The organism is Bacteroides faecium, assembly GCF_012113595.1.
Taxonomy (GTDB): domain Bacteria; phylum Bacteroidota; class Bacteroidia; order Bacteroidales; family Bacteroidaceae; genus Bacteroides; species Bacteroides faecium.
The window spans coordinates 980,413-1,038,083 of sequence record NZ_CP050831.1 but is presented as its reverse complement, the minus strand read 5'-3'; the positions used below and the strand labels follow the sequence as shown (position 1 = coordinate 1,038,083).

Genomic DNA, 57,671 nt, shown 5'->3' with positions numbered 1-57,671 from the left:
GTTCTTTCTTTTTAAATTCCACCACGGTAATAATAACGGCTGTTATTTTTTAGCTATTGTAAATATATAGGCATTCCGATTTATATTTCATAATGTAGTAGCTTAAAAAAGAAATGCTTACCGAAGTATTTATCTGTCAGCACATATCTGAAGTGTATTGCCCTTTGGATGAAGTTCAAAATGTGGCAGGTTGGGAGAAATTTGCTCGTTGCTTGGCTGATTCGAAATACAAAGTATTTATTACCGGGAGTAATGCGCAGATGCTTAGCAAAGAAATATATACAACTCTTGGGGGAAGATATATTGCTATGGAAATTTATCCATTTTCTTTTGTTGAGTATTTGCAGTGTAACCATTATTTATTGCCTCGCCATTGGGAGTATGATACCACTGTGAAGACTGATTTGGTATGTGTAAATATTTAGTATCATACAAGAATGAGTCAAATTAAAATTATCACTAAGTTCATTACCGCACGTAAATGAATGAGCATTTGTTCTCAATTACTGATTCGCATAAGTATAACATGAATCTTAAACTCATAAATTCCACCAGTTTCACCTTATATCTGAAACAAGGATGAATAAGGAGATAGCGGGTGAAAGCGTAGAAAAAATCAAGGTAAAATCTCCCGTTATTGCTTTCACCTTTCAAATTTATTTATATCGATTGCTGAACATATAGAGCCACCGTGCTGAATATATAGATTCAATGTGGTAAGTATATAGATACAATGTGTTGAATATATAGATCTACCAACTCAAGTGTTAGTAGATGAAGCTCAAGGTGTTAATACCTTACATCCAGGCCGTTAATACCTGATGGATTGTCTATTAATACCTGACAGCAGATTTGCTATAAGCATATTTTCATTTGCTATAATCATATCCGGATTAGCTATAATGATATTGTTTTTAGCTCAAGGGGTATTTTGAAAAGACAAGGTGAAACCGAGAATGTTCTGTTTTACCTGAATTTACCACTTGCTTTCACCCGCTATCTCCTTATTTATCGGCATTTCGACAATTAGGTGAAATCGATGAAGAGCAATGATCTTATAGTGGAATTTATGATACTTTATTGATTAAGAAAGAGGTAAGTTACACAGTATTCCGCTATCGGATGATTCAGGACTGCACAGTTTAGTTCACCCTCGTATCGGTTTAAACTAATTCATCCCTACATAGTTATTTATCCTAATTATTTATCCTAAAACAAACATTGAAAGATTTATTTTCTTAATTTTGTGCTAAAACCAAATAGTAATGGAAGAAAAAGGAAGTAGTATGGAACAAGCGGACAGATATATTCGTTTCGACTGGGCAATCAAGAGACTGCTTCGTCAAAAAGCTAATTTCGGTGTGTTGGAAGGTTTTCTCACGGTATTTCTTGGGGAAGAGGTGAAAATTATCGAGATACTGGAAAGTGAAAGTAATCAGCAGACAGCCGATGATAAGTTTAATCGTGTAGATATCAAAGCCAAAAATGATAAGGATGAGATAATCATCATTGAGGTTCAGAACACTCGTGAACTGTACTATCTGGAGCGTATTCTCTATGGAGTGGCGAAAGCCATCACGGAGCATATCTCTCTTGGTGAACGTTATTATGAGGTGAAGAAAATTTATTCAATCAGTATCTTATACTTCGATATCGGCAAAGGGGATGACTACTTATACCACGGTCAGAACAACTTCGTCGGAGTACATACGAATGACCGTCTTGAAGTGACTACCAAGGAGAAAGACGCATTGGTGCATAAGCTTCCTGCCGAAATCTTTCCCGAGTACTTCCTGGTTCGGGTAAATGAATTTAATAAGGTGGCGGTCACTCCTTTGGAAGAATGGGTGGAGTATCTGAAAACAGGCTGCATCCGTCCTGATACAGAAGCTCCGGGGTTGAAAGAAGCCCGTGAGAAATTGGTGTATTATAATATGTCCAAAGCGGAGCGGCAGGCTTATGATGAACATTTGAGCGCTATCATGATACAGAATGATGTGTTGGATGGGGCGAAATTGGAAGGACGTATGGAAGGACGTATGGAAGGACGCATGGAAGGACGCATGGAAGGTCGTGCTGAAGGACTTGCAGAAGGTCGCATGGAAGTTGCCAGTAACATGAAAAAGCTGGGAGTTCCTGTCGAGATTATCATGCAAAGTACTGGATTATCAGAAAAGGATATAGAGAGCTTATAAGTAATATAGCTATTACGAAACAGCCCTTTATATCAATTTTTCTTTAGCACAATTCATGGTGACCGGTTGATTGGCTTTCTCCGGGAAAGTTCCCTCTGTGGTTTGATAAACAGATTCACCGGAATGTTGCATCCATTTTTCAATCTCCTTCCATGCCTGAATAGCTTCTTCGGGCATGGAACCGTCAGCCTTTGGACCCACATTTGCCAGGAAGTTTCCACCCCAGGCACGTAAAATCACTAGTTTTTCGATTACATCATTTCCTGTATTCATCTGGTCGCTATTGGAGTAGCCCCATCAGCGGCTGGGCCAGCACGGGTCATTGGTTTCAAACCATCCCTCAAAACGTTTGGTTGGCAAAACCCCTTCCGAATCACCGTAATCTCCCGGTTCTCCATTGCGGCGGTTGATAATAATGCCTGGTTGCAGGCGCCGTATTTCATCGTTGGATATTTCACCATGTCCACCGTCGAACCACATCAGGTCGATTCTTCCGTAGTTGGTGAGCAATTCCCGTACTTGGTTGGCTACCATTTTCTTACGATTTTCCTCATGGCTTGCGGATTTGTGTGGCAATTGCTGAATCGGTTGATGATAAACATTCAGTATAGATTTCTCTGAATAATCCCAATTTATATAGTCTGCGTCATAATACCAGTCGGGCGGAGAGAAATACAATCCCACTTTTAGTTGGTTCTCGTGACAAGCCTCGACAAATTCTCCAACCAAGTCTCTTCCGTTCATCTTCTGCTTTACGCCAAAATTTCCATAGTTGCTCGGCCACATGGCATAGCCGTCATGGTGTTTGGCAGTCAGCACAATATATCTGAATCCCGCTTTCTTTGCGGCTTTTACCCATTGGCGCGGTTTAAATCGGTTGGGATTCCATGTGTCTGCCAGTGCCCAGTATTCTTTTGGGGTGATAGTCCCGTCTTCCCACGATTTGTTTGCGTACATTCCCCATGACAAATCAATGCCCCCATGAACGGCTGATATACCCCCATGAACGAACAGTCCGAATCCTGCTTCGGGGAACCATTGGGCGTCCGGATGGGTATTTCTTCTTGTTTGAGTAACCGTTACTCCTGAAGCATTCTGCCCCAGGATGAGATGCTGGGCAGAAGCGACTTCATCCGTTTGAGCGTGAAGAAGTATAAAATTACATAGTATGATGCTCCAAAAGAGAACGGCTTGTTTCTTCATTTGCGGGTGTCTGAATACGTTCAGGCTTATTCATAATTGAATAATGAGGCAAAGTTAAGGATGTTTGAGGAGCAAAATAATAAAAGGAGAAGTCAGTTTGGTTTCCAACTTCTCCTTTTCCCTTTCCAGTATATAATCTTAAAGTGACTATTTGAAAACCATCTTCATCGGTCTGCCTATCCAGACTTGTGGTTGCTCAAGGTTGAAAATAGATGCTATGGTAGAAGCTACGTCATATTGCATCATACTCACGTCATCAAAACGAAGTCCTTTTTTGATATTCTTGCCGGAAATGATGAAAGCAGTTTCCATTTCCTGCATGGTTTTGCCGCCATGACCTTTGTCAATGCCGCCGTGGTCGGAAGTTAATATAAAAATAGTATCATCAAGGATTCCAGCGTCTTTTACAGCTTGGACAATTTGTCCGACATAGGTATCCAACTCTTTGAGTTTCTCATAATAGGCGGGAGTGTCATGTCCTTCAGTGTGTCCGGTATGGTCGGGACCGTCGTAGCAGATGGCAACGAGAGCCGGATGTTTCTCCTTTATATAGGCGGATGCCATATTGCCTAATTCTTTGGGAGTCTTGTTGCAATCGGCAACATGATAATGATAACTCATAGAAAGGGTATCCACTAAGTATTTGATTCCTTCCCATTCATAGAGACAGCCGATTTCCGCTTCCGGGCGGGCGTCGCGCAGCAATTGGAAGACAGTAGGGAAGATTCCGTTCTTGTTCAATACACGTGACGGAAGTTCCGGGGTTTTAGATCCCCATTCGGTGTATCCGTGGAGTTCCGGTCCGGCTCCCATAAACATGGATGCCCAGTTGATGGCGCTGGAAGAAGGAAGTGCCGAGCGTTTCTTTAATGTGTAGGAGCCGTCTTCCATTAGTTTTTTGACATTGGGCATGTCTGCTTTGGGTAGGCTATATGCACCCCAGCCATCCAATCCGATAAAAACAACGTGTTTGGCTTTGTCTTTTCCTTTGGCATTGCAGGAGAAGCTGAGACTGAAGAGTAAAGCAAATGTAGTAAGTAGTGTTAAGAGAGTCTGTCTATTCATGATATTTTTATTTATATGGTTAATGTTTTATTCGTTGTTTAATGAGAGGTCATAACTAACGACAAGCAAAGGTAAGCCTATTTTGAAGGAGAGGCAAATATAATATTAGCAGATATTAATACTTTTTTTCAGAGATACGAAATAAAAAGGAAAAGTCAAGAGTTGGCTCCGCATACAGATATTCTTCTTTCCAGTGCGAATGGATAATAGTTTCCAGTGCGGCTGGAAACTATTATTTAGTATTGATTATTCCTTACTCTTCCTGATAAGAATGATCTCTCGGAAAATCGTCTCCATCCCACGCTTTCTTGGAAGTCCAGGGTTGTGAAGCATCTGTCCAAAAGGGATCGTCTGCGGGAAGACCTAACGGCAGGAAAGCAAGTGATGCCATATATAGGCTTCCATTATTGGTATAATAATCCGAGATGCCGGGTTGTGAACCGTTGAAGCCTAGCGTGAGGAAATCTTTCTCGTTGAAATTGCGATTGTTGCCAAACATTCGTTTGATGACAGCCGTCATGCCGGCACGTACCTGCCCGTTTGATAATTCTTCGGGAAGCCAGTTGCGCCAGGCGAGCAGGGCTAATGTCTGCAAAGAACCTGTGCGGTAAGTGATGGAGCGGCCGACAACCGGCAGTGTGCCTTCGGGGGAAATGAGACGTTCGAGAATCATTCCGAATCGTTGCGCACGTGCTATCGCCTTGTGGTAGTCGCAGCCGGGCATGTTCCATATCTTTTTATGTTTGCCTGCTTCGGTGATGATTTCCAGTGCTTCTATGTACATAGGGTGTATCACGAAGCTATTGTAATAGTCGAAAGCGAAGTGGGGACCGTCCGAATACCAGCCGTCACCTACGTACCATTCTTCTATTTTGCGCAAAGAGGAACTGATACGATAGGTGTCGCTGGGCGCTCCCGCCTTTCGAAGAAACGATTCGACGGTAGCGCTGAACAATAACCAGTTGCTATAGGAAGGGTCTACTCGTCTGAGTAGTGTGAATTCTGTAATATAACGTTGCTTGGTCAGGCTGTCCAAAGGCATCCACAAGGCATCGTAACCTCTCAGGAAACTTTCCGCAATATAAGCGGCATCTACCAATGTCTGTCCTTCCTGACGCCACAACAGGTAATCCGGATTTTGAGGGTCCACTGCATTGGCGTAACTTTTCAATGCCCATTCGCGGAGTTGCTTGCGCTGGATTCCTTCCGACGTGTCATCGTCCGCTAATGACAGCCAGGGAGCCAGTCCTGCCATTAATCGTCCGAAACATTCCATATAAGTCACGTCTTTATTGCGTCCGTCCCAGGTCGGGCTCAATTCGACGAGCATATTTTGTTTCAGCAAGCCCTCACTCATATTGCTAAGTACGGGAGCGGCCATTCGGTACATTACTTCGCACCAGATTTCCCTGTCATTCTTTTCAGTTTTCTTTTTAGCCAGAATGCTTTCTGCCGGAATCAACAGGAGCATGAGTAGTAATAACCAATTTTGTCTTTTCATGTATCATTCTATTTATATGGCAAAGGTAGGGCTATTCCGTTGGCGGGACAAATACAATCTTAGCATTAACCAATACTTTTGCATTTTTTATCTCAAACTGATACTTTACTGTGCGAAATGACTTCCGACGGGGTGTCGTATCTTGATTTGTTATATATTTGCCGGCAAACAAAATATTACTATGAAGAAGAATTGGATGTATGGCAGTGTGATGGCTGCCTTGTTTGCCTTGGCGGCAAGCGGTTGTGCTGACTCCCAGCGAACTGTTGAGTTTCGCGGAATCTGTGTGGATGACTTGCACGGTGAGAACGGGCTCTATAACCCCGGAAGAGGATTCCGCCTGGAAACGGCGGTAGATGTGCTGTATGAGAAAGACACTCCTACGAAAGAGTTGGTGGAACTGTCGGAAAAGTACGTGGCGGACAGTGTTTCGCTTTCCCAAAGTTATTTCTATCTTACCTATCTGATAGGTGAGAAGCTGTCCGAAGAGAATTTTCAAACCATGCAGACGTACTTTGATGAATTGCAGAAGCAGGGAAAGAAAGCCGTATTGCGTTTTGCCTACGAAAGAGATTTTATGGGAAGAGCTGCCACAGGGCCTACCGGAGAACAGATATTGGAGCATCTGGACCAGTTGAAACCTTTTCTGGAGAAGAATAAAGACTTGATTCTGGTAATGCAAGCCGGAATGATTGGCGCATGGGGAGAGTGGCATAGTTCTATTCAAGGCTTGGAGAACTCCGAAGAGACAAAAGCTGCGGTATTGGAGAAATTGCTTTCAGTCGTTCCCGAAGAGAGAAATGTGCAAGTGAGACTGCCTGAGTTTAAGAATCTGCTGAAAGACAAACCGGAACTGTATAAAAGACTTTCGTTCCATGATGATTTTATAGTGATACGTCCCGACAGATGGGATGCCGATATGCACGAAGGAACAGCCAAGTTTGACCAGATTGTGAAGGAATCGCCTTATCTCGTAGTAGACGGAGAATTGCCCTGGGGATTTTGGAGCGTAGGTGCCGACCCCGACAGCCCTTCTGCCGGATGGATTATTGACGGTCTGCAAGCGGCAAGACGCTTGTTCCTTCAGCATTATACTTCCTTGAGCATTATCCATAATTATAAGGAGCAGCATCCCAATAACAGATTTGACGAGAATAACCCGCCCGAATATTCCATGATAGTATGGAAGAAAACAATGATAACGGAAGATTCTCTCCGTCAGCATCATATGCCTGTATCCGACAGTTATTTCCAAAAACAGGACGGAACGAAAGTGAAGCGTAATATGTTCGATTATATACGTGACCATTTGGGTTACCGTATCGAATTGCAATCTCTGCAATTACCAAGCGAGTTGCAAACCGGAAAAGAAAACCTGTTGCAACTGAACTTGGTAAACAGAGGTTTTGCCACTGTGTTTGGAGAGCATCCGGTTTACTTTGTGCTGATTGACGATAAAGGGGAAGTTACGGAATTCCCGACCGAAGCTAATCCGTTGGACTGGCAGCCGTTCCAGCCGGGAGATACGACTTATACGCCGTTGACACATTCTGTTGATTTATCTCTTCAATTGCCGGAGTCGGTTCCCGCCGGGAAGTATAAACTGGGGCTGTGGATACCGGATGGCTCGGAAAGGTTGAAGTATAACTTCCGTTATGCTATCCGTTGTGCGAATGGTGATACGGTTTGGGCGGTATCCAAAGATGGAAAATATGGAGTTAATGTATTGACGGCTGTTGAGGTGAAATAAGATTTCTTTTTAGTGGGTTATTTATTTGCACAGAAGTGCAAATAAATAGCTTGGAAATAGAGAAATGATTTAAATAAAATACTATATTTGCCATTATTACGTGCGGAAAATGTGGAGAATTACACATTTTCCGCATATAAATATGGAAAATATGAAAATTTGTAGAGATATTATTGAGCGTTTGAAGCAATGGAAGGATAGCGAAAACCGTAAACCTATTCTTCTGAAAGGTGCGCGCCAAACTGGGAAAACATGGATCATGTCAGAATTTGGAAAGGAGTGTTTCGAATATGTAGCTGAGTTTAATTTTGATAAAACAGAGGAACTCAACAGTATTTTTGAGAAGACCAAGGACATAAACCGGATTCTGAAAGAATTGATGCTTTTCACAGAAGTGCCCATTGAACCGGGAAAGACACTTATTATCTTTGATGAGATTCAAATGTGTGAAGGAGCGTTGAATAGTTTGAAGTATTTTTGTGAAGATGCTCCACAGTATCATGTGATTGCTGCCGGTTCATTGCTGGGAGTCGCCATTCGTAGAAAGAAGATGTCCGTACCTGTGGGTAAAGTACAGATTCTAAAAATGTTTCCTGTCACTTTTAAAGAATTTCTGTTGGCCTCTGACGAACGTACTTATCAATATGTGGATACTTTAAGCTCTTTGGAGGCTTTGCCGGAAATCATTCTCAATAAACTGGAGCTGGAATATAAAAGATATCTTATCTGTGGTGGTATGCCGGAAGCAGTTACTGCATTGTTGGAAAATAAAGGAATGCAAACGGTGGAGGATACATTACAGAATATTTTGGATTTATATACACTGGATTTCTCTAAATATGCTTCTCCTGTAGATATACCACGCATTGATAGTTTGTGGAGTTCTTTACCTTCCCAACTAGCTAAAGAAAATAGGAAATTTATTTACCGTATTGTTAAAACGGGCGCTCGTGCCCGTGAATACGAAGATGCTTTGCTTTGGTTGGAAGAAGCCGGACTGATTTACCGTATTTTTAATGTGTCAAAGCCGGGACTTCCTTTGAGTGCCTATCAAGATTTGTCTGCGTTTAAGGTGTATGCCTGTGATTGTGGGTTGTTACGTCGTTTGGCGAAACTTTCTCCTGAAGTTATTCTTTCTGGAAATTATAGTTATACTGAATTTAAGGGTGCATTGACTGAAAATGCCATTTTACAATCTTTAGTGTCAGGCAATAATGATGTAATGCCCTATTATTGGAGTTCGGAGAATAGGGCGGAGGTTGATTTTGTCTTGCAGTTTCCTACGATGGTTGTTCCTGTAGAAGTAAAGTCGGACACGCGTATCAGTGGCAAAAGTCTTTCTGTTTACACTAATAAATTCAATCCTCCTTTTAGGATTCGTTTCTCGATGAATAATCTTAAAGAGAATGATGGATTGTTAAGCTGCCCTATCCCGTTGACAGACTGGCTATATAAAATAATCAATCTGATGACAACGGGAAAAAATAAGTGATTTCGAAGCAAGTTTGTACATGGACTACAGGGATTCTGATTTATGTATTATAAATCAGCACCACTGTATATGCCACATAGCAAAGTATCATGATACTTCCCTCTATTCGTGTAATCGTCCGTTTGGCAAAGAACAGCCCGAAGAACCAAAGCAGGATACACGAACCTACCAGCGTGAATAAGTCGAAATTAGTGATTCCGCTTAGGCGGAGCGGGGTAATGCTGGCACTGCATCCCAGTACGAAGAAGATATTAAAGAGATTGCTGCCGATCACATTTCCAATGGCAATCTCGGGATTCTTTTTCAGTGCGGCTACGATGGAAGTGGCAAGTTCCGGCAGGGAAGTACCTGCGGCTACCAGCGTCAAGCCGATAATGGATTCGCTTACACCCAGGTTGCGGGCAATACCCGTAGCTCCATTGACGAATAATTGTCCGCCATAAATAAGTGCGGCGAGTCCGCCAAGGATATAAAGGGTGGATTTCCACCACGGAAGCAATTTGATTTCATCTTCCTCGGCAGGCGGGGCGGGGTGCTGTGCATCACCTGCCACAGGCGTGGACGGAGTACGGGCAATGGCGAAGGTATATCCCATGAAGATGGCGAAGAAACAAAGTAGCAATAAACCGTCTACCCTGTTCAGAATATTCTCCGACGCTTTATCCAAAAAGACATCATTGGCGCAGACCAGCAGGACGATAGAAGAAAGTATGCAGAGCGGTATCTCCTTTCTTAGTGTATTCCGGGTGATGACAATCGGGGCAAACAGGGCGGTGCAACCTACAATCATCAGTGTGTTGAAGATATTACTTCCCACCACATTACCTATGGCAATATCCGCACTGCCTTTGAGGGCGGAAGAAACACTGACCGTCAGTTCCGGGGCGGAAGTACCGAATGCGACGATGGTAAGCCCGATAACGATGGGCGGGATACGAAAGCGTTTGGCTACTGAAGCCGAGCCGTCCGTTAATCCGTTAGCTCCTAAAAGAATGAGGATAAGTCCTCCTATAAGAAACAATATATTCATAATTTTTATCCGTTTGGTGGCAAAGATAATCATTTTGGGAGTTGATATGTCAAAAACAATCCGTATGTTTGCTCTGTTTTAATTAAAAAAGAGATTAACCTTCATTCACTATCTGCGAATAATAGGATATGGAAATAAATAGAATAAAAAGATTAGTACTGGTGTTGCTGGTGTCTTCCTTTGCAATGGGGGCTCAGGCACAGTTGGAACAAGCTGTTAAAAAGATATTTGCCGGAGATACCATAGCCGAGACACATCCCGCTTTGAAGCGGGATTCGGACTCTGCCTATGTGGCAGGCCTGCAAAAGACATTGGAAGAATCCCGGCTCAATGAAGCGAACATGCGCATGGAAATGGAGCAGATGAAACTCCAGATGGCTACCGCCGATTCCGTGAAATACGCTCAGCAACGTCAACGCATCGACTCTTTGCGTCAGTTCACGAAGGGAATACCTGTAGTGGCGGATGGCGATACCTTATTCTATCTTTTTACCAAACGTGGCGGATATACTCCCCAGCAACGGGCGCAAATGACAGGCGCGGCAGTTGAGGAACTGGGAAAACGCTTCAATCTCCGTCCCGATTCTGTTTCTATCGACCATTCGGATATTGTCTCCGATTTGATGTATGGCAATAAGGTGTTGCTTTCCCTTACAGACCAGGATGCATTGTGGGAAGGGGTTTCCCGCGACTCTCTAGCCAAAGAGAGACGGGAGAATGTTGTCTCCAAACTGCATGAGATGAAGGCTGAACATAGCATTTGGCGGATGGCAAAGCGGATTCTTTATTTCGTACTGGTGATTGTCGGACAGTATTTACTTTTCCGTCTCACAAACTGGCTGTTCCATAAATTGAAAGCACGCATCCTGCGTTTGAAGGATACGAAGATAAAGCCTGTCTCTATTCAAGGATATGAATTGCTTGATACCCAGAAGCAAGCCAACCTGCTGGTCTTTCTCGCCAGTGTAGGGCGGTATATCCTGATGGCGTTGCAACTGCTGTTCACCGTTCCTCTTATTTTTATTATATTCCCGCAGACAGAAGGGCTGGCATACCGATTGCTGGGATATATATGGAATCCGATTCGGGGTATCTTTGTCAGTATCGTGGATTATATTCCCAAGTTGTTCACTATCATCGTTATCTGGTATGCGGTGAAGTATCTGGTGCGTCTGGTGCTTTATCTGGCACGTGAGGTAGAGGCGGGACGCCTTAAATTTAACGGTTTCTACCCGGACTGGGCGATGCCGACTTTCCATATCATCCGATTTCTGCTTTATGCATTTATGATTGCGATGATTTACCCTTATCTGCCGGGGGCTAGTTCCGGTGTGTTCCAGGGAATCTCCGTCTTTGTCGGATTGATTGTTTCGCTCGGCTCAAGTACGGTTATCGGTAATATCATTGCCGGACTGGTGATTACCTATATGCGTCCGTTCAAGATGGGCGACCGGATTAAGTTGAACGATACCATCGGAAATATTATAGAAAAAACTCCTCTTGTCACCCGTATCCGTACACCTAAAAATGAAGTGGTCACCGTGCCTAATTCATTTATCATGTCATCGCATACGGTGAATTACAGTACTTCGGCGCGTGAGTATGGTTTGATTATCCACACTGAAGTGTCGATAGGTTATGATGTGCCTTGGCGACGGGTGAATCCTTTGCTGATTGAAGCGGCATTGAATACCCCGGGTGTGGTGGATGACCCGCGTCCGTTCGTGCTTGAAACTTCACTGAGCGACTGGTATCCGGTCTATCAGATTAATGCCTATATCAAGGATGCCAACCGGATGTCGCAAATTTATTCGGATTTGTATCAGAATATCCAGGATAAGTTCAATGAAGCGGGAATAGAAATCATGTCACCGCATTACATGGCTGTGCGGGATGGAAACGAGACGACGACTCCAAAAGATGACCTGAGTAGAAGTAAGTCTTCGGATACTGCTGAAAAGGCATAAATACATCTGAAACAAATAAAGATAGAAAATAAGAGGTGTCCCTTTCATCGCGAAGGAGACACCCCGGGTTGTGTGTTTTTTCACTGAGAGTAGAATTTATTTCTTTCGGGTGACTGTGTAAAGCACATTTCCCTTTTTATCAATCATACGTAAATTAAGTTCTTTCTTGTCGATGGAACAGACAGAGAAACCCGGTTCGGGGCTACAGAACTTGGTGCCTTCAATCGGCTCTACTTTGCGTGCCAGTGAACCGGCCGAATTGACGATATAGTCGATATCGCTTCCGGAGACTCTGATATGCTGGAAGTTATGGATATGTCCGCAAATGTACATATCTACTTTATGTTTCCGCAAAATAGAATCTACACGTTTCTGCATATCCAGGCGCTCGCTTTCATCTTTCGGTGTGTAGGCATAAATCGGATGATGTCCGGCTACGATAATCCAGTCTTCTTTGGCATTGGTCAGTACGGAATCCAGCCATGCCAACTGTTCGCTGGCGTCTTGCTTGCAGGCATCAGGATATTGGTCGGTTTCGTTGCGGTATTTGTCAATGAGCGGAGCCGTATCGAGCCAAATGATGCGGATGGTAGCACCTTTTTCTTCGAACGCTTTCGTGTAGTAACGGGCAGGCATTGACCAGCGACGGCTGACGTTGGTGTAATCCAGTACGGCCTGCGTGTTTCCACGATATTCGTGGTTGCCTAAGACGGGAAACCAGTCAATCATCAGTTCCGGATGAGAGTAGATGAGTTCGTAGTTGGTCATCCACAGCGGGTCGTTCACGCTGCGTACTCCTTCGAAATGATGAATATCTCCGGTGGCAAGTACAAATTCGGGACCGATCTCTTCCGCCATTGTGCCCATTTGTTCGGCGATTGGCTTTTGGTCATAGTAGCCGTTGCGACCCAGGTCATTGGCAATGTAGAAGTTGAATTTCTTGTCAAAAATGGAATAGTCAGCTATCTGTGCCTGGATGACTGTACAGATGGAGAACAGGAGAAGAATGAATAAACTTTTTACCTTCATATTGGATTGGTTATTAATGATTTATATGTTGATTTCTTATACTGGATATCCCTCGTTTTTTTTGTTTTAAAGGAAGAGGGCGTTTCTTTTAAACCAACGCTTCGTTCCTTTTAAACCAACGGGGTGTTTCTTTTAAAGGAACGGATGCTGTCTTTTTTATATCGTTAGAAGTTGATTTTTACGCCGGCATTAATCTTTACACCGTAGTGTTCGGATTGCATGGTGCGGTCTTTCGTTCCCTGATAGTAACGCAACGGTTGGTTCAGCAAGTTGTTGGCTTCGGCATAGAAAGTTGTTTTCAGTTTTTTGCCGAATGTGTAGCTTGCGTTCAGATCCATGTAGTCCACTTTGTCATAGTAGCGGTCGTAGAAAGAACTTTCGCCCATTTCGTCGATGAAGTCGGAAGCGAAGTTGTAGGACAGGCGAATGTTGAGGCCTGCTTTTTCGAAGTAGAGAGAAGCGTTTGCGGTATGTTCGGGAGAACCCGGTAGTCTCAGGTCTTTTTCATTCTCGCGTCCTTCGAAGTTGAAGTTGTTTACTTTGCTGTGGGTATAGGTATAGTTTCCGTAGAATCCGATACATTTCAGGGCGGGGGCGATAAAGCCGAAGTCACGTTGATAACCGATTTCTACCCCGAGAAGATTGGCGTCGCCGGCATTCTTCGGTTGCATGAATTTATCGTAGGAGTTGCCTTCGTATTCGTATCCGCGGCTTGTCTGTGTCACGATGAAGTCGTTGATGTCTTTGTAGAAAATGCCGAGACTTACAAGACCTACACTTTTGAAGTAATAGTCGGCACTAAGGTCGAAGTTGAAAGAGGTGGTCGGTTTCAGTTCCGGATTTCCCAGTGTCAGTTCATTGTCTTTGTTGTTGATGTTGACATTCGGAATCAGTGCCGAGTATTTCGGGCGGGAAAGTGTTTCAGTGAATGAGCCGCGAATCTTGAAATCGTCGCTAACATCATATTTAAGCAGGATGGAAGGCAGGATATTCAGATAATTATCTTTTGCGTCGGGCGTTACGGTCAGTGATTCGGGGTCGCCGTCTGCGTCTAGGGTCAGTTTGCGGCCGTTGTATTTCAGATGTGTGTGTTCGATACGTATTCCTGCCATGGCACTTAGTTTCTTTCCGAAGTTTTGGTCGAAACGGATATAGCCGGCTGTGACGGTTTCTTTGGCTTTGTATTCCCCTGCCAGTTCTTCGAGGTTTTCGGTTTTGGTGAATAAGTTGCTGTTGTTCAGGTCTAATCCGCCTGTATATTCTTTGCTGATAAACGAGCCTGCTTTGTATTTTTCGCCCGGCATATATCCTTTTCTGCTTTGCTCGGTGACATGGGCGAAGCTGTTTTCTTTGAAAGCGTTTTCATTGTCCGCGGTAGGTTCGTACTCATAGAACTCCAGGTCTTTGTCTTTGCTCTTGCTTACTATCTTACCGCCGAAACGAAGTTTGTTGCTATAGAATCCTTTCGCTAGCGGCAACTTGAAGTTCATTGAGAATTTCAGGTCTTCTTCTACGATGTCTTCCTGTTGTTCTGTCAGTTCCTGCAACTTGAAGTCTTCGTTCAGTACAAGCGTGGAGCCTTCCTGCGCTGTGGCAAACGGCCGGCGGATGTCATTGAGGTCTATATCGAATTTTTGTTTCTTCAGTTCATAGCCTAGGTAGCGTTCGTTGGGGCGTTCTTCGGAAGCACGGGCGTAGGAAGCATTCCAGTCCATGGATAATTTGCCGAAGAGATGTTCGCCGCCGAGGGTGAAGTCCATTGTACGCTGACGTTCGAGTCGGGCGTTGCGGTTGTTGGAGCTTCCGGCTTTGGTCTGCAGGCGTACGCTTGCGTTATTGTCGGCTATGGCTCCTTCTTTTTTCTTGTTGACATCTTTGTTGAGGTCTTTCAAGGTAAGACGGTAGCGGTTTTCCCAGTCGTTACGGTTGTTGAAGATGCCTTTGAAAGTCAGTTTGTGGTTGGCGTTGATGTCCCAGTCGAAAGCTGCGGAGTAACTTTGGCGTTCGCGGGTGACGTAGTACTGGCGGATTTGATAGTCCGTCAGGCAGAGAGTACCTTCGGAATCCTGGCCCCATACAAACTCTACGTCGTCCGAACCTGAGGGGGCATTCTGATAAGAAGCGGATAGTATTACTCCCAGTTTATCATGAAAGAAACGGTCGCCGTAAGTGAAGCCGAGGTTTAGCTGCGCTTTTTCGCTTATCCAGTTGTAACCGCTTCCGGCAGTGGCTGCGATGGTGCGTTTATAAGGTGAGTTCTTGGTGATCAGGTTGATGGAACCGCCGATAGCGTCACCGTCCATATCCGGGGTGACTACCTTATTGACTTCGATGGTCTGAATCATGTCGGAAGGAATTAGGTCTAATTGCACGTTGCGGGTGTCTCCTTCGGCAGACGGGACACGGTTGCCGTTGATAGTCACCGAACTAAGGTCGGCAGAAGTTCCGCGGACTTGTCCGAAGCGGGCCTCTCCCTGATCATATTGTACGTTGATGCCTGAGATACGTTTCAGGGCATCGCCTATATTGGAGTCGGGAAATTTTCCGACCTGGTCGGCAGAAACGATATTGGTGATTCCTAATTGGTTCTTTTGCGAATTGATGGCACGGCGTTGGCCCTGGAAAGCGCCGCCTACCACTACTTCCTGCAATTCCAGTCCCTCATTGAGCACTACGTCTTTTTCGAGTGTCTTTCCGGCAGGGATGGTGATTTTCATTTCAACGGGTGAGTAACCTACATAACTGACTTTTACGGTGTATGTGCCCGGTGTAAGATTGGCGAATGTGTAGTAACCGTTGACATCACTGGTCACTCCGGTTTTCAGGTTTTCGATGTAAATGGATGCTCCCGGAAGAATCTGTTTGGAAGTGTCTACAATTCGTCCGCGGATAGTCCCTTGTTTGACTACGTTCACTCTCTCTTCTGCGAAAGTGCTGCCGCTTGTGCTCATCATTAAAAGAGCGAATGAGAGTAATTTTAAAAGTCGTTTCATAAATGTTAGCGTGCGTTAATTATTTGCTGCAAAAGTAGAGGGTTGACGTTTCTTACTTTTTACAGTTCATTGAAGAACGCGTAACAAATATGTTACGATTGTATGTCTTTCTTAGCTTGGCGTGCCTGTCAGTTGCTGTCGGGCGTGGACGTCGTGGTGTAGTGAACGTCGAAACGTCCGTTAGTCAGCTGGTTGCCGTTGCCGAATGTACCGCTGATTATCTTCATGCTTGTGTCAAAGCGGCTTATAAAGGCTGTTCCGTTTTCCAATTCCTTTTCTGCAAACTTTATGTCGGTGATGACAGATTCCTCGCCTTCTTTGGGAGACAAGATGGTGAATCTGATATTAAAATCGGGGTTTACGGCAACAGAAGCAGATAGTTGTTTTTCTTTTTCGTCATAGAAAAACGATTTGCTGGTCCATAATCCGGATTGGTCCCAATTCCGATAACGTCCGCCTACATAGAGCCAGCCGTCTACGAGACATCCGAATGTATTTTCGCCTGTGGTTGTGGCGGGTGGCATTACTGTGACGTCAACTGTTTCGTCATCTATACAGCTCCAAAAATTGATGATGGAGAGAAGAATGAGTATATATTTCTTCATGGTTATTGGTGGTTTTCGTTAAAAATAATAAGATAGTCCGCCGGAGATATTGAGACGGGAGAGGTTGGCATCCTGATTCTCGTCAAATTTGACAGTGACTGTTTCTCCATGATAATGGGATTTCATTCTGAAAAGTCCGGTAGCCAGATATTGTACTCCTATCCCGATTCCCAAATTGGGAGTCAGCTTGTAGTTGACGTTGCTGTTGATAAGAAGCCCGATATTTCCGGCTGTTACTTTTCGTGTTTTACCGAATACCTGACTGTTGTTCCGGAAGAACATCCCACCGGGGCCTGCAGTCATACGAACCTGCCAATGTTTTGTGTTGGCATTGCACATTCCGATTTGAGCACCGATGAAATGAATCAACAGGTGGTCGCTCCCTTCCGAATGACTTCCTTTGGAAGAGAATCCCGTGTAGACAGCTCCGAAAATGAAACGCTTGAGAGGTCGGAAGTAGTATTGCCCGTCCCAGCTAACGCCTTGTGCAAGCTCGCGTTGGTAGCTGTGGGTGCTCAATGTCAGGCTGGGCGTGCCTTTGAACATATTGCCATAGCCGACATGGAAAGAGAACTCATGCCGCTCAAAATTCCTCTGCGCAAAGAGAGGTGTGTGGCAAATCAGTACAATCAATAAAAGAATTGTTCTCACTTGTGTTTGATTCATCTTGAATAAATGTATTAGCTAGTTAGTTTTTACAAAACTAGCAAATAAACTAGACTTTTTCGCAACGTATTAAAACTTTTTGTCCATTATTTAGGGTGCTGGCAAATAAATAGGCTTCTCCGCCTTCTGTCAGGCTGATTCGTTTACGAAGTTCGGCTACCGATGCGGGAAAGTTGCGGACAGTAAGATTTGCTTTCTTGAGGTCTGCCAGGCTCTCTTTTATTTCCTTCTTATTGAAGCTGCACTGGCTGACGATGCGGAATGTTCTTCCGGGGAAGTCTGTAATCAGACTATCGGAAGTGTAAAGGTGACTGTTAGGATGCAGCTTCTTTACAGGATAGGCTGCGGCAATACTGCGGAAGGCACCGGCTTTCAGGAGAGATGTATTCGGCTCATACAGGTAATTCTCCAATGTGTCTGTGTAGGTACATTCGCCGCGTTGTTCCTGTTCACGGGTGAAAACGAAGTGTTGTTCTCTTTGTTCCTTCTGTTTGCCTTGTATTTTCTGTTCGCTTTTAGTAGAGAGGTTCACGCAATGAATTGGAATTTCTTCCGGTGTATCTTGTCCGAGCAATAATAGTAGCTCTTTACATTCGTTATTGACGGATATGATGTGGACTTCCTGCGTATGTTTCAACTCTTTCAAAGCCAGTGAGAGGTCGAGCATGGGGGACAGCTTGACCATTACCAGTTTGGCTTTGCTTAGTAAAAGCTCTTCCAGTTTGGCGACATCCGGTTCGCAGTCGGAGATGGCGACGGTTTTACCGCCGTGCTCGTTGCGGCGGGCAGGGTCGAGGAAGATACAGTCTACGGGGGACATTGCTTTCAGATGGGCTACTCCATCCTCGTTTCTGACGGTTATATGGTTCAGGTTGAGTATGGGAAAGTTGTGTGCTGCAATTTCACAAAGCTCTTCCTGACGTTCTACGTAGGTGGCTGATTTGAGTCCGGCGGCAAGGAAAGAACAGTCTATTCCGAATCCTGCGGTAAGGTCGGTCAGAGAATCGCCTTGCAGGAGAGTTGCTTTGTAACGGGCGGTGATTTCCGAAGAGCATTGCTCCATTGATAGGTGTTTCGGATACCATATATCTTCTATCTCTTTCCACGACGGGATTTTCTCGGCAGCTATTTGGCGGCCTGCTATTTGGGTGATGGCAGTCGGCATATCTACGTCCGGATACTTTTTAGCTTGCAAAGCCAGGGTGCGTACATCATCCGACTGGTGCTCACGAATGAAAAGCTGGGTTTCGGGAGAGATTTTCATAAGGATATGATTATTACATTATATGATGTTGGCATTCATCGTTGAATACCGGTTTATGGTATTACATTATATTTTTGGCGCGCCACTTCACGGCTGCAAAAGTTGAAATGCCACCATTCGCTGGGCAGTGCCCGAAATCCGGCTTCTTTCATTACTTTTCGCAGCAGTATCCGGTTCTGCCGTTCTGTTTCACTCATTTTTCCGTTACGTATCAGTTCGCTTTCCTGGGTGATATGAGCTTCTGCACCCAAGTGGTCTACTTTCGTTCCCATGGGTAACGGTTGTCCCAAAGAGTCTTGAATGCTGATATCTACTGCCAGCCCGTAATTGTGAAGCCCGCCACCATTATCCGGATTAGAAACGTATTTGTATTTAGATGTTCCTTTCACTACATTCCACATTTTTTTTTGTACGGACATCGGGCGGGCAGCATCATAAATAAGGAGACTATACGACGGATGCAGTTCTTTCAATACTCTTTGTGCTTTTATAAGAGCATATGCCGCATCCGGGTGCAGATAGGCTTCCGACAAATCATCGTAAAGAACCTCTCCTGTGAAATTATCCGCTTGTGTGTACATCAGCTTCACGACAAGGCTGCTGTCAAGTTCGGCCACGTCTATCAGTCCTAAAGAATCCATATAGCGAGCCATCGGACTTTTTTCCGGCTGTGGGGCAGGAAGAACGGCTTCACTGACTTGTATGGTATCTATATGTTCAGTCTCTGCTTTTGTGGAATCCTTTCTTTCCTTTGTCCCGGAAATACAGGAACACCACATCATCAGAACACAAAAAGCAGGCAAACAGTGTTTCAGAAATCTCATTGTACTTTTGTTTTTACGGTGGCAAAGGTACTCTTTTTTGCTTTTAGCATTTGATATTCATAACTGCTTTTTTCAGGTTGGCTACTCCTTTCCATACATCCAGCAGACGCAAGACACGTTCATCTTCCGCTTTGCTGTTATTGATAGAAAGTATTTCCGCATAGATTTCCAATAGTTTCTTTAAATCCTTGACAGGCTTTTCAGGAAGTTCGGCAAGCATTGCGGTCAGTAGTTTTTCCAGTTCCCGGTTGTGCAGCGGACTGACATTCATCATCTGTTGCTGTATCAGGTCGGTCAGTCTTTTCAGCGGTCCCCAGCCTGTGTTTTGGTGCGAGCCTAGAATCCTGCCTATGCGTGAGCTGTCTATACATCCTTTGTTTGCACGTTCTATCCATATTTCGGCAGCATAGGCACGGCTGGTCTTGTCGGCCACTAACATGCAACTGGCTTCCAGAAGATAAGAAATCTCATGCCATGTGTGTCTGAACTGATGGAATGTTTCTATCGTAGTTCGGGTCACGTTGACCTCTCTTACTTCATTTAACATCGGGTCGTATATCGCTTGGCAGATGCACCATGCCAATAATGGCTCCGGCGTATTGGGTGCCAGCCATAACAGACGCGGCAAATCTTTTGATATGTCGTCGAAATACTTTCCCTGAGGATAATATATTTCTACCAGCAACGGATGTGGAGTGTGCGGGTGATACTCTGCTCTCTCGTTATTTTTCCCTTTATTGATGATTCGGACGTTCTGCCCTTCCGGAAGATGAATGCTGATTGTAGAGGAAGTCCATTCTACCACTTTCTTAGTGTAATCTATATATGAATGAGATTCCAGATACGTTTTCCATGCGAAGTTTCCGGTCAGAAATTCACGCGGACTTTCGTTGTAGGGGAAGTCCTTAAATTCGGGATAGACCGTTTCCGGTGATTTGATAAGTCCTGCTGTCATCCACCATGCCGGATGCGTGAAGGGGGATTGGGGCGCAGACTCTTTCTCTCCGAACAGGAAGAGAAGCAGATTCCGGTATTCTCCTTCCAGTTCCTGAGTGATGGTGGAGAGTAGTTGAGCGGTGGTTTCATCCAGTACCGTACGCGACAGTGCTATTTGCATATCCTGACTATTAGGCTCAACATCTGCCTGTTGATATTGCTTCAATCTTTGTATGAGGATTGCCGGGTCGATAAACATGGGTATATGCGTAGGCGTGGAAAGCAACGGCAGGCGGGGTTTGTTGCTTTCGAGCATGTCTAAGGTATGACATAGTAATTGCCTGTGCACGCGGTGCTCTATTTGTTTATTTCTTTTTTTGCGGATGGTAAGCGATTGTAAATTGCAGAATCTCCACTGTCCTCGTTGTACTTCATCTTTCTGCACCATTTTCTCGTGCAGGACTTTCAGCTCTTTCCCTTCTTCGGGGAAACGTCTGATTAGTAGCTTTGAATAGTCGACAAGGAAGGTTGCCATCATATCGTCCAATATACCGGTGCGGGAATTTCCACCGCTTAGAATTAATTTATAGGCACGTTGAAAAATGGGCGTCCATTGGGGGACTTGCCCGGCTTCCAGTTGGGCGTCCCATTGTATCAGCGAACTGATAAATTGTTCGAAGTGATACACTTCGTTTACTTCCAACACTTGGCTGGCTAAAAATATCAGGTCTTCGGTAGAGGTGATTTCCGGTATCCGGTTCTCTTCACTGATGATGGGCGGGATAGGCTCATAGGATTCACTGATAAAGGAAGCGTTGTTGATTGTCGGGTTTGCCGGGGTGATGTCAGAGGAGCTGCCTTCCAGATAAGGTTTCAATTCTTGTTTGATGCCGGTCAACATGGTATCTACATAAACGGAAAGGGCTTCTTTCAATGTTGCCGATTCTGTGTCTCCGTAGGTCTGAATCAGTTTTACTATTTTACTTTGGATAGATTCTTCACGGCTCATTAGCCCTTGTGCGGCGGCACAGCAGATGGCGTCGCGGTATTCTTTTCTTTCTTTCGCCAGCTTGTTGAGGATGGCCAGCGTATTTTGATGGACTGCCTTTACGTCCGAAGTAAACAGGACGGAAGTCTGGTTCAGAAATTCTTCTGTCGGGAATTGGGGGTGACTGCACAGGTTCTTCAGCAATTTGAGTATGATATTTGTCGGACGGCTGTGGGGGCACGACAGGACGGCAAATAGTTCCGGTTGTAACTCCAATTGTTCCTCTACGCTGGGAGCGAGTGCTTCGAACATGCCGGCAAACCAACTGCACAGGTTTTTATTCATGTTCCGGTTGACGGCAAGCAGGGATTCTTTCAGTACGCGCATACGGTTCAGTAGTCCATTTTCGATGAGGTATCTGTAGGGATAGTAGGGGGAACCGCCATTTCGGCTATCCATCCAGTTTTGTCCGCAGTCGTATTCAAAGAGGTACCAAATGTGCTCTTTCAGTGTAATTTCCCGTTTTTGCAATATGCTGGTGGTGTTGATATAGTTCACCAGATAGCCTGCTATGGTCTGTGGAGTGGGAGAGACTTTGAGGACTCCCTGCTCCAGCCAGTCCATTAGTATCTCATAATCCATATTATAGAAGTTGCGGGAATCTTTTCTTTCACTTTCTTTGAAAAAGCTATTCAGCCAGGTGGGGACGTGCCACGAAATCAATTCATTCAGTCGTTCGACATTTATACCCCAATAGTATTTACTATATTCTTTCTGAGAATAGATGACGAAGGCGGTAAGGTTGAGAATACGATGTTGTTCGGGAGTGGCGCGTGTACCGTATGTGTTTGGCTCTAGCTGGACGAACTTATTATAATGTTCTTCCTGTTTGTTGAGGCAGGAGACAAGGCTTTTGCGTTCTTCCGGAGTCAGTCCTTGTAGAAAGGGGATGATGGCATCACCTTGTTGTTTTTCTACTATTTCGTTGAAGCGTTCTTCTATGGTCATAATCGTAGGGATTTTTAGAGGTTGTTCAGTGTGGTTATTACTTTCTTCAAGTTGCTGCTTGTAGTCCATTCCTGCAGGCGTTGGCGGAGTTGTTCGTCCGTAACTTTACTGTGGTTGTTGGTGAGCAGTTCCAGATGGAGTTCGAGTAGCTGTTTGAGTCCGGTGACGGGCTTGTCGGGCAATCCACAGATAAATACGGTGAGCAGTTCTTCCAGTTGGCGGTTGTGGAAGTTGCTTCGCTTGTACATGCTTTCGTACACTTGTGTGGTGAAGCGTTTCAGCGGTGCAAGTTCCATGCAGACAAGACGGGCAAGGATTTCTCCTACACGGTGGTTGTTTATTCTTCCGGCAGTGAGCCCTTCTACCCATAATTCTGCTGCATAGGAACGGACTGTTTTGTCGGCAAAGAGCAGGGAACCGCCTAGTAACAGCAAACTCATTTCTCTGAGCGGGCAATGGAAAGAGAGAAGCATGCGCAGAGCGTGGGCAATGCTGCGTTTGCTGTCTTCCTGTGGAGTGCCGAAAGACATATAGCAGGTGATGATTTGTGCGATTAACGGCTCCGGGTGGTTGGGGAAACAGCACAGTAGCGGTTCCATGTAGCGGGAATCATCCATGTTGTATCTGCTGTTGATAATCAGATGTTCCTGCCATAATTGATGGCTGTTTCGCTCGGTATATTCGTGCCATTTGTAGAACTCCAGTTGTAATAGGTGCTTGTCTGTATCGTATGAATTTTCTTTCGGTTTCAGTTTTTTCCATCCGTAATCTCCTGACAGATAGTTGTGTGGCAATGTGCTGCAGGAGAAGGATTTGAATGCTTTGAATTCTGTTTCCGGGCTTTTTACCAGTCCGGCCGTTATCCACGCGGGTTGATGGTTGTAGGGTGATTCGGGTTGAGTATCTTCATCCAGCAGGAAGAGGAAAAGATGCAGGTACTCGTCTTTCAATAATTGCCGGGCAGTGGCGATGGCTTCTTCCTTGTCTTCCATGGCACAGCGGGCGATAGCTAGTTGGAAATCCCATGTATTGGGCTTTGTGCCTGCTTTCTGATAGGCGGCAAGCCGCTGTATAAGTTCTGTAGCCTGTATGTATGCCGGAGTGTGGGTCGGAGCAGAAAGCAGGGGAAGCGTATTGCCGCCTTTGATTCGGCAGATAACGTCTATCCATAGCTTTTTGAAAGGGATAAAGCAGGTTGCGTTACTGTAACCCGGTTTCCAGTCGGCAAGCCGTTTGAAGGCGCGTTCGTCATAAGCGCCCCTGTTTGAATCTATTCCTTTCAGCTTTTCTTCCAGGCGGGTGAACATATTGCGCAGGAATCCCTGGGGAGTAGTGTCTGCCTGTGCCCATAAACGTTGGTATTCCAGCAGGAAAGTAGCAAGAAGGTCTTCGTAGGGCATCCAACTGCTGGCTACGATGTTCGCTGCCCGTTGGAATATGGGCTCCATCCGGCTGAAATCTTCTTCGTCCAGTTGGGGATGGAAAGCGATGATGGCCGCAATCGTGGTGTCCGTCTCCCAGCTCTCTTCCATGTCGAACAAGCGGCTGAGCTGGAACAGGAAATCTTCTTTGTTGGCAGGATACGGGATGCGGTTGTCTTCCCGGCAAATGCGGATGGTTTCCGTAGATGGTTCCTCGGAAAGGAAAGCTGCGGCTGTTGTGGTTGTTTCTGTATTTACAGCTTCTATGTAGGCTGTTTCTGTGTTGTTTGTTTTGTTTATGGATTGTGCGTTTTCTGTGGATTGTGCATTGAAAGTGGCGATAGTTGTTTGCGCACTTTGGAACATTTCCGGTTGATATGCTTGCAGCGTTTCTTGAAGAACGGATGAGGAAGCGTCACCGTATTTTGTGATAAAGCCGGCGGCTTTCTTTTGCAGACTTTCGTCTTTCTTCAGGAATAACTGGCAGAGGGTGATGCAGCATGTTTCTCCCATTTCAGGATGCTGCGCGGTGATTTTTTCGAAGATGGAGTAAATGGTGAATAGCGAGTTCTTGGGACTGGAGAAGAAGAGCGTGGTTGCCCGTTCTACGAACTCCTGATAACAGAATCCGTCCTCAGCCGCAATCTTCTTGAATTGTTGTAGCATTACATTTATCGGTTTGGTATAGGAAGAGGTGAATACTTGCATCATCTCCTCTTGTAGGGATAACAGCTCTTCGGTAGTAGGCTGTAATGTCTCGAAGAATCCGGCAAACCATCCTGCCATGTCTTTCTTGAAACCTCGGTGGAATGTGGTGAGTGTAGCTTTCAGTAGCCGGTTTCTGTCTATATGTCCGTCGAGGGAAAAGCGGTAGAGGGCGGTACTGATACTTTCGTCCTGTGGTGTAGTTCCTTCTTTGTAGGCGCTTTTGGCACTGTCATCCTGATAACTGACAGATGAGTCGTATTCAAAAATAGTCCATATATGCTCTTTCAGTATGATGTCCCGTTTGAGCAATAAGTTGCTGTCGAAAGAATCCTTCTTTTTCGGGTCGCCGGTTGCTACTCGGATACATCCGGGGAGTACGTGTGCAATGCGGCTTGGAGCGAGTTCCTTGAGGTAGCCCATATCCATGAGTGACATGAGTTCTTCGTAGCTGAGATTGAAGTTGTTCCAGCTTTTATCATCATTGATAAAGTCTGTGAGCCAAGTGGGGCAATAGAGCGGGAGCAGTTTGCATATCAGGTCGAAGTTTATATCGTACGCCATATCCATTTCTTTCTTGTTGGCACATACGAATTGCACGGCCGCCAGGAAACGCGCCCTGTCACGGCTGCAAAATGTCTCACTGCTGAAACCTGCAAACCTGCCTTTTATCCATTGCAAGTCCCGTATGACGGGTAGTAACTTGCGCCGCTCCTTCATCGGGAGTTCCAATAATTTCTTGATAAAAGGAATCAATACCTTTTCTTCTATCTCCGGAGTGTCTTTGTAAGCCTTGGACAGCTTCTCCAATTCGTGTTTTAATTCTTCCATTGTATTAATTTCTTTACTGCTAAAATATGTTTGCAAGCTCCCCGTTCTCCCTGATTACTGCTGAACCAGGTGCAGGTGCAACGTTCTTTCTCATTCTCTCTGTCTAAAATGACGGTATGCCTTACTCCGCCGCTGCCTGCGACACGCGCTTCCACCCGGTTTCCGTCATTCGATATAATTTCGACTTTCTCTTCTTCCAGGAGTTTCTCCGCAGCAACCATTCGAGGATTGAGACTCATAATCCGTTCGGTCTTGAAAGGCAGACGACGATAAAAGAAACTGTTTTCATCCAAATCGAATCCCAACAGTCCCATAGCCGCCAGTCGTGCCGAAAGGGAATCTACTCTATCCAGGTCGATATGTTCCTCAATAGCAAAAAGGGTGGGGTTGAACTGTTGGTTGGCATAGCTGTACTTATCCATAGCTTCTATCCATCTTTCCGGTATGTCTTCGAGCAGGGCATCCAAAGCAGCTCCTTCTCCTGAGAAACCGCGCCAACATTCCCGCGAGAGGGAAAGGCTGAAACGAACCGGGCCGAAATAGAGTTGCCAAGTGGTCGATTGCATGGTGGGGTGGACAAAGACTCTCAACTCGTCAGCGAACGGGAGCAAAGGCTCGAGTAACCGCAAACGATGAAGTCCGCCGATGCATACGGAATTTAGACTTTTCACCGGTGAAAAGGCGGGTTTTTGACCACGGACCACTAAATAATAGTCGCATTTTACGGTACTTTTCGGGAGAGTCTGAAAGAGTTGTAAAGTCTGTATGCGATTGAAGGAATAGAGCCGTTCGGCTGCGGATTGATAGATTTGTACTGTAGTCAGTCCCTTTATCCATTTCACGGGGAGAGGGACTTTGCGTTCTATCACTTTCTCACCTTTATTATAGAGCCCCACTTCTTTAGGTCCTACGGACATCACGACTTTCTCTTGCCTGCCGATACCGCCTAAAGCGGAAATCATCCCTGCATTGAAGTCTACATTGGTTGTTCCGTTTTCCAGAAATTCCCCGTCGTGCCCATCGGGAAGCACATCAACTCTGGCATATACGCCTGCACAGTTGGAAAAGCCTTCAAAACGCAGACGGTCGTTTCCTGCCGTCACAATCGGGTCTTTCAGCATCGAAAGCTGTGCCGGTGTCAGATTGAAACTGGATTGTACAACATTGGATAAGGCTATGAGGCAACGTGCTGTCATATAAGGTTGTGTCAACTTCCCCCAAAAGAAACAGGGAGCATCTTTTTTCTCAATTTCGCTGTATTTGGCGAGGAATAGCTCGTCCTGGTCAGCAGTGCGTTGCAATGCGGAAGGAGCGGCATATTGATAAGAGATTGTATCAGCCATAGATAAATAGGATAGGGATTAAATTGTACATTCCCCAAATATAGAAATTTATTTCTTGCAAGAAAAGAAGTTGCGGGATTTACATTACTTTCCGTAGATTTATTATCTTTGTAAACCTCTAGTCACCATATATCATTCACTGGAGATAATTATTATTTATGCTTTTACAAGACTACATTTCTTATGAGTAAGGATTTCTGGATAGGACTTATGGTTTTTATTATCTGCGGTTTGTTTGTAGCTCCTGCTGTGCAGGCACAATCAAGCCTCGATTCCTTATTGGTTGAACTGGATCATGTGATTGTTAAAGAGAAGGAATACACAAGCCGGAAAGAAAATTATTTGGAAAAACTTAAAGAACAACTTCGAAATCAGAATCTTTCCGGAGAAAGCCGTTATTCTATTTATCAGAGTCTCGCGGGTGAATATGAGACTTTTATTTGCGATTCTGCAATAGTATATGCCAATCGTGCGTTGTATGAAGCGGCAGATTTGAAGAATACAAACTGGATGAATGACAGCAGGATACAATTGGCCCGTGGAGAGGCAAAAGCCGGAATGTTCTCCAAAACTCTTGATATCCTGGGCTCCATAGACCGAGCCCAACTGAACCGGCATCAGCTGATTGACTACTATAAGACATATATTGATGTATATATCTATATGATCGAATATAATGACGGATATGACCTGACGGATTTAATTGCCAAAAAGGTAGTCTGCCAGGACTCACTCATTCAGATAGCCGATACCACTTCTTTTGAATATGCTACCAGATATGGCTTCCGTTGTATTGAAACCAGGGATCTTGCCAGTGCCGAAAGAATATTACTGTCCTATTTCCCGAAAGTGAAGCCCGATACAAAGGAATGTGCGGAGATTACGTCGATTCTTTCCTTCCTTTACGAACAGAAGGGAGATAGTGAAAAAGAAAAAGAATATCTGGCGATTTCTGCTATTTCCGATATTAAAGCTTCCGTGAAGGAGAATATATCACTACGTGCTTTGGCTTTTATCTTGTTCAATAACGATGTAGACATCAATCGTGCCAACCGCTATATAAAGAAAAGCTTGGATGACGCCAATTTTTATAATGCTCGTTTGCGGAATATACAAACGGCCAAAATGCTCCCAATCATAGATAAAGCGTACCAACTTGATCGTGAAAAACAACAGAACAGGCTTCGGATCTTGTTGATAACCGTAAGTTTCCTCTCTATTGTTTTGTTGATAGCTATTTTGTTGGTAGTAAAGCAAATGAAGAAGCTGGCAAGAGCTAAACAGCATATTGAAGAAATTAATGCCCGTCTGAACGAACTGAACACTGTGTTGCAGGATGTCAATAAACAACTGAAACAAAGCAACCTTTCGCTTGCCGAGTCTAATCATATTAAGGAACTGTTTATCAGTAGTTTCCTTGAGATATGTACGCAGTATATCGAAAAGTTGGATGCTTTTAAAGGGACAGTGAACCGGAAAGTGAAGGCCGGTCAGGTGGCGGATATACTGAAACTTACTTCCAGAACGGAAAACTCTGCACTTGAATTGAAAGAATTGTATGCAAACTTCGATCATGCTTTCCTGAATATATATCCCACATTTGTGGAGGAATTTAATACTTTGCTTCGGATAGAGGAACGCTATCCCGTTATGTCTGATAAATCTCTGAACCAGGAATTGCGCGTCTTCGCATTGATTAAGTTGGGGATTAAAGATATTAATAAGATTGCCGTTTTTCTCCATTATACTCCACGTACAGTTTACAACTATCGCAGTAAAATCAAGTCGAAAGCCTTGAATACAGACGAGGACTTTGAAGAGAAGGTGAAACTTCTCTGTTCAGATAGCTTCTGAAATTTATTCAGAGGGTAAGAAATCTCTCTCCGAGAAAAAATCAATTTACATTGAGAAATGCGGAACTGTTGTATAATTGGTTGATTATTAGTGGTATATATGGAAGGGTGAACTGTTAATTTTTACCTCGCACTTACTTGAGTATTTGTTTTCTCCAATATCTTCTTAGTTTTGCTTCAGAGAATCTCGGTAAAACTAATTTGTTCAACATTACTAATATTTATGGAAAAGCAGTTAAAAATCAAACGAATCACACAATTTTTTGTGCTGGTGCTTTTCGTACTCTTCTCTTCGCAGGCGTTTGCCCAACAGAGCACGATCAAAGGACTTGTAAAAGATGAGGCCGGTGTGCCTATCATCGGAGCGAATGTGTCTGTAAAGGGCACTACTAATGGAGTGGTAACGGATACGAACGGGCGCTTTATCTTGTCCAAAGTGAAGTCCGGTGCTACCATTGTATTTTCCTACGTCACTTATATTACTAAGGAGGTTACCTATAAGGGACAGGCGGATATGGTTGTTACTTTGATAGAGGATAACAAACTGCTGGATGAGGTGGTAGTCATCGGTTACGGACAGGTGCGTAAAGGAGACGCTACGGGAGCTTTGACAAGCCTGAAAGCGGATGACAAGATCAGAGGTTTTGCCCCTAATACGCAAGATTTGCTGGTCGGTAAAGTGGCCGGTGTGGCTATCACCAGTGAGGGAGGTTCTCCTAACGGAGCCTCATATATACGAATCAGAGGAGGCTCTTCTCTTACAGCCAGTAACGATCCGTTAATTGTGGTAGACGGGGTGTTTATTGACAATCAGGGGTTGAATGGTGCCGGAAATATTCTGAGCACAATTAATCCGACGGATATTGAATCTTTCACTATTCTGAAAGATGCTTCTGCTACTGCTATTTATGGTTCGCGTGCCTCCAACGGAGTAATCTTGATTACTACCAAGAAGGGAACAGAAGGCAAGGTGAAGATTACTTATGACGGAAACGTATCAATAGGTACACCTAAGAAAAAGATAGACGTGATGACAGGAGACGAGTTCCGGGTGTTCCTGAAAGAGAACTATTCCGACCTGAGTATCTATGAACAGATGGCAAAGAAGCAGGGACTGGTTAATACGGATTGGCAGGATGAGATATTCCGTACTACTTTGAATACGGAACATAACCTGAGTGTATATGGAACCGCGGCAAAAGTAATGCCTTATCGTGTCTCTTTTGGATATACCAATATTGACGGTATCCTGAAAACTTCCAAGACAGAACGGTATACGGGAAGTTTTTCTGTTATTCCTTCTCTGTTTGACGATCATCTGAAGATCAATCTGAATGGCCGTGGTATGTATGTCAAGAATCGCTTTGCCGATTGGGGGGCAATCGGGGCCGCAATCGTTATGGACCCTTCACAGTCTGTTTATGATAAGGATAGTCCTTATGGGGGCTATTTTACATGGACGGGGGATGATGATAATGTTATCCAGGTAGCCACGAAAAATCCGGTGTCTATGTTAGATATGACTCACGATGAATCGAAGGTACGCAACTTTATCGGGAATGCGCAACTTGACTATAAACTGCATTTCTTTCCTGAACTGCGACTGAATATGAATGTCGGCATAGATTACTCGAAAGGAGAAGGTATCAAGTATATCTCTGAATTTGCTCCGTCGGATTATATGTACGGCGGCTATGATTCGAGCTGGAACCAGAAGATACGTAATTCATCGTTTGACTTCTATGCTCAATATGCGAAGGATTTTAATTTTCTGGATAGCAACTTCGACCTAATGGGGGGATATTCCTGGCAACACTATTGGCGTGCTGGTGATAGTGTAGGACATCGCATCACGAAATTTGATGCATACGGTGACCCTGTGCTTGTAACCCAGAGCAATTATGAAACCGAGCATTATATCGTATCTTTCTTCGGGCGTATGAACTATAATGTGAAAGACCGCTATTTGTTGACTTTTACTTTGCGTAATGATGGTTCTTCCCGTTTCCATAAAGACAATCGTTGGGCGTTGTTCCCTTCTGTCGCCCTGGCATGGAGGATGTCCGAAGAAGACTTTATTAAACAACTCGGCTTTGTCAATAACCTGAAGTTACGTTTAGGCTGGGGGGTGACCGGGCAACAGGATATTAACCAGGGGGATTATCCTTATATGGCTACTTATCTGCATACAGTGGGCGATCAGGCTAATTATCTGCGTGGATACAACAACGGAGTACCTATTTGGGTATCGCTTCTGCGTCCCGAAGCATTTAATCCTGATCTGAAATGGGAATCTACCATTACTTATAATGTGGGGTTGGATTACAGTTTGTTTAATAACCGGATCGACGGTTCTATTGACTTTTATCACCGTAAAACGAAAGATTTGATTAACGCGGAGACCAAGACAACTGCCGGAACAAACTTCAAGGAGTATGTGGCAGCGAATATCGGTAATCTTGAAAATACAGGATTTGAGTTCGCTATTAACGGACGTCCTGTTGTTAACCGGAACTTTACCTGGGAAATAGGTACCAATTTCGCCTACAATAAGAACAAGATTACCAAACTGAGTGTCGGAGATGATAAAGATACGAAAAGTGTTAATGGTATGACCGTGCACATGGTAGGACATGCGGCTAATATGTACTATGTTTACGAACAGATTTACGATGAAAACGGTAAACCGATAGAGGGGCTTTATAAGGACCGGAACAATGACGGCCAAATTAACGAGCAGGATTTGCGACCGTATAAGAAATCTTCTCCTGATGTCACTCTTGGACTAAACACCCGCTTGAACTGGAAAGCCTGGGATTTGTCGGTTGCAGGACATGGAAGCTTCGGTACTTATAATTATAATGCCATTGCGGCCAATCACGCCGGATTAAGCCCTACCACCATTTATGCAAGCGAATCATTGTCCAACCGTGTGAAAAGCGCTTTTGACACGAATTTCCAGATAGCACAGCCGCTTTCCGACTATTACGTACAGAATGCTTCTTTTTTCCGTATTGACAATATCGTATTGGGGTGGTCGTTCAAGAACTCCAAACGGATACCTTTCAACGGGCGAATTTACGGAAGTGTACAGAATCCGTTTGTCTTTACGAAATACAAGGGTGTTGACCCTGAAGTGTTCGGAGGCTATGACGGGACTTTATATCCTCGCCCGATGACTTTCTTGCTAGGTGTGAATCTTAACTTTTAAATCCATAGAACCATGAAGAAATTATATAATTTACTATTATTGTCCGTCTGTTTACCCATGTTCTTTTCTTCCTGTCTGGGAGATTTGGATACTGTGCCTCTGACAGATGATAAACTGCTTCCCGAAAAGGCTTGGGAAGATCCGAATGCTTATGAACAGTTCCTTGCAAAAATATATGCCGGCTTGACTCTATCCGGAAATGAAGGTCCCTTCGGGCTTCCTGATATTTCAGCGTCCGACCAGGGGGAAGCTACGTTTCTACGTTCTTACTGGAATCTTCAGCAATTGGGGACCGATGAAGTGATCTGTGCCGAAGATAATGAGACCATGCGAGGATTGCAGTTCTGTCAATGGAACTCTAATAATAATTTCGTGGCGTTGAATTATACCCGTATCTATATGAACGTGGCTTATGCCAACGAGTATCTGCGTGAAACAACCGATGAGAAACTGGAAAATCGTGGTGTGGACGATGAGTTAAGGGCAAAGATTGAGGGGTTTAGGGCGGAAACCAGAGTATTGCGTGCCATGAGTTATTATTTCCTAATGGATCTTTATGCCAATATTCCCTTTATCGATGAGAATGTGCCTGTCGGTTCCAGAAAGTTGGATCAGAGAGACCGTGTCTTTTTCTTTTCCTGGATAGAAACTGAGTTGAAGAATGTGGAAGGAAAGTTGCCCCCGGCTGATAAAGAGCATTATGGAATGGTAAATGATCCGACTGTATGGATGTTGTTGGCTAAGATGTATCTGAATGCGGAAGTGTATATCGGAGAAAAACGGTATGATGACTGCCTGACTTATCTGAAGAAGGTACTGGGAGCAGGATTCACTATTGATCCGGTTTATAAGAATATGTTCTGTGCAGATAATGAGAAATCACCGGAGATCATTTTCCCGTTGGTCTATGACGGTCGCAGGGCGACTACTTTCGGAGGTACTACTTATTTGATTGCGGCTGCTTGTAAATCGGATATGAATCCTCAGACTACTTTGGGTTTCTCTCAGGCATGGTCGAATATCAGGGCGAAAGAGACATTGTCTACTCTGTTTGAAGAAGGTGACAAGCGTGCTATGTTCTGGAAACAAGACCGTACATTGGAAAGTTCTGTCTGGTATGATTTCACCAAAGGCTGGTCGGTGATTAAGTATTCAAATCTGAAAAGTGACGGTACTCCGGGATCGAACAGTGCTCATGCTGATACGGATTTCCCGTTCTTCCGATTAGCCGACGCCTATCTGATGTATGCTGAAGCTGTGCTCCGTGGAGGACAAGGAGGATCGAAAGAACAGGCTTTGCTTTATCTCAAGGAACTACGTGAGCGGGCGGGAATATCTCCTGTCTCAAGTGTGGAACTGACGTTGGACTTCATACTAGAGGAACGTTCGCGCGAATTGTATTGGGAGGGACACCGGCGTATCGACCTGATTCGTTTTGGCAAGTTTACGAAGAATTATAAATGGCCCTGGAAGAACGGTGTGTTCAGTGGCGTGGCGAATATTGACAGCAAATATAATCTTTATCCGCTTCCTGCGACAGAACTGACTTCCAATCCTGATTTGAAACAAAATACCGGTTATTAAAATGAAAGAACGTATGAAAACATATAAGAAATATATTATTGGCATTCTATGCTTGCTTGGTATGGCAGCTTGCAGTGATAAGGATACGGAACCTGCATTGACCCGGGTAGTGCCCAGTGCTCTCGATGATTTTCCGTTCGATAATTATGTACTGCAGAATCCGGAAGACGAAGATCCTCTTTTGTTTACAGTGACCTGGACGGAAACTTTGTTTTATCTGGACGGCAGTTCAACACCCATGCCGATAGCTCCTGTGGAATACACTTTGCAAGTAGACAAGGCAGGCAATAATTTTGAATCGCCTCAGACGTTGGCAACCACTTCTTCGCTGGTAGCAAATATCTACACCAAGGAACTTAACAATCTTATGGAAGAGAGTCTGGACGCTATTCCCGGTGAGAAAATGGATATTGAATTGAGGGTTTTGACCAGCTACGGACAGAATGTGGTTCGGGAAGTCGTTTCGAGTAATACGATGAAGCTTGCTGTTACTCCGTTTAAAGATAGAGACCCGTTGCAGCTTGTTTATATTATCGGCGATATGAACGGCTGGAATAATTCTAATACAGACGGTATGTATGTGATGTTCAAGAATAATAGTGATAGCAAGAATCATGTTTATACTTATACCGGATATATGCCGGAGAACTGTTATTATAAATTCCTTCCTGAAGAATCATTGGGAACATATAAGGCATACTGTTTTAAGGAAGACGGTAAACTGGAATATGTGGAAAGTGACGGCGGTGCGCTCCATAATGCGACAGCAGGTTACAAGACTATTACGATCAATCTCAAGGAACTGACTTATACTGTGGAGGATTATGATATATCCGGTGCGAAAGTATGGGGGTCCATAGGGCTTATTGGTGAGTTCTGCGGTTGGGATAATGAACCTCTTATGACGCGTTTCTCTGTTGATAATAGTCATCTCTGGAAAATGGAGATCACTTTGCCGGCTCTTACCGGAAATAATACACACCCAGTGAAATTCCGTGCCAATAAGAGTTGGGACAGCCGTTGGGCAGCCACAGACCCAGAATCTGTTCCCTACGGGAAAACAATCTTCTTAATGGGAGATGAATATGATCCGAATATTATTTTGCGCGAAGGGGGAGATTATCAGGTGATTTTTAATGACCTGACAGGACATTATATTTTTAGGAAAAAAGAACAATAAATTCTGCGAGAACATGAAAAAGATACAATTTATACTCACTTTGCTTTGCGTGCTGGCTTTGTTGCCAGCGTGTAATGACGACGAACAGGGCCGGTTTACCGCCTTACCGTCCGTGATTAGTGATCTTGAAAGTACAGACTATACGTTACCGAAGTTTGTAGAGGGACAGAATCCCTATTTATTCAGAATGACCTGGACAAAAACGAAATATTTTTCGGAGTCGGAATCACCAGTCTATGTAGGAGATGTGGTTTATGAAGTGGAAGTGGACTTGGCAGGAAATGAATTTGAAAATCCCCGGATGATATTTTCCACGCAAGGGCTTTATATGGATATATATGAGGAAACATTGCGTACGATACTATCTGATCTGGCGGGCGAAAATAAGGAGGAATCTCAGGTTGTCGGCATTCGGATAAAGACAACGGGTAACGGGATGGTTGTTTATTCGGAACCGATTCTGATTTCTATCACTCCTTATGTGCCCGAACCCTCTGTCGAGGCTGTATCCGGTATTATTGCGGAACTGGCGGAGGATAATTATCTGCTTCAAAGACCTGCAGGAGAAGATAATCCTCAGCTCTTTACGGTCGGTTGGACGGCTACCGGATTTTACTTGGAAGGGACCGGAACTCCGGTTCCTATACCTCCTGTTGTTGAATATACTTTGCAGATTGATAAGGCTGATAATAATTTTGCTTCTCCGCAGACATTGGCTGTTACTTCCTCGCTTTCGGTAAACATCTTGACGAGAGAGTTCAATAACTTACTGATTGGGCAATTAGGGGCAATTCCGGGCGAAAGCATGAACCTTCAGATCAGGGTGCTGAGTCACTATAAAGAAGGGGGCATGACGAAGGAGGTACTTTCAAATAGTATTAGTCTGTCTGCTGCTCCCTATGTGGAAGTAGATCCGATACATCCCGTATATATAGTTGGGGATATGAATAGTTGGAATACTACGAATACGGACTTTATGATGTTCAAGGAGAATAGTGATGTTCGGAACTACGTTTACACATTTACCGGATATTTTGACGGGAATATCTCTTTCAAATTCGTACCTGAGGAATCATTGGGGACTAATAAGGCTTATTGCCGAAAGGAAGAGGGGACACTGACGTATGCTGATACTCAGGAAGGGAGAATCTGCATAACCACGGCCGGCTATAAGACAATCACAATCAATCTGGAGGAAATGACTTATACGATTGTGGATTACGATGCATCGGGTGCTACGGAATGGGAGGCAATGAGTGTGGTCGGAGCGTATTGTGGTTGGAATCCATCGAACTCCATTGCACAAATGACGAAAATGAACGGTAATCCCCATATCTGGCGGTTAAAGATAGATATGCCTTTTGTTGAGGCTTCGGACAATGGTGTTAAGTTCGTCGGCAATAATGCGTTTGGAAATAATTATGTTCCGGTAGATCAGTGGTCTAATCCGTATGGAGTCTGCGAACTGAACCCGGTGGGCAGAGATGTTAATATTGTGCGGGATAAAGGGGGAAACTTTTTGTTTATCCTCAATACACTGACAGGTCACTATGTGATGATGAAACTGAACGATTAATGATAATGGTCTATTAAAATTTGATAGTATGAATACAATAAAAATATTTTCGCTGCTGTTATTTTCATTGTTGATTCTGAATAGTTGCAATGATGAAGACGAATATACGTGGACGGATATCCCTAATAGTGAGGTAAAACCTGTGACGGCTCATAATAAGGTGATATATGAGGTAAATGTGTACAGCTATTCTTCCGGACATAATTTCAAAGGGCTTGAAAGTGACCTGCCGCGATTGAAGGAACTCGGGATAGATATTCTCTGGCTGATGCCTATTCATCCTCGTGGAGAGGAGAAGCGGTCAGGGACATTGGGTAGTCCTTACTCAGTAAAGGACTATAAGGCGATTAATCCCGACTATGGGACATCGGAAGATTTTAAGTCTTTGGTGAATACTGCTCATGTTATGGGTATGGAGATCTGGTTGGACTGGGTAGCCAATCATACGGCTTGGGATAATGTGTGGGTGGCTGGGCACTTGGATTATTATGCAGAAAAGGACGGAGAGCGTCCGTATGCTCCCGGAGGTTGGTTGGATGTGATTCAACTGGATCATACTAATGCGGAAATGCGTGTCGCTATGGCGGATGCCATGAAATATTGGCTGACGGAATTTGATATTGACGGTTTTCGGTTTGATGCAGCCGACTTTGTGCCTTTGGATTTCTGGAGAGAACTTCGTAAAGAGGTGGATAAGGTGAAAAAGGTGACCTGGTTGAGCGAAGGTTCTGATCCGGCCTACATGGAAGTTTTTGATTATGACTATGCATGGGACTTCGCCACCGCGTTGAAAAACTTCGGCACTGAAAATGATGTACCTGTATTGATTGACGAGTGTAAGAAACTGTTTAATGATGCAGCTTACAAGAATAAAGGGCGTATGGTTTATATAACCAATCATGACCTGAATGCTTACGAAGGATCGGAGTTCGACCGTTATGGAAATAATGTATTGCCATTGGCTGTCCTATCATTTACTATTTATGATATGCCTCTTATTTACAACGGTCAGGAAATAGGAATGAGTAAATCCATGAACTTTGCGGAGCCGGTGATGGTGGACTGGAATCCTGCAAATAAGGTTTATGTTAACCTGTATCAGAAGTTAACCCGGTTGAAACGGACTCAGCCGGCACTTGAAGATGGCGCCAATCGGGGAGCTTTGAAGATATATCCTACAAATGACGAAAGTCTGTTTGCTTACTCCCGTATCAAGGGAGATAACGAAATATTGGTACTTTTGAATTTTGCTCAGGTTCCCAAAAGATTACGGTTTACACAGGAACTTCCTACCGGAAAATTCAAGGATTATCTGAATGGGGGATATAGAGAATTTCCAGCAGGAGACGGTATCTCGCTGCATGAGAACGGATATGCAATTTTTGTAAAATAAAACATAGATATGATGAAAAGAAGTATGATGCAAACTGTTTTTCTGTTGGCTTTTGTGTTCTATTCTTTATGTGCGGGTGCATCCGTAATTCAGGAGAAGGCATATGACATCTGTAAATACGGGGCGAAAGGAGATGGTAAAACGTTGAATACAAATGCTATTAATTCGGCTATTAAAGATTGTGCCGAAAACGGCGGAGGAACGGTATTAATACCTAAGGGAAATTTTCTCAGCGGAACAATTTATCTGAAGGATAACATTTCTCTTGTGTTACGTAAAGGCGCTGTATTGAAAGGAACCGCGGATGTAAGCCAGTACAAATCTTATACTCCTTTGGGTAACTTTAGTATGTTTGATAGTGGTGGAGATGGTGAGAATGCCAACAGTGCTATTGATCCTCATTGGAACCGGGCGTTAATTTTGGGAGTAGGTGTCAGCAATGTTTCTATCGAGGGTGAGGGGGTTATTGACGGGAATCATGTCTTTGACTCGGAAGGTGAAGAGAATATGCGGGGACCGCATACGATTATTATTGCCGAGTCACGGAATATATTGATGCGGGGAATCACGATGAACTGTGCTTCCAACTATGCTTTTATGGCTTATAAAATAGAGGATATGGTTTTTCATGACCTTGAATTTAATGAGGGCTGGGATGGAATACATATACGCGGAGGCAAGAATATAACAATCCGTAACTGCCGTTTTTTTACGGGAGATGACGCTATTGCCGGCGGTTATTGGGAGAATATGGTGATAAGTGACTGCCATATAAATTCTTCCTGTAATGGAATCCGTATGATAATGCCGGCAACGGGACTGACTATTTCCAATTGTACCTTTGCAGGACCGGGGAAATATCCGCATCGTACTTCTAAAGAGAAAAAGCGGAATAATATGCTGTCTGCCATAATTTTGCAACCTGGTGGTTGGGGAAAAGCACCGGGCGAGATTCGTGATATATATATACATGACGTAAGCATTGATAATATGAATAATCCTTTGATGATTGTGCTCAATGAAGGAAATACGGGAGACAATATTCTGGTGGAACGGATGAAGGCTACTCGTATCAACCAGGCGGCGGTTTCAATAGAGAGTTGGAAAGGGGGAACTTTCGGCAATGTGGCATTCAGGGATATTTCTATTAGTTATGAAGGCAATAAGAACCCGGAACTGAAAAATCTTCAAGTCAGTCAGCCGCCGGCAGACTCTCGTCTCTTGCCATGTTGGGGCTGGTATGTGCGTAATGTGCGAAATATGGTTCTTGAGAATGTAGTACTGAATTATCGGGGAGAAGAAGCTCGTCCTGCATTCTGGCTTAACAATGTCGGGAAAGCTGAGTTGATTCAGGTGAATTATACAGGTAGTGAGGATGTAGGTGCTATAATGCGGGAAAATACGGGAACGGTTATTAAAAGATAATGTGAATCGTGAGGATATCCGGATAGCGATACCCTCTTAATCTTAATAATTTATGAAACGAGTAATATGGCTGGTCTTGTCAGTATGTATGGCTTTAGCTTCGTGGGGGAAAATCAGATTACCTTCTATCCTGGGCGATAATATGGTTTTGCAACGTGCGGATACGGTGAATATCTGGGGCTGGGCTACACCCTCCCAAAATGTGACGGTGAAACCTTCATGGGATAACCGGATATATACGACAAAAGCAAAAAACAATGGAAAATGGTTGCTACGAGTACAGACTCCCGAAGCTGGAGGACCTTATCAGATTGATATTAGTGACGGAGAGTTGCTGACACTAAAAGATATACTGATTGGAGAAGTTTGGATTTGCTCCGGGCAGTCGAATATGGAAATGCCGGTACATGGTTTTTATGGGCAGCCTGTAGCCGGGTCTTTGGAGGAAATAGTTGAAGCAAACCAGTATCCGGATATACATATGTTTACACTACCTCCTACTCCTGCAGCAGAACCGCAGGATGATTGTCGGGGAAGTTGGCTGAAGTCAACTCCCGAAAGTGTCCGGGATTTTAGTGCCGTAGGCTATTTCTTCGGCAAAAATCTGAATAAAGTGATGAATATACCAATAGGACTGATTACTCCTAATTGCGGAGGTATTGCCATTGAACCCTGGATGACGGCGGAGGCTATCAGAGAAACAGCCAGTATTAATCAAAAACTGGCTTTTACTCCTCAGGTGCAGACGGAGGCTGCCAATGCTTCTTATCTTTTTAATGGGATGATAGCGCCGATTTGCAATTTTACCAGTCGTGGGTTTATATGGTATCAGGGGGAATCCAACCAACATAACTATTTTGATTATGATAAGTTGTTGGCCTCAATGGTGAACCTTTGGCGGAAAGAATGGAAAAATGAAGATATGCCGTTCTATTATGTGCAATTGGCTCCTTTCCCTTATGATGGGGCAGAGAGAATCTCTTTGCCGTTAGTCATCGAGGCTCAATATAAAGCATTGTGGCATATCCCGAATGCAGGTATTGTTGCAACAACGGATTTAGGACATCCTGCTTGCATTCATCCGCCACGGAAAAAGGAAATCGGGCAGCGACTGGCAGCTCTGGCGCTGCGGAAGACTTATCAGATCAATGGTTTGCTGCCGGACGCTCCAATGATTGATAAAGTCATTTTTGAAGGGAATAGGGCGGTACTTACATTTAAGGGAGTGCCCGATTATAGTCCTGCTGCTGTAGGTAGTCTTGACTTCTATGGAGGTGAATTGAGAGGGTTTGAGATAGCGGGTGAAGACCGTCGGTTTTATCCGGCGAAGGCTTCGCTGATACAGGGACAGAACCGAATGGTAGTGACGAGTGAAAAGGTATCCCGTCCTGTGGCTGTCCGATATGCATTCAAAAACTATCATGATGCGAATGTGATGACAACTGAAGGACAGCCGTTGGTTCCTTTCCGTACGGATCATTGGGATGATGTTTATTGAATCATGTTTTCAATTCTAAGTAGATAAACTAAAAAACTAGCTTCATGAAGAATTTTATTGTTGGTTTATTGTTTCTTTGCGGTTTTTACGCTTGTTCATCCGGCAAAGAGAATATTTCGGAGGTAGATTGTGCACGGTATGTTAATCCTTTTATTGGTAATGCCGATAACGGGCATACTTTTCCCGGTGCGTGCGCTCCCTTCGGCATGATACAGGCGAGTCCGGAAAGTGGGAATGCTTCGTGGCGTTATTGTTCTGGATTTAATTATGAAGATGATGAGATATTCGGATTTGCGCAGAATCATTTGAATGGAACAGGCTGCCCGGATCTGGGAGATATTCTGATGTTGCCCTTTAGTGGGAGTATTGAGAATAATGAATATAAAGCTAGAATAGATAAGTCAAGACAGACGGCCCGACCGGGATATTATGCAGTAACTTTGCCGGATTTCGGGATAAATGCCGAGGTCACTGCTACGGAGCGCACGGCTTTTTATAGATATACCTATCAGAACGATGAAGAGGCAAATCTTTTCATTGACCTGCAAAGTGGCCTTGTGACTTCTCCGCAGGGGATTCGTGACAGAGTGTTGTTTGCAGATATGCAAATGCCTGACGAACGGACTATCATCGGTCATAATGAAACCAATGGTTGGGTACGGCGTCATTTCTATTATGTAATGGCGTTTGATAAATCTTATAAAGTAAAAGAAATGCTTCCTGCTCGGGAAGGAGAAAAGGCAAAACGGTTCGTACTGAGTTTCGATCTGAAGCGGGGAGAGGCATTGCAGGTTAAAATCGCGTTATCAACAGTGAGTGTAGGTGGGGCAAAAGCTTCTTTGCAAAAAGAAAATCCGGATTGGAATTTTGATAAAACGAAAGGAGAAACTTATCAGAAATGGAATACTCTTCTCCAACGAGTGCGTGTAGAAGGTACTGATAAACAGAAAATAAATTTCTATACTTCCCTTTACCATCTGTATATCCAACCTAATAATATTGCGGATACAGATGGTAGATATAGAGGGGCGAATGACAGTGTTTCCACTTCTCCTTCCGGAGAGTATTATTCTACTTTGTCTCTTTGGGATACTTATCGTGCGGCTCATCCTCTATATACGATTCTGGCTCCAGAAAGGGTAAATGGTATGGTAAGTAGTATGCTTGCTCATCATAAAGTGTATGGGTATCTGCCTATCTGGACATTATGGGGAAAGGAAAATTATTGTATGATCGGCAATCATGCTATTCCGGTTATTGTGGATGCTTACCTGAAAGGTTTCGATGGTTTTGATAAGAGGGAGGCTTATAAAGCGATAAAAGAGTCGTCTACTGCCAGTCATCGTAACTCCGATTGGGAAGTTTATAATAAATATGGATATTATCCTTTCGATATAATGACGGCTGAGTCTGTATCTAAAACTCTGGAGAGTGCTTATGATGATTATTGCGTGGCTCAAATGGCTAAAAGTCTCGATGAAATGGGGGATTTTGAATACTTCATGAAACGCTCCAGGTATTATAAGAATCTTTTTGATCCTGAAACGAAGTTTATGCGTGGAAAAGATTCTAAAGGGAATTGGAGGACTCCATTTCACCCCATGCGTTTGTTTCATGCAGGTGAGGTTGGGGGAGATTTTACTGAAGGTAACTCCTGGCAGTATACATGGCATGTGCAACAAGATGTAAAAGGTTTGATTGAATTGCTAGGGGGCAAGGATGTTTTTGCCAATAAGTTGGATTCTTTGTTTGCTATGGAAGCTGACTCGCAAGAAATGGGTGAAGTTCTTGATGTGACTGGCTTAATAGGACAGTATGCTCATGGCAATGAGCCGAGTCATCATGTTATTTATTTGTATAATTACGTAAATCGTCCTTGGAGAACTCAGGAACTGGTACGTGAGGTTTTTGATCGTTTCTATTTAGCTAGACCTGATGGTCTCTGTGGTAATGATGATTGTGGGCAGATGTCAGCATGGTATGTATTCTCAGCCATGGGATTTTATCCGGTGAATCCTTGTGGTGGCGAATATGTGATTGGTGCTCCTCAATTGAAAGAAGTTATTATTGATTTGCCAAGTCAGAAGCAGTTTACGGTAAAAGCCATTAATCTTTCGAAAACGAACAAATATATAAAGTCGATAATGTTAAATGGGGAAGTTTTAGAGGGAGGAATTCTTCATCATTCTGATATTATGAATGGAGGACTATTGGAGTTTATTATGGAAGATCATCCTGATAAATAGGTTGGTGAGAGTTTTGTATTAGTGAAAATAAGGTTTATAAGATATAATATGCTTGATAATTAGCATATTATATCTTATTTGTATTTAGGTATTAAAAATAATTTTTTATAGCTGAATATTATTTTTTACACATAAAACAATTATTCTTTATAACGATTCTTAATTTTTGCCTTCCGTATTGCAATAAAGTGATACTTTTGTTCCTATAAAAATGTTTTAGCGACAAAATCTAAATAAGTCTTATGAATTTTAAAATATAAGGTACAGCCGTTTGTGAAAATCGCTAATATTGTTTGTTTTGTTTGTGTTATCCCATTTTGAGTCAGGAGTGACTTCAAGATGGGATTTTTTTTCTTCTGGGATAGCCCAAATACCACCTAAATTCTATCTAAAATGACCTAAAAACTATCTGTTGATAGATTTTCCCCAAAATAATGTTCATTCTTAACCCATCACTTCTGTTGAATTCCCGTAAACTTGCGACATCAAAATTATTACGACGAGTATTTACACATTAAAAGTAACGCATATGAAAAGTTTAAGCTTCAAAAAAGACCTGGTAGGAGTACAGGACGAATTACTCCGTTTCGCATACAAACTGACGACCGATCGTGAAGAAGCAAACGATTTGTTACAGGAAACCTCATTAAAGGCATTGGATAACGAAGATAAATATACCCCTGACACAAATTTTAAAGGATGGATGTACACGATAATGCGTAACATCTTTATTAATAACTACCGTAAAGTTGTGCGTGACCAGACATTCATTGACCAGACTGATAATCTGTATCACATCAATCTGCCGCAGGATTCGGGATTTGAAAGCACCGAAAGAGCTTATGACTTGAAGGAGATGCGTCGCGTAGTCAACGCTCTGCCCAAAGAATACAGAGTACCGTTTGCTATGCATGTATCCGGATTCAAATATCGTGAGATTGCAGATAAACTGAATCTTCCATTGGGCACCGTAAAGAGTCGTATTTTCTTTACCCGTCAGAAATTGCAGGAAGAATTGAAAGACTTCCGCTAAACTTTAGCTATAGCTTTTTCAGTCGATATTAATAGGTATTAGGGTAAAAAAGAATTAAATGGGATTGCATGGAAAAACTCCTGTAAGCTGAATACTTATGGGAGTTTTTCTATGTAATCTTATCTTTTGACCTATCGATTTGAGGTCAATAATAGATTAACAGTGATGTGTTTTGAGGTGATTTTACACCAATTTAGCCATATTTCAAGGATGGAATATCATAACAAAAAACCTCATAAACGATAGTTTATGAGGTTTTTATTCGTGGACCAGCCTGGGCTTGAACCAGGGACCTCCAGATTATGAGTCTGTTGCTCTAACCAACTGAGCTACAAGTCCGATGTATCCATTTACTGGATGCGGTGACAAAAGTAGTATTTTCTGTCGAATTATGCAAATTCTTTCGATAAAAAACTACGATACTTTATTCTCAAAACTTATATTTGCGTTTCGGATTCTTGGGAAACCAGCCTTTTTGTACCCGTTCTTCCTGTTCGAAAACCTCTTTGATTGTCCAAAAGGAGGAGAAGGCAAAGACGCCAAGCAGAGAAGACAGTATCACATTATCAATGCTTAATGAGGCTATAACACCGACTATACCAAGTACAAGAAATATCCACCAGCATTTTGTACCCCAGTAATATTCGGCCTTTACCACAACAGGGTGAAAAAGGCCGATAATCAAAAAGGTGCAAATTCCGATGAATAACCCTGCCAGGTGATATTCATTTAGAAATTCCATGGTATGCTTATTTCTCTACGCGGATAGGAATTTCCTTCTTGATGCTCTGTTCCAGGGAGATCAATGTCTCGGTTGCCACTACACCCGGTATCTCTTGCATTTTGTTATTCAACAAATCCATCAGATGTTCGTTGTCGCATGCATACAATTTGGTCAGCATGGTGTACGGGCCTGTGGTGAAGTGACATTCCACAATTTCGGGGATTTTTTGAAGTTCTGCCACAACAGATTTGTACATAGAGCCTTTTTCCAACTTGATACCGACATAGGTACAAGTTCTATAGCCAAGGGATTTCGGATTAACATGGTAACCTGAGCCTACAATGACACCTAGGTCAATCAGTCTTTGCACACGCTGGTGAATGGCTGCACGTGATACTCCACATTCGGCTGCTACGTCTTTAAAAGGGATGCGGGCATTCTGGGAGATAATCTCTAGGATCTGCCTGTCGAGGTTGTCTATTCTTTCCATAATAATAAATTATAATTTCCAGTTGTTATCAAATAGTAAGCAAATATAGAGATTTATTTTAATTATTCTTCTTTTCCGAGAAAAAAAATAGGAAAAAGCAAAAAAAAGAGGTACAAACGCTTTGCACCTCTTTCCTTTTTCTATTTAGAAAGAAACTTTCTTATTTCTTATCTTTTTCGATGCTTACCAATTCAACTTCGAAAATCAAAGTAGAGAACGGTTTGATTTGGTTGCCTGATTCTCTTGCGCCATAAGCAAGGTCTTGAGGGATATAAAGTTCCCATTTAGAACCTACAGGCATCATAGTCAGAGCTTCTGTCCAACCTTTGATTACTTGGTTAGCACGGAAAGTAGCCGGTTCGTTACGTTTGTAAGAACTGTCGAACTCAGTTCCGTCAATCAAAGTACCTTTGTAGTTCACTTTCACTTTGCAAGTGTCAGCAGGAATTTCACCCTTACCTTCAGTGATTACCTTGTATTGCAGACCGCTCGGAGTTGTTTTTACACCTTCTTTAGTTTTGTTTTCAGCAAGGAACTTTTCGTTTTCAGCTTTGTAGTCAGCATATTTTTCTTCCAGAGCTTTTGCTTTGATAGTTTCCATAGCTGTACGAGTATAAGTCTGAGCTTCTTCCATAGTCATCATGCCGCCTTTTTCCAAAGTACCTGCGATGAAACCAGCCATGAAGTTGTCTTTGCTGATAGTTTTAGTAGAGTCACCTGCAAACAATTCCTGGTTGATACCTTTCATCATCTGGTTGCTGATTTGCTGACCGATTTGCAGACCTGCCATGTAAGCGATGTCTTTTTTGCTAGTCTTGGTTGCACCTTCGTTCAAGCCTTTGATGAAATCTGCCATGTATGCAGTATCAACGTCCAGACGACCTGTCAGATAGCCTTTCAGACCTTGAGTCTGAGCCATACCGATAGAATAAGCCAATGAGTCGAGATCTGTTTTCAAATTTGCTTTAGGAGACTGAGCTGTACAAGAAGCAAGGCTTGCAGCAGCGGCGATTGCCATAAAAATACTAACTTTTTTCATTTTGCTTTGAAATTTTTTATTTATAATACTTCGAGTAATTCTACTTCAAATACCAATGTGCTGTGAGGAGGAATCATTTCTCCGGCACCTCTTGCGCCATAACCCAGTTCTGACGGAATATACAGTTTCCATTTAGCGCCTTCAGACATCAGTTGCAGTGCTTCCACCCATCCCGGAATTACCTGGTTAACACCGAATACGGCAGGTTCTCCGCGTTGGATAGAGCTGTCGAACAGTGTGCCGTCAACCAATGTACCTTCGTAATGGCATCTTACCTGATCGGTAGCTTTTGGCTTTTTACCTGTACCTTCGTTGATAACTTCGTATTGTAATCCGCTAGGCAAAGTTATTATACCTGCTCTTTTCTTGTTTTCTTCGAGGAAAGCTTTTCCTTGTTCGATGGCAACAGCGCCCATCTTAGCTTCGAGTTCTTCGAAATACTTGTTTACTATTTCGCGGGCTTCCTGATGGCTAATAGCCGTCTGGTTACCTTCCAATACATCTTTGATTGCCTGTGCAAAGTCTTCTACTGAGAGATTCCCAATCCCCATGCTTGATAAGTTTTGACCAATTCCCAGGCCAATAGAGTAACTGAATTTATCCATATAATGTTTTTTGTTGGCGATTGAAAGGCATCACCTTCATAGTTTTAGCTTTCAATCAATTGCAAATTTATGAATCGCAAAAGTACGTGTTTTATTTGAATGATTTAGCATTTGGTATTTAAAAATTCTTATATCCGTGAAAGTTACCCTCTTTTCTTTGGATAATTTATTCTTTCGTTCCGATGATTCTGATTACATTTGTATATCTTAAAACGAACAGAAGGAGGAACAAATATGAAGAATCTGGTAATTTTGACGGGCGCAGGCATGAGTGCCGAGAGTGGAATCAGTACGTTTAGGGATGCAGGTGGTCTGTGGGACCGGTATCCGGTGGAGCAGGTTGCTACTCCGGAAGGATATCAGCGGGACCCGGCATTGGTGATAAACTTTTATAATGAACGCCGGAAACAGTTGTTGGATGTGACGCCGAATCGTGGGCACGAATTGTTGGCGGAACTGGAAAAGGATTTTAAAGTGACGGTGGTAACACAGAATATTGATAACTTGCACGAAAGAGCCGGGAGCAGTCATATTATTCATCTGCATGGAGAATTGACAAAAGTATGTTCCAGCCGTGACCCTTATAATTCCCATTATATAAAGGAACTGAAGCCTGAAGAATACGAGGTGAAACTTGGAGACAAGGCAGGAGACGGAACACAACTGCGGCCTTTTATAGTATGGTTCGGTGAGGCGGTTCCTGAAATAGAGACAGCCATTCAATATGTGGAGAAAGCGGATATTTTCGTAATTATCGGCACTTCGCTCAATGTGTATCCTGCTGCGGGATTGCTTCATTATGTACCGAGAGGAGCAGAGGTGTATCTGATTGACCCGAAACCGGTAGATACACATACTTCCCGTCCGATACATGTGATTCAGAAGGGAGCTTCTGAAGGAGTGGCTGAGTTGAAACAGTTGTTGGGTGTCTGAGCCTTTTCCTGTTCTTATTCCAACTCAGTGGCAAAAATATGATTATTCCGGAGTGTTTCCGAAATTTCGAGTGCAGTGACGCCGCTGCACTCGATTCTTAATATTTTCTCCCAGTCCTCAAAATCCACATTCCATTTGTTGATTTGAGGATATTGTGCCAGAAGTTTCCCGATGCGCTTGACATCGCTTCTTTTGGTGATAGAAGTCCGAAAAATTAAAATCTTATTTTCCATGTTCTTTTAAAGTTTTATGTATGTGAGCGGAACTCGCGAATAGTCACATTGAAATATTGTCTGAAGTTGCGGCTTAATAGTGAAAGGCTGCTAAAACCGCAAAGGCGGGCAACTTCGGTGGCAGAAAGTTCCTTGTCTTGTTTTAATAATAATGCTGCTTTTTCAATCCGGGTGCGTTTGATATAATCCGTAGGTGTTTCCCCTGTCAGAAATGTAAAAACACGATGGAAGTGGAAAGGCGAAAAGCATGCGATACCGGCCATTTTCTGTAAGGAGAGCGGCTGGTCTATATTATTATGGATATAGTCTGTGACTTTATTAATCCGTAATTGGTATTCTTGCCTATTTAGTTCTTTCGTTTCCATATCTTTTTGCAAAGTAAAGGATAATAAGTGCCGGAGAGTTATCCTATCTTGCTAACTTCTCCGGCAGATGGTAATTATCTTTTTTGTCCTATATAGAATACATAACCATAGTATTCTTTATACTTATAATATAGGCTCTCTTCGTATCGCTGTCCGGCAATGAGGTCAGCGGCCGCGGCATTTCCCGAATATTCCTTCAGAAAAGCTTCCTGAGCCGGGAATTGGGGAGCATAGAAGTGTTCTATCCAACAGTTTTCCGGTAAAATGAAATGGGCAGTCAGCGTATATCCGGCTTTCTCCATTTGTGCTATTTTATTCGGAATCGTATCGATTTCCGGATAATTAGCCATCCAGAAGTCTTCTATCTCAGCGGGACGTTCCGGAGTAAACCAGGATGCTTCCGTTACAGCGATGAATCCGCCTTTTTTAAGGAATCTGTTCCATTCATTCATGCCACGTTCGAATCCTATATTATAGATAGCGCCTTCCGACCAGATTAAATCGAGTTCTTCAGCTTGAAACGGCAGATTGTCCATTGAACCGACAATGCCTTTTACTCTGTCTTCGCAATGTAATTCAGTTGCATTTCTGTTGAATATCTCGATAAAATCGGGAAAAAGGTCGATGCCTGTAATCTGTCCTTTCGTATAGTTGGCCAATGCCATAGTCTGTCCGCCTGTGCCGCAACCAATATCGGCTATTCTGGCCTCGTCTGACAGCTCGTTGATGAAACTTACGGCTTTTTGTGTGACTTCGGGACTTCCGGGACCTTGACGTTCTAATAACTTGAAGTAGTTACATATCATTGTAAAATCGAAATCGTGGATTGACTTTAATTCGTTACTCATTGTTTTTAATGTTTTAAGTGTATAGCAAATGGAGGCATACAATGATGCTTATGAGTATTTGGCCATACAAATTGTTTAAAAATTCAAATATAAAAGATAACTCCGGCATGAATATGCCAGAAAACATAAGGGATAATCTGTAAAGAGAGGAAGGCTTACAGATTATTTACAGAACGGAATCCTTACGATATGAAAATGAGTTAAACATCCAATTTTTCTTTTAGTTTGTGGCAAAGATATATTTTTAGAAATAAATGACTATAACTTTTTTAGAGAAAAATACTGTAAGACTGTATTTTAGCAAGAATCGTCAAATATGTACTGTTAATTGGTAATACGTATGATATAAAAAGACGAAGTATTGAAGTAATAATTAAGTATTATTTGTATTTTTGTAGCCTGTTATATAATTATATATTGCATGAAAAGAAACTTTCTTTTTCTCTTGAGTCTTTTATGTATTATAGTGGTGGATGCTAAAAACCATTACTTTAAGCATCTGGGAGTTTCTGATGGATTATCTCAGGTTTGCATATTTTCTATCTACCAAGATGAATTAGGCGCAATATGGTTAGGCACCTCAGAAGGATTGAACAGATATAATGGCAAAGATGTAAAAGTATTCCGTCCGTCACAGGGAAATGAAGGTTTGACGAATAATGAAATCAATGAGATATGTGGAGATAAGAAAGGGAAAATATATATTCGTTCAGGTAATGATCTGATAAAGTTTGATATTTTTAAGGAGCAGTTCACTTGTTTACGTCGGAATGATGTGAGAGATCTTTTCTGTAAAGGAGATACTTTATGGGCAAGCTGTACATCGGGTATCTACTATTATACAGCAGAAAGTCCCGATTTAACTTTTGTAACCCAATTACAGAACGGGGTAGGTTCGGGAGGAGCTTTGTATGTAGATGAAAATACGATATGGACTGTTACAAACCATTTGGTTGCTGTTTCACGTAAAAATCCGTCTCAACAGAATGTATTACTTTCGTTTAATAGAGGTAATCGGTGTATTTCGGGAGATAGTGCCGGAAATATTTGGGTGGGTACTTGGAACGGACTATATAGAGTTTCGGCTAATAAGGAAATAACACAATATACAAGTTCTTCAGGGAAGGATGAATTATCGGATAATCAGATCCGCTGCGTATTGGAAGATGATTTCAAACGTATTTGGGTCGGTAGCTTTCGTGGGCTTGATTGTTATGATCCTGTAACAGATAAATGGAGTCATTATACACGTTATGGTGATTCTCCAAATACATTGAGCCACCACTCGGTTTTATCGCTTCATAAAGATATGCAAGGTAATATTTGGGTAGGAACTTATTATGGTGGTGTGAATGTTTTCAATCCCAGCAAGACAAGTAATCATTTTTATTATGCTGAGCCTTTACAGGAAGACTGTCTGAGTTTTCCTGTTGTCGGGAAGATGACAGAGGACAGTGAGGGGAAACTATGGATTTGCACAGAGGGGGGAGGACTCAATTGCTATAATGCAGATACTGGAATTTTTACCCGATACCAACATCGCGAAGGTGATATTGGTAGTGTGGGCAGCAATACTCTGAAGTCAATATTTTATCGGAAAGAGGATGGGCGATTATATGTCGGCAGTCATCTTGGCGGTTTGTTTGTATTGGATATAAAATCAAATAAAGGATATGCCCTTCATCATATAGAAGGTGATTCTACATCATTGCCACATGAGATTGTGAATGATATTCAAGGATATAAAAATGGGCTTGCTTTGTTAACACAAGGCGGTGCTGTTTTTATGGATCCGGTCACTGAAAAGTTCTCACCACTTTCGGATGATACGGATATCCGAAAACTACTGAGCCGGAAATATGCTTTTGAAACATTCCTGATTGATAGCCGGCAACGTATATGGTTGGCTTTGGCTAATGGAGGAGTCATTTGTGTCGACCTGCCTTCTTCAAATATTACTCAATATGTGACAGATGCCAATAATCCGTCTACGATTGGCAGATTTAAAGTTGTTCATATCTTTGAAGATAGTAAAGGGACTGTTTTCTTTTGTACGATAGGTTCGGGTATATATGAATATTTGGAGAAAGAGCAATCGTTTAAATCTTACAGTACCACCAATCAATGTCTTCCAAGTGATTATTGTTATTATATTTGCGAATCAGTTGAAGATAATTGTTTGTTTATCCTTCATGGAAAGGGACTCTCTGTCTTTAACCGTGAGAAGGGAGTAGTTGAAAATACATATCATCCGTTCAATCAGACTTATAGCCAAGGATCTGCTTTATATTTGAATGAAAATGGGACTCTTTTTATTAGTGGAACTAATGGTCTGGCTCTGTTTCAAAGGCAATCTTTATATGCATCGCTTTCTAAGAATCTATTGAGTTTTGATAAGCTGTTTATTTTCAATCAAGAGATTTATCCTAATGACCGGTCTGGCATTTTGACTGATATATTAGCAAAAACAACGGATATTTATTTAGGCTATCAACAGAATAATATAACTGTTGAATTTGCTACCTTTAATTATAATGATGACCGTAACCGTTTGTTTGAATATCACTTGGATGGTTTTGATAAAGTTTGGACACAAACAACCAGTACGGCAATAGCTTATACGAACTTACCTTCCGGTGATTATACGCTTAGAATCCGGCCGTTGGATAATATAAAAGAGGAAATCGGTTTGAATATACATGTTTCTGCCCCTTTTTATGCGACTATGTGGGCATATCTCTTTTATTTCCTTTGTTTGGCTGGGTTGATGTTTGCTTTTATCCGTTTCAAAACCCGCCAAGCTGCTTTAAAATCCTCTTTGGAGTTTGAAAGGAAAGAAAAAGAGCGCATAGAAGAATTGAATCAGATAAAACTGCGTTTTTTTACTAATATATCTCACGAATTTCGCACTCCATTAACGCTTATTCTAGGGCAGATTGAAGTGTTGATGCAGATGGATTTAGGTACAACTATCTATAATCGTATCCTTCGTATCTATAAGAATGCCTGGCATATGCGGAATCTGATATCAGAGTTACTTGATTTTCGCAAGCAAGAGCAAGGTTATCTGAAACTTAAGGTTGAAGAGCAGAATTTGGTTGCCTTTACCCGCCAAATTTATATGTGCTTCTATGAATATGCACAAAAAAAGGAAATTACTTATCGTTTTGATTATGTCGAAGAAACAATTTCTGTTTGGTTTGATTCCCGGCAACTGCAAAAAGTTATTTTTAATTTATTGTCGAATGCCTTTAAGTATACTCCCAACAAAGGAAGTATAACGGTCGAAGTAAGGAAGGTTACTTCTCAGGCAGTAGTTTCAGTGTGTGATACGGGAGTCGGTATTCCTGTAGAACATATTTCAAAGATTTTTGAACGGTTCTATCAGACGGATAGCGCCTCTTCTTCTTTCACATTAGGAACAGGGATAGGACTGGCGTTAGCTAAGGGGATAATGAATATGCATCATGGAAAAATCGATGTAGAAAGTTCAGTGGGAAAAGGAACTAAGTTTACCTTGTCTCTTCCTTTGGGGAACCGGCATTTTAGCGATGAAGAAATGACTGTTACGGAAGGACAAGAATCTGTTATTATCCCGGAAATTGTTCCAATGCCTTCTTTTGAGCAAATCATAGAGGAAGAAGCAGGAGAATTTGCGATACTGGAAAACACAGAAGAAGAGGACAAGCCTATAATTCTTTTGGTAGATGATAATGAAGAATTATTATCTATGTTGGAAGATTTGTTTTTACCAATGTATAAAGTTTATATCGCACATAATGGACGAGAAGGATTGGAGATGGCACGACAAATACAACCGGATTTGATTGTAAGTGACGTGATGATGCCCGAAATGTCCGGTAAAGAACTATGTTATAAAATTAAAACTAATGTGGAGCTTTCTCACATTTCCGTTATTTTATTAACGGCTCAAACTTCTGCCGAATATATTGTTGAGGGCTTAATGTTCGGTGCGGATGATTACGTAACGAAACCATTCAACGTCAAAGTGCTGGTAGCTCGTTGTAATAACCTGATTAATAATAAAAGGCGTTTGATTGCACATTACGCAGGCAAAACTATCACAGAGTCTCCAGTGACAGAGGCTATTAATGAGAGAGACAAGGAACTGTTGGCGAAATGTGTGAATATTATCAAAACTAATTTTGAGAATCCGGCGTTTGATGTTACCACACTTGCCTCTGAACTGTGTATGGGGCGCAGTAAACTATATATGCAGTTCAAACAGATAACCGGATTAACTCCGAATGAGTTTATCCTAAAGGTAAAATTGGATGAGGCTATGTTTTTGTTGAAAAATCATTCGGAATTAAATATTTCAGAAGTTTCTATACGATTGGGATTTTCTTCTCCACGTTATTTCAGTAAATCATTCAAATCATTTTTTGGAGTTGCTCCACAAACTGTAAAAAGTAAAAAGGAGTAATTGTGATTTTTATTATCAATTTGTGCGTGACTTCTACTGCTATTGTATAAAGAAACTGCTTGGTAGATTATGGAAAGAGGTAAAATGTGACCAAATCTTCCATAATAGGTAGTCGTTTTTTCCATGCGGATTCAAATGCTTGCTTTTTGCAATATTTGTATTTATAGGTGTGCCATATCTTCTATACTTTTACGGTGCTTTAGTTTAGTTTTAATACATAACATCAAAAATAATTAAACACATATGAAAAGCACAAAAAAAAGAATGCCAATTACTGTCTGGCGTTTATTACTATCTTTCCTATGTATATCTCTAAAAGAAAAAGAGAGCTATAATATGGAGTTCAAATTTGCGTTTATTTTATTAATGTTTATCGGACCGTTTTTTACTCTTACTGCCCGTGAAGTGACTTCTTTCAATGAAGGATGGTTGTTTAAACGTGGCCCTTTCTCCGAAGATCCGGTAAAAGTGGTGGATCAATTAAATGAAAAATGGGAAATAATCAGTTTACCACATACATGGAATGCTAAAGATATGCAAGTGAAAGCTGCTTCTTTTTATCAGGGGATTGGTTATTACAAGAAGAAACAGTTTTTTGGTGAGGAATTGAAGGGGAAGCGTTTATTTCTTCGTTTTGAAGGCGTGGGCACAAACACTGAGGTATATGTTAATGGTAAGCTTGTCGGAATACATAAGGGAGGCTACAGTGCATTTGCCTATGAAATCGGATCAGCTATAAAACTTGGAGTAGAAAATGAAATCATGATAAAGGTTGATAATGCTTCTCGTCTGGATGTTATTCCTGTGAATCATAACCTTTTCGGTGTATACGGTGGTATTTATCGTCCAGTATGGCTCATTATAACCGAACAGAATAATATAACAGTTACTGATTGTGCTGCTCCGGGTGTGTATATTACTCAGAAGAATGTTTCTAAACGTTCTGCGGATATTATTGTAAAAATAGGATTGGATAATGGTAGTCTTACTCCAACTGATGTAATACTTGAAAATACTCTTTATACACAAGAGGGAAAAAAGGTATCTTCTCACCGTCTTTCTTTAGAGTTAACTCCCCAAGGAACACAAACTTATTTTTCAAACTTTAAGATAGATAAACCTCATCTTTGGCAAGGACGCAAAGATCCCTATTTGTATAAGATTGTTTCACGTCTCATATCAAATGGAAAAGTAATTGATGAAGTTATTCAGCCATTAGGAGTTCGCAAGTTTGAGATTATTGCTGGTAAAGGTTTTTATCTGAATGATGAAAAGTATCCGATGTACGGTGTAACACGTCATCAGGATTGGTGGGGAATGGGAAGTGCTATATCCAATAAAGAACATGATTTTGATTTGGCACAGATTATGGATATAGGGGCTACAACTGTTCGTTTTGCTCATTATCAGCAATCAGATTACATATACTCTCGTTGTGATTCGTTGGGACTTATAATCTGGGCAGAAATTCCTTTTGTAAACCGTGTGACCGGATATGAGGCAGAGAATGCGCAGTTGCAACTGCGTGAATTGATTCGTCAGAGTTTTAATCACCCTTCTATCTATGTTTGGGGATTACATAATGAAGTATATCAGCCTCATGAATACACTGCCGGATTAACACAAGCACTTCATAATCTTGCTAAGATAGAGGATCCTGATCGCTATACTGTGGCAGTTAATGGTTATGGACGAGCCGATCATCCGGTCAACCAAAATACGGATATTCAAGGGATGAATCGCTATTTTGGATGGTATGAGAAAAAAATGCAGGATATTGAACCATGGGTGAAGGAGTTGGAGGAGAAATATCCGTGGCAGAAATTGATGTTGACGGAATATGGAGCAGATGCTAATATAAGGCATCAGACAGAATATATCGGTGACGCATTAAATTGGGGGAAAGATTACTATCCAGAAACTTTCCAGACGAAAATTCATGAATATCAATGGGGAGTCATAGAAAAGCATCCTTATATCATTGCTTCTTATCTTTGGAATATGTTCGATTTTGCAGTTCCGATGTGGAGCCGTGGTGGTGTGCACGCCCGTAATATGAAAGGGTTGATAACTTTTGATCGGAAAACTAAGAAGGATTCTTTTTATTGGTATAAAGCTAACTGGAGTCAAGAGCCTGTACTATATCTGACTCAACGTCGTAATAATGATCGTGAACGAAAACAGACTTCAATTACAGTTTATTCGAATATTGGTACTCCGACAGTTTATCTCAATGGTCAAGAATTGACAGGTATTCGTAAAGGTTATACTAACGTGCATTATATTTTTGATAAAGTAATATTGGTAAAAGGTAAAAATACAATAAAAGCCGTTGCAACACATAATGGCAAAAAATACACGGATGAAATAGAGTGGAACTATACTGATGAAAAGAAACGCAACACTGACTCGTGTGAAAATAAGAAAGAACATGCTGGCTGGTAATAACCTGTGTTCATTGTAAAATGTTAAACCTTTAAATACAAAAGTGTATGTGAAAAATAAACTTATATCAATCGAAAAAAATAGTTACAAGTAAATATGTAGTCTAGGAATAGCTAGTTTATTTATGAAATATAATGAAATTTGTTTATCAATTATCGTAGATTACTTGAAACAAAAAGTTTAATTGATAATATGTCTAATATAATGAAAATTGAAACATGAAAAAGTTTTTTTATTTGTACCGACAACGATATCTTAGGTATATCGTAGTATTTTTCCTCTTATGGCCATTGATGGCTATGGCTGCTCAAGGTAGTAGTACGAACATAGTTAACCAACAACAAAAGAAACGCAAAATCACGGGGCTGGTGGTTGATAAGAATAAAGAGCCCATTATCGGAGCCAATGTTTGGTTGAAAAATAGTTCCGTAGGTACTATTACTAATTTTGATGGTCAATATACGATTTCAGTTGAAGGTCTTGGCGGAGTACTTGAGTTTTCGTATATCGGTATGAAAAAACAAGAAATGGCCATTGGAGACCAAAAAATAATCAATATCGTTATGGAACCGGATACGGAAGTGCTTGATGAAGTGGTAGTAGTGGGTTACGGCAGCCAGAAGAAGGAAAGTGTTGTAGGTGCTATTTCTACTTTAGACGTGACGAAACTGAAAGTGCCTGGTGCGAGTATTTCCACTGTGCTTGCTGGACAATTGTCGGGTGTCGTAGCAATGACCCGTTCGGGAGAACCTGGTAAAAATAGTGCAGCTGATTTTTACATTCGTGGTGTATCTTCTTTTAAGGGATCTGGTACTCCATTGGTATTAGTAGATGGTATTGAGCGTGATATCGACTTGGTAGATACGGATGATATTGCTTCATTTTCTATCTTGAAAGATGCTGCCGCATCGGCGGTGTACGGTGTGCGTGGTGCTAATGGAGTGATTTTGATTACTACCAAAAAGGGGCAGGAAGGAAAGCCTTCGATTCATGTGCGTACGGAATTCGGATTAACCAGTCCCACCAAGAAGCCTAAACTGTTGGGGTCGGCAGAATGGGCGGAATTATATAATGAAGCTTTTCAGACGAAGTATTATTCGGATGAAGAAATCAGAAAATATCGTGAAAACTCTGATCCAGATTTATTTCCGAATGTAAACTGGTTCGATGCTCTGTTCGATGATATGGCAGAGAGCGAACGTGTGAATTTAAATATCAGTGGAGGTGGTGACATCGTGAAATACTATGTTGCAGGTTCATTCTACAATGAAAGTTCGATCTATAAAAATGCAGGTAATATATATGGTTACAACTCTTCTTTGCGCTACAACAAGTTCAATTTCCGTGCAAATGTAGACTTAAATGTAACTCCTAGCACAGTTCTTAACCTGAATTTGGCGAATATCTATGAGAAATCTTTCGGTCCTGGTTATGGAACTAATGACGGAAGTATTTGGTCTTATACTTTTATGACATCTCCAAACGCATTTCCTACTCAATATTCAAATGGTGTAATTTCCGGTCCGTCTACTGACTCCGGGGCTAATCCGTGGAATATGCTTGCACACTCGGGATATCGTGAACAGTTTTGGAATTCGGCACAATCATTGATAGGTGTCACTCAAGATATTGGCAGGCTTTGGGAACCTCTGCAAGGTTTGACAGCAAATGTGAAATTCTCTTGGGATGCTTGGAATACGACGACCCAACGCCGTAGTAAATCGGTT

General features: G+C 42.5%; 39 protein-coding genes, 1 tRNA gene and 1 pseudogene (1 of these 41 running past the window's edge). 19 read left to right on the top strand and 22 right to left on the bottom strand.

Annotation, left to right across the window (positions count from 1 at the left end; translation table 11 throughout):
- Positions 1–113 precede the first annotated feature (113 nt).
- Positions 114–425 carry an ATP-binding protein gene (locus tag BacF7301_RS03845; protein ID WP_167960377.1) on the top strand — a complete coding sequence of 104 codons (312 nt, stop codon included), beginning with the start codon at positions 114–116 and terminating at the stop codon, positions 423–425.
- 861 nt (positions 426–1,286) lie between these two features.
- Entirely contained in the window at positions 1,287–2,195 is a 909-nt protein-coding gene (locus BacF7301_RS03840) for an Rpn family recombination-promoting nuclease/putative transposase (RefSeq protein WP_167967092.1), read from the top strand.
- 27 nt (positions 2,196–2,222) lie between these two features.
- Here the strand turns inward: BacF7301_RS03840 and BacF7301_RS03835 are convergent.
- The 4 genes and pseudogenes from BacF7301_RS03835 to BacF7301_RS03820 all read right to left on the bottom strand — a co-directional run.
- A pseudogene (locus tag BacF7301_RS03835) lies at positions 2,223–2,480 on the bottom strand (alpha-L-fucosidase); the annotation flags it as partial.
- A 12-nt stretch (positions 2,481–2,492) separates the two neighbouring features.
- The gene (locus BacF7301_RS03830) at positions 2,493–3,398 is read right to left on the bottom strand and encodes an alpha-L-fucosidase (RefSeq protein ID WP_167960373.1); all 906 of its coding nucleotides are present in this window, start codon (positions 3,396–3,398) and stop codon (positions 2,493–2,495) included.
- A gap of 147 nt (positions 3,399–3,545) precedes the next feature.
- A complete protein-coding gene (locus BacF7301_RS03825; RefSeq protein WP_167960371.1) occupies positions 3,546–4,463 on the bottom strand; it encodes an alkaline phosphatase family protein in 918 nt (305 codons plus the stop codon).
- A 253-nt stretch (positions 4,464–4,716) separates the two neighbouring features.
- The gene (locus BacF7301_RS03820; RefSeq protein WP_167960369.1) at positions 4,717–5,964 is read right to left on the bottom strand and encodes a DUF2264 domain-containing protein; all 1,248 of its coding nucleotides are present in this window, start codon (positions 5,962–5,964) and stop codon (positions 4,717–4,719) included.
- Between the two features lie 181 nt (positions 5,965–6,145).
- Here BacF7301_RS03820 and BacF7301_RS03815 point away from each other — a divergent pair, with 181 nt between their 5' ends.
- Together BacF7301_RS03815 and BacF7301_RS03810 are read left to right on the top strand one after the other, a co-directional pair.
- Positions 6,146–7,714, top strand: a complete 1,569-nt coding sequence (locus BacF7301_RS03815; RefSeq protein WP_167960367.1) for a DUF4832 domain-containing protein — start codon at positions 6,146–6,148, stop codon at positions 7,712–7,714.
- A gap of 151 nt (positions 7,715–7,865) precedes the next feature.
- Positions 7,866–9,206 (top strand): ATP-binding protein, encoded by a 1,341-nt coding sequence (locus BacF7301_RS03810; protein ID WP_167960365.1) that lies wholly within the window; start codon positions 7,866–7,868, stop codon positions 9,204–9,206.
- 40 nt (positions 9,207–9,246) lie between these two features.
- On the opposite strand, the gene BacF7301_RS03805 is transcribed toward BacF7301_RS03810, so the two are convergent.
- On the bottom strand, positions 9,247–10,236 hold the full coding sequence (locus BacF7301_RS03805) for a calcium/sodium antiporter (RefSeq protein ID WP_167960363.1): 990 nt from the start codon (positions 10,234–10,236) through the stop codon (positions 9,247–9,249).
- 128 nt (positions 10,237–10,364) lie between these two features.
- Between BacF7301_RS03805 and BacF7301_RS03800 the strand changes: the two genes are divergently transcribed.
- Positions 10,365–12,203, top strand: a complete 1,839-nt coding sequence (locus tag BacF7301_RS03800; protein WP_167960361.1) for a mechanosensitive ion channel family protein — start codon at positions 10,365–10,367, stop codon at positions 12,201–12,203.
- Positions 12,204–12,299: 96 nt separating this feature from the next.
- Here the strand turns inward: BacF7301_RS03800 and BacF7301_RS03795 are convergent, their stop codons facing one another.
- The 9 genes from BacF7301_RS03795 to BacF7301_RS03755 form a co-directional block, all read right to left on the bottom strand.
- Complete coding sequence (locus BacF7301_RS03795; RefSeq protein WP_167960359.1) at positions 12,300–13,232, bottom strand: metallophosphoesterase; 933 nt, start codon at positions 13,230–13,232, stop codon at positions 12,300–12,302.
- A gap of 164 nt (positions 13,233–13,396) precedes the next feature.
- Positions 13,397–16,225: a TonB-dependent receptor gene (locus BacF7301_RS03790; RefSeq protein ID WP_167960357.1), complete on the bottom strand. Its 2,829-nt coding sequence runs from the start codon at positions 16,223–16,225 to the stop codon at positions 13,397–13,399.
- 128 nt (positions 16,226–16,353) lie between these two features.
- Positions 16,354–16,830: a Riean_0653 family protein gene (locus BacF7301_RS03785; RefSeq protein ID WP_167960355.1), complete on the bottom strand. Its 477-nt coding sequence runs from the start codon at positions 16,828–16,830 to the stop codon at positions 16,354–16,356.
- Between the two features lie 18 nt (positions 16,831–16,848).
- Positions 16,849–17,496 carry a hypothetical protein gene (locus BacF7301_RS03780; RefSeq protein WP_167960353.1) on the bottom strand — a complete coding sequence of 216 codons (648 nt, stop codon included), beginning with the start codon at positions 17,494–17,496 and terminating at the stop codon, positions 16,849–16,851.
- 49 nt (positions 17,497–17,545) lie between these two features.
- The gene (locus BacF7301_RS03775; protein WP_167960351.1) at positions 17,546–18,760 is read right to left on the bottom strand and encodes a THUMP-like domain-containing protein; all 1,215 of its coding nucleotides are present in this window, start codon (positions 18,758–18,760) and stop codon (positions 17,546–17,548) included.
- A 53-nt stretch (positions 18,761–18,813) separates the two neighbouring features.
- Positions 18,814–19,584, bottom strand: a complete 771-nt coding sequence (locus BacF7301_RS03770; protein WP_167960349.1) for a M15 family metallopeptidase — start codon at positions 19,582–19,584, stop codon at positions 18,814–18,816.
- A 43-nt stretch (positions 19,585–19,627) separates the two neighbouring features.
- A complete protein-coding gene (locus BacF7301_RS03765) occupies positions 19,628–22,516 on the bottom strand; it encodes a DUF6493 family protein (RefSeq protein WP_167960347.1) in 2,889 nt (962 codons plus the stop codon).
- A gap of 14 nt (positions 22,517–22,530) precedes the next feature.
- Positions 22,531–25,473, bottom strand: a complete 2,943-nt coding sequence (locus tag BacF7301_RS03760; RefSeq protein ID WP_167960345.1) for a DUF6493 family protein — start codon at positions 25,471–25,473, stop codon at positions 22,531–22,533.
- On the bottom strand, positions 25,461–26,816 hold the full coding sequence (locus tag BacF7301_RS03755) for an SWIM zinc finger family protein (RefSeq protein WP_167960343.1): 1,356 nt from the start codon (positions 26,814–26,816) through the stop codon (positions 25,461–25,463). The genes BacF7301_RS03760 and BacF7301_RS03755 overlap by 13 nt, the downstream gene beginning before the upstream one ends.
- Positions 26,817–26,999: 183 nt before the next feature.
- Between BacF7301_RS03755 and susR the strand changes: the two genes are divergently transcribed.
- The 10 genes from susR to BacF7301_RS03705 all read left to right on the top strand — a co-directional run bounded on the left by susR (position 27,000) and on the right by BacF7301_RS03705 (position 43,815).
- A complete protein-coding gene (gene susR / locus BacF7301_RS03750) occupies positions 27,000–28,670 on the top strand; it encodes a SusR family glycan utilization regulator (protein ID WP_167960341.1) in 1,671 nt (556 codons plus the stop codon).
- A 222-nt stretch (positions 28,671–28,892) separates the two neighbouring features.
- The gene (locus tag BacF7301_RS03745) at positions 28,893–31,880 is read left to right on the top strand and encodes a SusC/RagA family TonB-linked outer membrane protein (RefSeq protein ID WP_167960338.1); all 2,988 of its coding nucleotides are present in this window, start codon (positions 28,893–28,895) and stop codon (positions 31,878–31,880) included.
- A gap of 12 nt (positions 31,881–31,892) precedes the next feature.
- Positions 31,893–33,464, top strand: a complete 1,572-nt coding sequence (locus BacF7301_RS03740) for a RagB/SusD family nutrient uptake outer membrane protein (protein ID WP_167960336.1) — start codon at positions 31,893–31,895, stop codon at positions 33,462–33,464.
- A 13-nt stretch (positions 33,465–33,477) separates the two neighbouring features.
- Positions 33,478–34,644 carry a SusE domain-containing protein gene (locus BacF7301_RS03735; protein WP_167960334.1) on the top strand — a complete coding sequence of 389 codons (1,167 nt, stop codon included), beginning with the start codon at positions 33,478–33,480 and terminating at the stop codon, positions 34,642–34,644.
- 13 nt (positions 34,645–34,657) lie between these two features.
- The gene (locus BacF7301_RS03730; RefSeq protein WP_167960332.1) at positions 34,658–36,220 is read left to right on the top strand and encodes a SusE domain-containing protein; all 1,563 of its coding nucleotides are present in this window, start codon (positions 34,658–34,660) and stop codon (positions 36,218–36,220) included.
- A gap of 28 nt (positions 36,221–36,248) precedes the next feature.
- On the top strand, positions 36,249–37,613 hold the full coding sequence (locus BacF7301_RS03725; RefSeq protein WP_167960330.1) for an alpha-amylase family glycosyl hydrolase: 1,365 nt from the start codon (positions 36,249–36,251) through the stop codon (positions 37,611–37,613).
- A 9-nt stretch (positions 37,614–37,622) separates the two neighbouring features.
- A complete protein-coding gene (locus BacF7301_RS03720; protein WP_245208335.1) occupies positions 37,623–39,038 on the top strand; it encodes a glycoside hydrolase family 28 protein in 1,416 nt (471 codons plus the stop codon).
- A 52-nt stretch (positions 39,039–39,090) separates the two neighbouring features.
- Positions 39,091–40,536 carry a sialate O-acetylesterase gene (locus tag BacF7301_RS03715; protein WP_167960328.1) on the top strand — a complete coding sequence of 482 codons (1,446 nt, stop codon included), beginning with the start codon at positions 39,091–39,093 and terminating at the stop codon, positions 40,534–40,536.
- 44 nt (positions 40,537–40,580) lie between these two features.
- Complete coding sequence (locus BacF7301_RS03710; RefSeq protein WP_167960326.1) at positions 40,581–42,782, top strand: GH92 family glycosyl hydrolase; 2,202 nt, start codon at positions 40,581–40,583, stop codon at positions 42,780–42,782.
- Positions 42,783–43,311: 529 nt separating this feature from the next.
- The gene (locus tag BacF7301_RS03705; RefSeq protein WP_167960324.1) at positions 43,312–43,815 is read left to right on the top strand and encodes an RNA polymerase sigma factor; all 504 of its coding nucleotides are present in this window, start codon (positions 43,312–43,314) and stop codon (positions 43,813–43,815) included.
- Positions 43,816–44,080: 265 nt separating this feature from the next.
- On the opposite strand, the gene BacF7301_RS03700 is transcribed toward BacF7301_RS03705, so the two are convergent.
- The 5 genes from BacF7301_RS03700 to bamJ (BacF7301_RS03680) form a co-directional block, all read right to left on the bottom strand.
- A tRNA-Ile gene (locus BacF7301_RS03700) sits at positions 44,081–44,154 on the bottom strand.
- Between the two features lie 91 nt (positions 44,155–44,245).
- Positions 44,246–44,557, bottom strand: coding sequence for a DUF4491 family protein (locus BacF7301_RS03695; protein ID WP_008023343.1), 312 nt, complete (start codon positions 44,555–44,557; stop codon positions 44,246–44,248).
- Positions 44,558–44,564: 7 nt separating this feature from the next.
- Positions 44,565–45,029 carry an Lrp/AsnC family transcriptional regulator gene (locus BacF7301_RS03690; RefSeq protein ID WP_004302580.1) on the bottom strand — a complete coding sequence of 155 codons (465 nt, stop codon included), beginning with the start codon at positions 45,027–45,029 and terminating at the stop codon, positions 44,565–44,567.
- Positions 45,030–45,189: 160 nt separating this feature from the next.
- Complete coding sequence (bamJ, locus tag BacF7301_RS03685) at positions 45,190–46,068, bottom strand: BamJ family beta-barrel-assembly machinery protein (protein ID WP_167960322.1); 879 nt, start codon at positions 46,066–46,068, stop codon at positions 45,190–45,192.
- Between the two features lie 20 nt (positions 46,069–46,088).
- A complete protein-coding gene (bamJ, locus tag BacF7301_RS03680) occupies positions 46,089–46,673 on the bottom strand; it encodes a BamJ family beta-barrel-assembly machinery protein (protein WP_167960320.1) in 585 nt (194 codons plus the stop codon).
- 234 nt (positions 46,674–46,907) lie between these two features.
- Here bamJ (BacF7301_RS03680) and BacF7301_RS03675 point away from each other — a divergent pair, with 234 nt between their 5' ends.
- A complete protein-coding gene (locus BacF7301_RS03675; RefSeq protein ID WP_167960318.1) occupies positions 46,908–47,606 on the top strand; it encodes an SIR2 family NAD-dependent protein deacylase in 699 nt (232 codons plus the stop codon).
- Between the two features lie 14 nt (positions 47,607–47,620).
- On the opposite strand, the gene BacF7301_RS03670 is transcribed toward BacF7301_RS03675, so the two are convergent.
- The 3 genes from BacF7301_RS03670 to BacF7301_RS03660 all read right to left on the bottom strand — a co-directional run bounded on the left by BacF7301_RS03670 (position 47,621) and on the right by BacF7301_RS03660 (position 49,052).
- The gene (locus tag BacF7301_RS03670; protein WP_167960316.1) at positions 47,621–47,839 is read right to left on the bottom strand and encodes a hypothetical protein; all 219 of its coding nucleotides are present in this window, start codon (positions 47,837–47,839) and stop codon (positions 47,621–47,623) included.
- A 14-nt stretch (positions 47,840–47,853) separates the two neighbouring features.
- Positions 47,854–48,204: a helix-turn-helix domain-containing protein gene (locus BacF7301_RS03665; RefSeq protein WP_167960314.1), complete on the bottom strand. Its 351-nt coding sequence runs from the start codon at positions 48,202–48,204 to the stop codon at positions 47,854–47,856.
- 74 nt (positions 48,205–48,278) lie between these two features.
- Complete coding sequence (locus BacF7301_RS03660; RefSeq protein ID WP_167960312.1) at positions 48,279–49,052, bottom strand: class I SAM-dependent methyltransferase; 774 nt, start codon at positions 49,050–49,052, stop codon at positions 48,279–48,281.
- 421 nt (positions 49,053–49,473) lie between these two features.
- Here BacF7301_RS03660 and BacF7301_RS03655 point away from each other — a divergent pair, with 421 nt between their 5' ends.
- The 3 genes from BacF7301_RS03655 to BacF7301_RS03645 all read left to right on the top strand — a co-directional run.
- Positions 49,474–53,499 carry a hybrid sensor histidine kinase/response regulator transcription factor gene (locus BacF7301_RS03655; RefSeq protein ID WP_167960310.1) on the top strand — a complete coding sequence of 1,342 codons (4,026 nt, stop codon included), beginning with the start codon at positions 49,474–49,476 and terminating at the stop codon, positions 53,497–53,499.
- Positions 53,500–53,835: 336 nt separating this feature from the next.
- Entirely contained in the window at positions 53,836–55,944 is a 2,109-nt protein-coding gene (locus BacF7301_RS03650) for a glycoside hydrolase family 2 protein (protein ID WP_167967090.1), read from the top strand.
- 218 nt (positions 55,945–56,162) lie between these two features.
- Positions 56,163–57,671 carry the 5' end (the start) of a SusC/RagA family TonB-linked outer membrane protein gene (locus BacF7301_RS03645; protein ID WP_167960308.1) on the top strand. It continues 1,668 nt past the right edge of the window, so the window shows 1,509 of its 3,177 coding nt (coding positions 1–1,509); its start codon is at positions 56,163–56,165; its stop codon lies beyond the right edge, outside the window.

What these genes read in the sequence shown, in the direction of transcription:
- bamJ (WP_167960320.1), bottom strand. Translation starts at nt 46,673, where the DNA reads ATGGATAAATTCAGTTACTCTATTGGCCTGGGAATTGGTCAAAACTTA.
- BacF7301_RS03735 (WP_167960334.1), top strand. Translation starts at nt 33,478, where the DNA reads ATGAAAACATATAAGAAATATATTATTGGCATTCTATGCTTGCTTGGT.
- BacF7301_RS03805 (WP_167960363.1), bottom strand. Translation starts at nt 10,236, where the DNA reads ATGAATATATTGTTTCTTATAGGAGGACTTATCCTCATTCTTTTAGGA.
- BacF7301_RS03775 (WP_167960351.1), bottom strand. Translation starts at nt 18,760, where the DNA reads ATGAAAATCTCTCCCGAAACCCAGCTTTTCATTCGTGAGCACCAGTCG.
- BacF7301_RS03690 (WP_004302580.1), bottom strand. Translation starts at nt 45,029, where the DNA reads ATGGAAAGAATAGACAACCTCGACAGGCAGATCCTAGAGATTATCTCC.
- BacF7301_RS03755 (WP_167960343.1), bottom strand. Translation starts at nt 26,816, where the DNA reads ATGGCTGATACAATCTCTTATCAATATGCCGCTCCTTCCGCATTGCAA.
- BacF7301_RS03800 (WP_167960361.1), top strand. Translation starts at nt 10,365, where the DNA reads ATGGAAATAAATAGAATAAAAAGATTAGTACTGGTGTTGCTGGTGTCT.
- BacF7301_RS03820 (WP_167960369.1), bottom strand. Translation starts at nt 5,964, where the DNA reads ATGAAAAGACAAAATTGGTTATTACTACTCATGCTCCTGTTGATTCCG.
- BacF7301_RS03780 (WP_167960353.1), bottom strand. Translation starts at nt 17,496, where the DNA reads ATGAATCAAACACAAGTGAGAACAATTCTTTTATTGATTGTACTGATT.
- BacF7301_RS03760 (WP_167960345.1), bottom strand. Translation starts at nt 25,473, where the DNA reads ATGGAAGAATTAAAACACGAATTGGAGAAGCTGTCCAAGGCTTACAAA.
- BacF7301_RS03795 (WP_167960359.1), bottom strand. Translation starts at nt 13,232, where the DNA reads ATGAAGGTAAAAAGTTTATTCATTCTTCTCCTGTTCTCCATCTGTACA.
- BacF7301_RS03815 (WP_167960367.1), top strand. Translation starts at nt 6,146, where the DNA reads ATGAAGAAGAATTGGATGTATGGCAGTGTGATGGCTGCCTTGTTTGCC.
- BacF7301_RS03765 (WP_167960347.1), bottom strand. Translation starts at nt 22,516, where the DNA reads ATGACCATAGAAGAACGCTTCAACGAAATAGTAGAAAAACAACAAGGT.
- BacF7301_RS03770 (WP_167960349.1), bottom strand. Translation starts at nt 19,584, where the DNA reads ATGAGATTTCTGAAACACTGTTTGCCTGCTTTTTGTGTTCTGATGATG.
- BacF7301_RS03670 (WP_167960316.1), bottom strand. Translation starts at nt 47,839, where the DNA reads ATGGAAAATAAGATTTTAATTTTTCGGACTTCTATCACCAAAAGAAGC.
- BacF7301_RS03675 (WP_167960318.1), top strand. Translation starts at nt 46,908, where the DNA reads ATGAAGAATCTGGTAATTTTGACGGGCGCAGGCATGAGTGCCGAGAGT.
- BacF7301_RS03655 (WP_167960310.1), top strand. Translation starts at nt 49,474, where the DNA reads ATGAAAAGAAACTTTCTTTTTCTCTTGAGTCTTTTATGTATTATAGTG.
- BacF7301_RS03695 (WP_008023343.1), bottom strand. Translation starts at nt 44,557, where the DNA reads ATGGAATTTCTAAATGAATATCACCTGGCAGGGTTATTCATCGGAATT.
- BacF7301_RS03650 (WP_167967090.1), top strand. Translation starts at nt 53,836, where the DNA reads ATGGAGTTCAAATTTGCGTTTATTTTATTAATGTTTATCGGACCGTTT.
- BacF7301_RS03785 (WP_167960355.1), bottom strand. Translation starts at nt 16,830, where the DNA reads ATGAAGAAATATATACTCATTCTTCTCTCCATCATCAATTTTTGGAGC.
- BacF7301_RS03790 (WP_167960357.1), bottom strand. Translation starts at nt 16,225, where the DNA reads ATGAAACGACTTTTAAAATTACTCTCATTCGCTCTTTTAATGATGAGC.
- BacF7301_RS03725 (WP_167960330.1), top strand. Translation starts at nt 36,249, where the DNA reads ATGAATACAATAAAAATATTTTCGCTGCTGTTATTTTCATTGTTGATT.
- BacF7301_RS03740 (WP_167960336.1), top strand. Translation starts at nt 31,893, where the DNA reads ATGAAGAAATTATATAATTTACTATTATTGTCCGTCTGTTTACCCATG.
- BacF7301_RS03665 (WP_167960314.1), bottom strand. Translation starts at nt 48,204, where the DNA reads ATGGAAACGAAAGAACTAAATAGGCAAGAATACCAATTACGGATTAAT.
- BacF7301_RS03710 (WP_167960326.1), top strand. Translation starts at nt 40,581, where the DNA reads ATGAAGAATTTTATTGTTGGTTTATTGTTTCTTTGCGGTTTTTACGCT.
- BacF7301_RS03715 (WP_167960328.1), top strand. Translation starts at nt 39,091, where the DNA reads ATGAAACGAGTAATATGGCTGGTCTTGTCAGTATGTATGGCTTTAGCT.
- BacF7301_RS03660 (WP_167960312.1), bottom strand. Translation starts at nt 49,052, where the DNA reads ATGAGTAACGAATTAAAGTCAATCCACGATTTCGATTTTACAATGATA.
- BacF7301_RS03830 (WP_167960373.1), bottom strand. Translation starts at nt 3,398, where the DNA reads ATGAAGAAACAAGCCGTTCTCTTTTGGAGCATCATACTATGTAATTTT.
- BacF7301_RS03730 (WP_167960332.1), top strand. Translation starts at nt 34,658, where the DNA reads ATGAAAAAGATACAATTTATACTCACTTTGCTTTGCGTGCTGGCTTTG.
- BacF7301_RS03825 (WP_167960371.1), bottom strand. Translation starts at nt 4,463, where the DNA reads ATGAATAGACAGACTCTCTTAACACTACTTACTACATTTGCTTTACTC.
- BacF7301_RS03720 (WP_245208335.1), top strand. Translation starts at nt 37,623, where the DNA reads ATGATGAAAAGAAGTATGATGCAAACTGTTTTTCTGTTGGCTTTTGTG.
- BacF7301_RS03810 (WP_167960365.1), top strand. Translation starts at nt 7,866, where the DNA reads ATGAAAATTTGTAGAGATATTATTGAGCGTTTGAAGCAATGGAAGGAT.
- BacF7301_RS03840 (WP_167967092.1), top strand. Translation starts at nt 1,287, where the DNA reads ATGGAACAAGCGGACAGATATATTCGTTTCGACTGGGCAATCAAGAGA.
- BacF7301_RS03845 (WP_167960377.1), top strand. Translation starts at nt 114, where the DNA reads ATGCTTACCGAAGTATTTATCTGTCAGCACATATCTGAAGTGTATTGC.
- BacF7301_RS03705 (WP_167960324.1), top strand. Translation starts at nt 43,312, where the DNA reads ATGAAAAGTTTAAGCTTCAAAAAAGACCTGGTAGGAGTACAGGACGAA.
- BacF7301_RS03745 (WP_167960338.1), top strand. Translation starts at nt 28,893, where the DNA reads ATGGAAAAGCAGTTAAAAATCAAACGAATCACACAATTTTTTGTGCTG.
- bamJ (WP_167960322.1), bottom strand. Translation starts at nt 46,068, where the DNA reads ATGAAAAAAGTTAGTATTTTTATGGCAATCGCCGCTGCTGCAAGCCTT.
- susR (WP_167960341.1), top strand. Translation starts at nt 27,000, where the DNA reads ATGAGTAAGGATTTCTGGATAGGACTTATGGTTTTTATTATCTGCGGT.